The organism is Acidocella sp. (genome assembly GCF_052326845.1).
GTDB lineage: Bacteria > Pseudomonadota > Alphaproteobacteria > Acetobacterales > Acetobacteraceae > Acidocella.
Map to the genome: position 1 here is coordinate 1 of NZ_JBKQJR010000142.1, position 52,627 is coordinate 52,627.

Below are 52,627 nucleotides of genomic sequence, written 5' to 3' on the forward strand. Positions count from 1 at the left end.
TCTCGTCGATCATCTCGCGCAGCCTGGCGATTTTCGTCAGCTGCGAGCCGAGGAAGGCCTGCCCGCCGAAGCCGGGGTTCACGGTCATCACCATGATGATGTCGGTGAGGTCGAGCACGTTCTCCACCGCCTGCACCGGGGTGGCGGGGTTGAGCACGACGCCGGCCTTCTTGCCGAGCGAGCGGATGAGCTGGAGCGTGCGGTGCAGATGCGGCCCGGATTCGGGGTGCACGGAGATGTTGTCCGCCCCGGCCTCGGCGAAGGCCACGATGTACGGGTCCGCCGGCGCGATCATCAGGTGCACGTCCATGGGCATCCTGGTGTGCTGGCGCAGGGCCTTCACCACCAGCGGCCCGAAGGTGATGTTGGGAACGAAATGTCCGTCCATCACGTCCAGATGCAGCCAGTCCGCCCCGGCCTGTTCAACGGCGCGGGTTTCCTCGCCCAAACGGGCGAAATCCGCGGCGAGGAGGGAAGGGGCGATGAGCGTGCGAGTCGGGGTGGTGGTCATGGTAAGCGTTTGTACCCAAGCCCCGGGGCAAACCACAAGCGGCTTTACTGGACCCGCGCCTTAACAGCAGCCAGGGGAGGCACATTCCACCATTTTGTAATTAATCGTGCGCCGAGGGCTTCACCAGCCTCGCAATGAAAAAACCGTCCATGCCGCCGCGTTCCGTCCACATTCCAGGGTGCGTGCGCACATCGCCCTGCGATGTCACCGCCTCGGGCAACTCGGGCAGGGTGAGCGGGTCGCGCTTCAGGCCGAGCCGGGCGCAGGCCGCGTCGATTCGTGCCGCACCTTCCTCGGGTTGCAGCGAGCAAACGGCGTAGATCAGCCGTCCGCCCGGGGCGAGCATTGCCGCCGCCGCGTCCAGCAGCTTGTCCTGCAACGCCGTCACGGCGGCGAAATCGCGTGGCTTGCGCAGATGCAGCAGCTCCGGGTGGCGCCGCGCCGTGCCCGTGGCGCTGCATGGGGCGTCCAGCAAAATTGCCTGGAACTGCTCCGCCGGGTGCCATTTGGTGGCATCCGCCAGTACCGTCTCCGCCGCCAGGTTCAGGCGCTTGAGGTTGCCCTTCAGCGTGGCCATGCGGGTTTTGTCGCGCTCCACGGCGGTGACCTGCGCGCCCATGGCGGCAAGCTGCGCGGTCTTGCCGCCGGGGGCGGCGCAGAGGTCGAGCACGCGCTCACCCGGCTTTGGCGCCAGAAGTTTCGCGGGCAGGGTGGCGGCGGCGTCCTGCACCCATGCCTTGCCTTCGGCGAAGCCGGGAACCTCCGCCACGGCGGTCCCGGCGGGGAAGCGGTAGGAGCCGGTGGGCAGGGCCTCGCCGCCTTCCGGGGTAAAGCCGGGCATGGCGGATATATTTAGCGGCGCCTCATGCGCATGCGCCTCGGCGATGGCGCGGGCGTCCTTGCCCCAGCTTGCCCAGGCCCAGGCGGGCGTGTCCAGGCGCGGCATGTCCAACTCTTCCAGCACACCTGGGCCTTGCGCCACCACCTTCCGCAGCACGGCGTTGATCAGCCCGGCGAAGGGTTCGAGTTTGCTGCTTCGGGCCAGATCCACGGCGGTGCCCACGGCGGCATGGGGCGGTGTGTCCAGGAACAGGAAAGCGGCGGCGCCCAGGCGCAATATGTTGCGCACCGCGGGCGGCGGCTCGCGGCGCAGGAAAGGCTCCAGCACCGTATCCAGCGTGCCGGCATGGCGCAGCACGCAGGCAGTCAGCCGGTGCGCGGCGGCGCGGTCGCGCGGCTCGATGGCCGGGAGAGCGTCGAGTGCTGCGTCCAGCGAGGCGCTTTTCGTGAATACCGCCTGCAACAAGGAAAAAGCGGCGTCTCTGGTGGGATCGGACATGAGGGGAACCTGGTGGAGCTGAGGGGAATCGAACCCCTGACCTCGTCATTGCGAACGACGCGCTCTACCAACTGAGCTACAGCCCCGGCCGTGAACCATGGTTCAGGGTCCATGTGGGAGCGCGGTCTCGCTCATATTGGATGAGAAGTCAACATTGCCAGCGCAAAGTTCCGCCGGTACTTACGGGTCGCGCGCAATTTTTTGAGGCAAACCATGATTTCCGCGATCTTCTGGCTGGCGGGTGAACTGATTCACCTGATGATTCTCGCCATCATCGCCGCGGCGGTGATGAGCATGCTCATCGCTTTCGGCGTGGCGAATCCGCGAAACCAGATTGTCTATTCCGTGGCGGATTTCCTCAATAAGCTGACCGAGCCTGTGCTGCGTCCGATTCGCCGCTTTCTGCCATATTTTGGCAATATCGATATCTCGCCGGTGGTGGCGATCCTGCTGCTGCAGGCGCTGCAGATGGTGCTGGCCGATATTTACGGGCGGCTGGTAATGGCCGGGATGGCTTTTTAGCCGCCTCGCCCAGTAGAAGTTGAGGATTTAAGGAGAGCTTGGCTTTGCAGAAGATCATAGTGGCCATCGTCCTCATGGCGCGGCGCAATGCGGCGCTGGTCGTGACCGCCTTTTTTATGCTGGCCGCGTTGGGGCTTTGGTACAGCGCCAAGCATCTGAGCATCGACACCGATACCGACGATCTGTTCGCCCGCACGCTGCCCTGGCGGCAGGCGGATATCCGGGAGAACAAGAACTTCCCGCAATTCGATAAGCTGATCGTCGCCGTGGTGCGGGCCGCGACGCCGGAGGAAGCCACGGAGACCGCGGCGGCGCTGAACGCCGGCTTAAGCGCGGACAAGGACAATTTCATCGATTCCACCTACCCCAGCGGCTCGCCGTTCTTCACGCATGAGGGGCTGCTGCTGCTGCCCCCCAACGACCTTGCCTCGCTGCTGAACGCGATTGTCGCGGCGCAGCCCTTCCTCGGCCAGCTCTCGGCCGACCCCTCGGCGCGCGGGCTGTTCACCGGGCTGGGGCTCATCACCCAGGGCGTGCAGTCCGGGGTGGACATCTCCCCCTATGCCGGGGCGCTTGCAGGCGTCGGCCGCAACCTTCAGGCGGCGGCCGATGGCCATCCGGTGCCGCTCTCCTGGCAATCGCTGATCATGAATGGCACGGCCGGGGTGCAGAATGCCGAGTTCGTGCTGATGCACCCGCAGCTCGACCAAAGCTCGCTGCAGCCGGGCGGCAAGGCGACGGCGGCGCTGCGGCAGATCGCCGCCAGCCTGCCGGACGTCAAGGCGGGGCGCGCCACGGTGGATTACACCGGGCAGATCCCGCTTTCCGATGAGCAATTCGCCTCACTAACGAAAGGCTTGTTGCTGGGCGGGGTTATCTCGGTCGTGCTCATCGCGCTTTGGCTCTATCTGGCCCTGCGCACCTGGCGGCTGATCGTGCCGATCCTGCTCACGCTGTCCATGGGACTGGTGTTCACCCTTGTTTTTGCCGCCGTGTTCGAGCGGGTGTTGAACCTGATCTCCGTTGCCTTCGCCATCCTGTTCATCGGCCTGGCAGTGGATTTCGGCATCCAGTACTGCGTGCGGCTGCGCGATATCCGGCACCACACGCCGGACCCGGACATCGCCGTGCCGGAGACCGCGCGCCAGGCCGGCGTGCAGATCGCGCTGGCGGCCATGGCCACGGCCTGCGGCTTCTTCGCCTTCACGCCGACGGATTTCATTGGCGTGGCGGAGCTGGGCGAGATCGCGGGGGCGGGCATGTTCATCGCCTTCTTCTGCACCATCACCTTCCTGCCGGCCGTGCTGCGCTTGTTACGCCCCAAGGCGGAACTGGCGCCAGTTTGGCTGCCCGGCGGCGTGGCCATGGATAACGTGCTGCTCAAGCACCGGCGCGTGGTGGTGGCGGCGTTCGTGGTCGTGGCGCTGGCCGGCGGCTTCGCCATCGGCCGAGTCGGGTTCGACGCGAATCCGCTGGATACCAAGGACCCGAACACGGAGAGCATGCGCACGATCAAGACGCTGCTGGCCGACCCGGCGACCAACCCGTTCTATGCAGACGTGCTGGCCCCGAATCTCGATGCCGCGCGCGCGCTTTCGAAGAAGCTGAGCGCGCTGCCCGAGGTGTCGGAGGTGCTCTCCGGCGGCACCTTCGTGCCGGAGCAGCAGGACCAGAAGCTGGCCATGCTGGCCCAGGCGCAGACGATCCTGGCACCGATGCTGCTCGCCGCCTCCACGCCCCCCAAGCCGGTGACGGTGGATGACATCCGCGCCTCCATGGCCAAGACGCATGACCAGATCATGGCTGTGGCTGGCAAGCTGCCCAAGGACTCGCCGCTGCTGGGCATTGCCGCCACGCTGGCGCAGCTGCAAGGCGAGAGCGATGACAGGGTGATGGCGATGAACGCGGCGGTGACGCGCTTCCTGCCGCTGGAGCTCACCCGCCTGGCCAACAGCCTGAACGCCCAGCCGATCACGGTGCAGAGCCTGCCGCCGGAAGTGGCGCGGGACTGGTTCCTGCCCGATGGCCGGGTGCGGGTGGAGGCGCTGCCCACCGCCGCAGCGCAGACGACCAAGGGGCTGCAGCATTTTGTGAAAGCGGTGCAGAACATCGCCCCGGATGCGGGCGGACCGGCGGTTTCCACCGTGGCCACGGCGGCGACGATCCTCGGCGCCTTCCGCACGGCGGCGGTTCTCGCCATCGCCGCCATCGCTATCATCCTGGCGCTGGTGTTCCGCAACATCCGCGATACCGCGCTGGTACTGGCCACGCTTGCCCTCTCTACGCTGCTCACCGCGCTGTTCGCCTGGGCGGTGGGGCTGCACATCAACTACGCCAACATCATCGCGCTGCCGCTGCTCCAGGGTGTCGGCGTGTCGTTCAACGTGTATTTCGTGATGAATTTCCGCGCCGGCATGCGCCGCTTCCTCGCCTCGTCCACGGCGAACGCGGTGCTGTTCTCGGCGCTCACCACGGGTACGGCGTTCGGGGCGCTCGCCTTCTCGGGTGACCGTGGCACCGCCAGCATGGGCGACTTGCTGCTGCTGAGCCTGTTGGCGGTGCTGATCGCCACCTTCATCTTTCTGCCGGCGGTGCTCTACATACTGGAAGAAGATGCTGGAGAAACTTAGCTTCTCGCTTTCGGGCCACCGTACCTCCGTGGCCCTGGAGCCGGAGTTCTGGGCCGCTCTGAGCGCGATCGCCGAGGCGGAGGGAGTGCTGCTCTCGGCGCTGGTCACGCGCATCGACGCGGAAAGGGCAGAGGGGCGGCCGCTCGCCTCGGCGCTGCGGGTTTTTGCGCTGTCGCGGGGTGGGCGCGGCGGCTGATTCCACCCTTGCGCCGCGCCGCCATCTGCGCTTGAAGCCCCGTTTCTCCGAAGACTGGGCGCTCTCAATGACAAAGCTTATCGGTATTGATTTCGGCACCACCAACAGCGTGGTGGCTGTGCTGCAGCCCGATGGCAGCGTGCAGACCCAGCGGTTCGCCCTCGGCGCAAGGGAGTTCGATGTGTTCCGCACGGTGCTGTGTTTCTGGCACGAGCAGCACAAGGGCCGGAGCGCGCTGCACCACGCCGCTGGCCCGCACGCCATAGAGGCCTATGTGGACGACCCGATAGACAGCCGGTTGATCATGTCCATGAAAACCTATCTGGCGCAGCGCAGCTTCACCCAGACCAATATTTTTGGCCGTATCTTTACCCTGGAACAGATGGTCTCGGTGTTCCTGAGCGCGCTGCTCGGCACCGGTCATGCGGGGGCGCGGATCGTCGCCGGGCGGCCCGTGCGCTTTGCCGGAGACTTCGCCGATGACGATTTCGGCGAGACAAGACTGCGCGCCGGTTACGCCGAAGCGGGCTTTCCGGAGATCGATGTGGCGATGGAGCCCGAGGCCGCGGGCTATCGCTTCACCCGCACCCTCACCGCGCCGGCCACTGTACTGGTCGGCGATTTCGGCGGCGGCACCAGCGACTTCTCGGTGCTCCACTTTACCCCCGGCAATGCGCGCCCGGTGGTCTCGCTCGGCCATGGCGGCATCGGCATCGCGGGGGACACGTTCGACTACCGCATTATCGACAATGTGGTCTCGCCCCTGCTGGGCAAGGGGAGCACGTACAACATCATGGGCACGGACCTCGAAGTGCCGGTGGAGTATTTCTCCGGCTTCGCGCGTTGGCACCGCCTGTCCCTCATGCGCACCCCGCGCATGCTGCGCGACATTGAGGACGTTGCCCGCGCCAGCAAGGACCCCGCGCCGCTGCGCAACCTGGTCAGCTTGATCAAGGAGGAGGCTGGCTACCAACTCTATCAAACGGTGAGCGCCGTGAAGGCGGAACTGTCCCGCGCGCAAACCGCGAGGCTGCGTTTCGAGCACGAGGATTTTGTGATCGACCGCGAGATCGCGCGCAACGATTTCGAAGCCTGGATTGCCCCCGACCTGCAGCTTCTGGGGGCGACGGTGGATCAGGCGCTGGAACGCGCCGGTGTGCGGGCCGATGAGGTCGATCGTGTCTTCCTCACCGGCGGCACGTCCTTTGTTCCCGCGGTCCGGCGGCTCTTCACCGCGCGGTTCGGTGCGGAGCGGATCTCGGCGGGCGGCGAGTTTGTCTCGGTTGCCGAAGGCCTGGCGCTGATCGGCCAGGACCGGATGGCATTGCGCGCGGCGTAACGCGGGGGATTACCCCCGCAGCACGCCCCCGGCCTTCTTTGCCACCTCCGTGACGATCTTGGCGCAGATTGCCTCGATCTCGGCATCCGAGAAGCTCTTCTCGGCGGGTTGCAGCGTCACCGCGATGGCAAGCGACACCTGCCCATCCGGCACGCCCTTGCCCTGGTAGCGGTCGAACAGCGCCACGTTGGTGATGACGTTGCGCTCCGCGCCCTTGGCGGCGCGCAGCACCGTCTCGGCCGGGGTGGTCTCCGGCACCAGGAAGGCAAAGTCGCGCCGCAGCGGCTGGAAGGGCGGCAGGGCAGGGGCGGATTTCTTGCGCCGCTTCGGCTCGGGGATGGCGTCGAGGAAGATCTCGAACGCCACGCTGCCCACCGGCAGGTCCAGCTTGGCGCACAGGCTGGGGTGTAGCGCGCCGAAGCGCGCCAGCAGGGTCTTGGGCCCCTGGCGCAGCTCGCCGCTCTGGCCGGGGTGGTAGAAGCCCGGGCCGCCAGCGATGGTCGTCACCGCGTCCATCGGCACGCCGAGTGCCGCGAGCACGGCCAGCGCGTCCGCCTTGGCGTCCAGCGCGTCGTAACGGCGGGCGGGGGAAAGAACGGAGAGCGGCGTCTCGCCCACGCGGATGCCGCCCGCCACCAGCGTCTGGCTGCAGTCCCCGGTATAGGCCGGGCCGATCTCGAACAGCCCGAACTCGCCGAAGCCCCGGGCGACGTTGCGCGCGGCGGCCTGCGAGAGCGTGACCAGCGGGGTGGGGCGCATCTGGTTGAGGTCGGCGGCGATCGGGTTGGCCAGGCGCAGGCTCTCCGGCGCATCGCCGAACAGGGCGCAGGTGGCGTCATCGGCGAAGCTGAAGGTGACGCATTCCAGCAGGCGCCGCGTTGCCAAGGTGCGCCGCGCCAGCGCCGTGCGGGCCTGTTTCGCGGTCAGGATCGGGGCGGGGATGAGCGACTCGACCGGCAGGGAGACCGGCGCGATGGCATCCATGCCCTTCAGCCGCAGCACTTCTTCGATCAGGTCCACTTCCGGCTCGATCGCGGCGGCGCCCTCAGCGGCGGCCATGGCATGCGGCAGGTCCGGCGCCTGGTCCAGCGACTGCGGCTGCGCCACGTCGTTGCGCCAGCTCGGCACCGCGACGGTGACGGAATGCTCGTCCTGCTCCTGCACGGCAAAGCCGAGGCGCTCCAGCGAGGCCACGGCCTCGGAGGCGGTGATGTCCGACCCGCCGAAGCTGCGGATACGCTCGAAGCGCAACCTCGCAGCGCGGTTCCATTCGGGGCGGGTGCCAGCCTCGGTCACTTCGCTTGCCTCGCCGCCGCAGAGCTGCAGCACCAGCGCGGTGGCGGCATCCAGCGCCTCGGGCAGGAGCTGAGAATCGATACCGCGCTCGAAGCGCTGGCGGGCATCGGAGAAGATGCCGGTACGCTGGCCGGTTTGCGAGATCTTCACGCGGTCGAACAGCGCGCATTCGATGAACACGTCCGTGGTGGTCTCGTCGCAGCCGGTGGTCTCGCCGCCGGTGATCCCGGCCAGGGACTGCACCCCGGCCGCATCGGCAATGACGCAATCATCCGCCCCGGGCTTGACCTCCTTGCCGTGCAGGCCGGGGAAGGAATCGCCCTCCTGGCCCCGGCGCAGGGTAAGTGTGCTGCCTGAAACTTTCGTAACATCAAATACATGCAGCGGGCGGCCGAGATCGAAGGTGAAGAAATTGGTGATGTCCACCAGGGTGTTGATCGGGCGCAGGCCGATGGATTCCAGCCGTGCCTTCAGCCAGTCCGGGCTCTGCCCGTTCTTCACGCCGCGCACGGTGCGGCCCAGAACCCAGGGGCAAGCCTCGGGGAACTCGTTCTTCCAGCTGATGGCTGAAGCGCCGGATGTCGCGATGGCGGGGGGCTCGAACGGCTTCAGCCGGCCCAGCCCGGCGGCGGCTAGGTCGCGCGCCACACCGCGAATGGCCAGCGCGTCGCCACGGTTGGGGGTGATGGCGATCTCGATGACCGGCTCATCCAGCCCGGCCCATTTGGCGAAGCTCTCGCCGATTGGCGCATCGGCTGGCAGCTCGATGATGCCGTCGGCATCACCATCCAGCCCCAGCTCGCGGTAGCTGGCCAGCATGCCCTCGGATTTTTGTCCGCGGATCTCGCCGACCTTGATGGTGATTCCAGCCCCCGGAACATAGGCGCCCGGCGGGGCCATCACCACCTTCAGCCCGGTGCGGGCATTGGCCGCGCCGCACACGATGGCGACTTCCGGCCCGCCGGCATTTACCCGGCACACCTGCAACTTATCGGCATTGGGGTGGCGCTGCGCCTCGATGATTTGCGCGATCACGAACGGCTTCAGCGTGTCGGCCTTGTTCTCCACGCCTTCCACCTCGAGCCCGATGGCCGAGAGGGTGGCGGTGATTTCCTCAAGAGACGCATCCGTCTCCAGCCATTCCTTGAGCCAGGAAAGAGAAAATTTCATGGGCTCAGAATCCTTCGTGCAGCATGGCGGGGGAGAGGGGCGAGAAGCCGTAATGGCGCAGCCAGCGCACATCGCTCTCGTAGAACAGGCGAAGATCGGCGATGCCGTGCTTGAGCATGGTGATACGCTCTAGCCCGACGCCGAAGGCGAAGCCCTGGTATGTGCGCGGGTCGATGCCGCAATTGGCGAGCACGTTGGGGTGGACCATGCCGGAGCCGCCGATCTCCAGCCAATCCGTACCGCCGCCGATCTCGCCGGTCTTGCGATTCCAGCCGATATCCACCTCCATCGAGGGCTCGGTGAAGGGGAAGTAGCTGGCGCGCAGGCGCACCGGCAGGCCGGGAATGTCGAAGAAGGCGCGCAGGAAGTCGATCAGGCAGCCCTTCAGGTGCGCGAGCGTGATGCCCTCGCCGACGACCAGCCCTTCGCATTGGTGGAACATGGGGGAGTGCGTGGCATCGTGGTCGGCGCGGAAGGTGCGGCCGGGCACGATGATGCGGATCGGCGGTTCTTCCATCAGCATCGTGCGGATCTGCACCGGGGAGGTATGGGTGCGCAGCACCGCCGGGCGCTCATTGGCCTGGGCGTTCAGGTAGAACGTATCCATCATCGCCCGCGCGGGATGGTGCGAGGGGATGTTGAGCGCGGAGAAATTGTTCCAGTCGCTCTCGATATCCGGGCCATCCTTGATGGCGAAGCCCATGGCGCCGAAGATTGCGGCGATCTCCTCCATGGTGCGGCTGAGCGGGTGGATGGCGCCCAGGGACTCCGGGCGCGGGGGCTGGGTCACGTCGATCCGCTCGGCGGCGAGGCTGGCGGCCAGGGCGGCCTCGTCCAGCATTGCGCGCCGCGCGGAAATCGCGTCGGTGATCTGCGTTTTCAGCAGGTTAATGCCCGCCCCGGCGGCCTTTCTGGCCTCTGGATCCATGCCTCCGAGCGACTTTAACAGCATTGTCACGGAGCCGTTTTTACCCAGGAGAGACACCCGCAGGGCCTCGAGTCCGTCAGTGTCGGCAGTGCCGATTTCGCCCAGGGCACGATCCAGCAAATTCTTTAAATCATCGCCTAACATCAGCATTCATCCCAGTTTCCGGGGCAGGGCAGACATGGCCCGGTGCAAATTGTCAAGCACCCGCGGGCGGCGCGTGCCATCCCCCGCGCAACCGGGCAGTGTTACAAAATATCAACACACCAGAAAAAAATGCGGTGGCGCCTTGAAACCGATTGAGAATACACAAAATGCCCACCCGCGGTGCTTGACCCTTGACGCCCGAGAAGAGTATGGCCGCAGGGGTGGGCGCAATCAAAGTGGTTGCGCAACCTTTACGACTAAATTTGCTCATCCATTACGGACAGGGATCGGTTAAACTCATGAAAATCAAAGCTCTGGGCGCTTTCGCCGGCCTTGCCCTGCTGGCAGCCTGCTCCTCCGCCCCCACCACCACCGCCGCCACCGGCGGCACCGGTGCCGAGGCGACTGGCCCGGCTCCTGGCAGCGAGCAAGACCTGGTCGCCAACGTCGGCGATCGCGTGTTCTTCGACTTCGACAAGTCTGATATCTCCAGCGACTCCTCCGCGACGCTGGGCAAGCAGGCCGCTTGGCTCGCCAAGTACCCCTCCGTGAACGTGCTGGTGGCGGGTAACGCCGACGAGCGCGGCACCGAGACCTACAACCTTGCGCTGGCCAAGAAGCGTGCTGACCATGCCCGCGACTCTCTGGTTGCCCAGGGCGTTGCCGCTACCCGCATCCAGACCATCTCCTATGGTAAGGACTGCCCGGTTGCCGCTGGTAACGACGACGCTTCCTACCAGCAGAACCGTAACGCCATCACCTCCGTGGTTGGCTTCAACCCGCAGAACTGCAAGTAATTCTTCGCTCCTGCCCGGTGTGAGCCGGGCAGCGTGAAAATTACCGCCGGCGGCGCCCTAACGGGTGCCGCCGGTTTTGTTTTTTGGGGGCAGAGGTTATACCGAAGCAAGTTGAACTCCTTGTCCGGAATGCACATGCGCCAGAAACTTCTTGCCCTTGCCACTGCCGCCGCGCTGTTGCCGCTCGCCCCGGCGTGGGCGCAGTCCATGATCCAGAGCCAGGAAGGCATCGCCCTGCAGAACGAGATCGACCAGCTGCAGTCGCAGATGCAGCAGCTCCAGAGCAGCAGTGGCGGCAATGGCGGTTCGTCGCTGGGAGGCTCGTCCTCCCCGGCGCCCTCCAATAGCGGCGCCGCCGGCGCCTCGGACCAAGGCGTGGTGGCCAACCTGCTCACCCAGGTGCAGCAGCTCCAGCAGCAGGTGCAGGACCTCAGCGGCAAGGTCGACGAGCTGCAGAACCAGGTGAACACGCAGCACGACGCGACCGAGAAGGAAATCGGCGACCTGAAGTTCCAGGTGGGCGGTGGTGGCGGCGCGGCCCCAGGTGCCGCTCCGCAGGCTGGTGCCGCCCCGCAGAGCCTTGCCGCACCCGCGCAAAGTGCCCCGGCGCCAGAAGCGCCCGCGCCAGAGGCCTCGGCCGCGCCCACCGACCCGCGCGCCGCGCTCAAGGCGGCCTTAGCCGCTTACACCAAGCACGACTACGCCACGGCGCAATCCCTGGCGCAGGGCATCGTGACGCAGAACAAGGAGGCGCCGGAAGCCTACCGGGCCCAGTACCTGGTGGCGCAGTCGCTGACGGCGCAGGGCAAGACGCAGGATGCCGCCATCGCCTATGACAGCACGTACAACATGAACCGCAGCGGCACTTACGCGCCGCAGTCGCTGCTCGGGCTGGCCGGCTCGCTCAGCGCCATCGGCCAGAACGAAGCCGCCTGCGACACCATCTCCTCCCTCAACAGCCAGTTTCCCACGCCGCCCGCGGGCATGCAGCCGCGTATCGATGCGGTGAGCAAAAAGGCGCATTGTCAGTAAAAGAGGCTTTCACGACAGCGCTGGCGCGGCTGGGGCCGTTCGGGGCTGAACCGCGTCTGGCGGTGGCCGCTTCCGGCGGCGCGGATAGTACGGCGCTGGCGCTGTTGGCCCATGAGTTCTGCGCCGCCCGTGGCGGGCAGGTGCTGGCGCTGATCGTCGATCACGGCCTGAGGCCCGAGTCGGGCGCCGAGGCGGCGCTCACCGCGCAGCGCCTCGCGGCGCGGGGCATTGCCAGCCAAGTCCTTATCCTCTCCGGCCTGCCGCGCGGCGCAAGGTTGCAGCAGGCAGCTCGTATTGCCCGGTACGAGGCCCTGGCGCGGGCAGCGTTCGCGGCGGGGTATCTGCACCTGCTGCTCGGCCACCATGCGGCCGACCAGGAGGAGACCGTGGCGATGCGCGCGCGGCGCGGCCCTGGCGGCGCGGAGGGGATCAGCGCCTGGAGCGCGCGTAATCAGGTGCTGTTGCTGCGCCCACTGCTCGGTGTGCGGCCCGGAGCGTTGCGGGATTATCTGCGGGTGCAGGGGATGGATTGGGTCGAGGACCCCTCCAACCAGGCGGAAAAATTCGAGCGTGTGCGCATCCGCCAAGCCGGGCAGGGGCACCCACCGAGCGGCGCGGCGGAGCGCGCGGCGCGGGAGGTTGAGGGCGCGGCCTTTCTCGCCCGGCACGCGCAGATCCGCCCCGAAGGCTTTGCTGTGCTTGATGCCGGTTCAGCCCCGCCCAGCGCCCTGGGCGCGCTGATCCGCAGCCTGGGAGGTGGCATCTACCCGCCCCGCCAGGACAGGCTGGCGGTGCTGGCGGCCCAGCTCCGCCCGGCGACGCTGGGCGGTGTGCGAATCGCTCCGGCCGGGCGGCTTGGCCCGGGCTGGCTGCTTGCGCGCGAGCCCGCCGCCTGCGCCCCGCCCGTGCCCGCCACCCAGGGCGCGCGCTGGGATGGGCGCTTTACCCTGCTGGCCGAACCCGGGCCCGGGCACAGCTTTGGTGCGCTAGGTGTGGACGCAGAAAAATTCCGTAGATATAATGAATTGCCGGCCGCGGTGTTGCGCTCCATGCCGGCTCTGCGGGACTTGGCCGGTAACATTCAGTTTCCGATTCCGGTTAAGTTTTCGCCACAAGTGCCTGTTACAGCGCATCCGTTTATCGCTTAGGCCGATTTGTTTTTGCAGATATGGGAAATCGGTGCAGAATACCCACCTAGTGGCCGTGGAAACTTGCGTGTGCGCGGCGTGGTCGCGGACGATTGAAAGAATTGGACTAGTCTTAGATGAGTAATCTGGGTCGAAATATTGCGCTTTGGGTGGTTGTTGCCCTTGTCCTGGTGGTGCTGTTCAACGTGCTCCAGCCATCAGGCCAGCAGGGGGACACCTCGCAGATCGCCTATTCCAGCTTCCTGGCGGAGGTGAACAACGGTCAGGTGGCCAAGGTCACAATCACCGGGCAGGACATCGCCGGCACCACCAAGGACGGCAACAGCTTCGAGACCTACGCGCCGGAAGACCCGAATCTGGTTTCCAAGCTGGTCTCCTCCGGCGTGAACGTGACCGCCAAGCCCGAGGATTCCGGCAACCCCTATGTGCGCATGCTGATCTCCTGGCTGCCGATCCTGGTGATGATCGGCGCCTGGATCTTCTTCATGCGCCAGATGCAGGGCGGCGGCGGCCGGGCCATGGGCTTCGGCAAGTCCCGCGCGCGGCTGCTCACCGAGAAGCAGGGGCGCGTGACCTTCGACGACGTCGCCGGTATCGACGAAGCCAAAAGCGAGCTGCAGGAGATCGTGGAATTCCTGCGGGACCCGCAGAAATTCCAGCGCCTGGGCGGAAAGATCCCCAAGGGGTGCCTGCTCGTCGGCCCGCCCGGCACGGGTAAGACCCTGCTGGCCCGCGCCATCGCGGGTGAGGCGAACGTGCCGTTCTTCACCATCTCCGGCTCCGATTTCGTGGAGATGTTCGTCGGTGTTGGCGCCTCCCGCGTGCGCGACATGTTCGAGCAAGGTAAAAAGAACGCGCCGTGCATCATCTTTATCGACGAGATCGACGCGGTCGGCCGCCATCGCGGCGCTGGCCTCGGCGGCGGCAACGATGAGCGCGAGCAGACGCTGAACCAGATGCTCGTCGAGATGGACGGGTTCGAGTCCAACGAGGGCGTGATCCTGATTGCGGCCACCAACCGGCCGGACGTGCTGGACCCGGCGCTGCTGCGCCCCGGCCGATTCGACCGCCAGGTGGTGGTGCCGAACCCGGATGTCGTCGGGCGCGAGAAGATCCTGCGCGTGCACATGCGCAAGGTGCCGCTGGCTTCCGACGTTGACCCCAAGGTGATCGCCCGCGGCACGCCGGGCTTCTCCGGTGCGGACCTCGCCAATCTGGTGAACGAGGCGGCGCTGCTCGCCGCGCGCATCGGCAAGCGCGTGGTCGCGATGGCGGAGTTCGAGCATGCCAAGGACAAGGTGATGATGGGCGCCGAGCGCCGCTCGCTCGTGATGTCCGACGACGAGAAGCGCATGACCGCCTACCATGAGGGCGGCCACGCGATCTGCTCGATCACCCTGCCCGAATGCGATCCGGTGCACAAAGCCACCATCATTCCGCGCGGCCGGGCGCTGGGCATGGTTATGTCCCTGCCCGAGGGCGACCGCTACTCCACCAGCAAGATCAAGCTGCTGCAGCAGTTGATCATGGCGATGGGCGGGCGCGCGGCGGAGGAGTTGGTGTTCGGGCCGGACAAAGTCTCCAACGGCGCTTCTGGCGACATCAAGATGGCGACCGACACGGCGCGGCGCATGATCACCGAATGGGGCATGTCCGAGAAGCTTGGCATGGTCTCTTACGGCGATAACGGGCAGGAGGTGTTCCTGGGTCACTCCGTGACGCAGAACAAGAGTGTCTCCGAAGCGACGGCACGGGAGATCGACAACGAGGTCCGCGCTTTCGTCGACCATGCCTATGCCGAGGCCAAGCGCATCCTCACCGAACGCCGCAACGACCTCGAAGCCCTGGCCAAGGGGCTGCTGGAATACGAAACCCTCTCGGGCGACGAAATCAAGCAAGTGCTGCGCGGCGAGAAGATCATCCGCAAGGTGGTGGACGAACCCATGCAGGACAACCGCCGCGCTTCCGTGCCTACCGCCACGTCCAAGCCGGAAGTGCCGGGTGGCCTCGGCCCGGTGCCCGCGTAACCTTTCACGCCCCGGCCCTGGCCGGGGCGTATTGCCGCGCAAGCCTTGAATCCGTCCGGCGGCGGGCCAAATGAAGCTGGCCCCCTTGAGCCCACGGAGATGCGGCAATGAAAGGCGATCCAAAAGTCATTGAATATCTGAACGAAGCGCTGCGTCACGAGTTGACGGCGGTGAACCAGTACTGGCTGCACTACCGGATGCTGGAGAACTGGGGCTTCAAGGAACTCGCCGCGAGATGGCGGGCGGAATCGATAGAGGAAATGCGCCACGCCGATGTGCTGATCGCGCGCACCCTGTTCCTGGAAGGCCATCCGAACATGCAGACGCTAGGGCCGCTGCATATAGGCACCCAGGTGCCGGACATGGTGGCAAACGACCTGCATGCCGAAATTGAGGCGCGCAACCTGTACGCGGATGCCGCGCATTATTGCCATTCGGCCAGGGATTTCGTGACGCGCGATTTGTTCGAGAAGCTTATGCACGACGAGGAAATACATATCGATTTCCTCGAGACCCAACGTGACCTGATCAACCAGCTGGGCGCCGCGCGCTATCTCGCGCAACATCTAGGCGACATCAAGGCCGAATAGGCTATCCCCCTTCAGGCTTGCGGAAAAACGCTGCCGCGCACGTCTTCGGCGTACTGGCTGAGCGCCGTCTGAACCAAGTCAGCGCCGTCCAGGTAGCGTTTGGCGAAACCGGGGGCTTTGTCCGGGTTCAGGCCCAGCACGTCGTGCAGCACCAGCACCTGGGCGTCGGTGCCGTTGCCGGCCCCGATGCCGATGGTGGGCACCGGCACGCGCTTCGTGATCTCGGTGGCAAGCTCGGCCGGAATGGCTTCAATCAGCACCATGCGCGCCCCGGCCTCGGCCAAGGCGAGTGCGTCCTCGATCAGCCGGGCGGCGGCATCGGCCGTCTTGCCTTGTTTCTTGAAGCCGCCGAACTGGCGCACATGCTGCGGCGTGAGGCCGATATGGGCGCAGACGGGAATGGCGCGCCTGGAGAGGAAGGCCACGGTCTCCACCATAGGCGCCCCACCTTCCAGCTTCACGATATCGGCGCCCGCCTTGAGCAGCCTTGCGGAACTGGCGAAGGCCTGGGCCGGGGATTCCTCGAAGCTGCCGAAGGGCAGGTCGGCCATCACCAGCGCGCGGGTAATGCCCTTGGCGACGAGGCGCGTGTGGTACTCCATCTGCTCCAGCGAGACGGGGAGGGTGTCGGCCTCACCTGCGATCATCATGCCCAGGCTGTCGCCCACCAGCACGGCGTCCAGCCCAGCGGCGTCGGCCAGCCGGGCGAAGGGATAGTCATAGGCCGTGATCATCGTCATCTTGCGGCCTTCGCGCTTGGCCTTTTCCCATACGGCGAGGTTCTTGCTCATATCTTCTCTCCCTCCTGTTCCAGCAGCCTGAGGGCGAAGGCCACGCTCTGGGCGCGGATCGCATCGCGGCTGCCGTGGAAAATCTTGTGGTATGTGCTGGCGCCGGACGGCCCTTCGAGACCGAACCAGACGGTGCCGACGGGTTTCGCCGGGGTGCCGCCATCGGGTCCGGCAATGCCGGTGATGGCGACAGCCACATCCACGCCCGCGTGTGCCCGCGCCCCCTGCGCCATGCGCAGCGCCATCGGCTCCGAGACGGCTCCGGCTGTCTCCAGCAGCTCCTTTGGCACGCCGAGCATCTGCGTCTTGGCGGCATAGGCGTAGGTGATGAAGCCATGCGTGAACACGGCCGATGCCCCGGGAATGGCGGTGATGGCCGCAGCCACGAGCCCGCCGGTGCAGCTTTCCGCGGTGGCGATGGTGAGCCCCTTGCGTTTGTAAAGGGCGACGAGGCGCGCGGCGCTCATAGCGGCGAGACAAGGTGCAGGGCGAGCATGACGAGCCATGCCATCAGCCCGGCGATGATGTCGTCGCCCATAATGCCGTATTCATCCGCCCGCTTATCCGCCCAGCCCACGGGGCCGATCTTCCAGATGTCGAACAGTCGGAACAGCGCGAAGCTGAGCAGCGCGCCCCAGACGCTGACATCGTAGAGCGCCAGCAGCGGGATCATCTGCCCGGCGATTTCGTCGATGACCACCCATTTTGGATCGGCGTTCGCATCCGGCAGCCGGCCGACGGCATAGATGCCGAGCGCCGTGACGGCGACGATGCCGAACAGCAGCGGCAGATGCCCGAGATGAAGCAGCAGGCAGCCCAGCGCCAGCCCAACCAGGGAGCCGAACGTGCCGGGGGCCTTCGGCGCGTAGCCCGCGCCCAAGCCGCTCGAGAGAATCGTCCAGGGGTTCACGACTTCATCCAGGGATCGAGTGGGGAGGCCGCCGAGCCGTCGAGGATGGCGCGGTAGATGGTGGCATTCTCCAGCACGCGCTCCACGTAGTTGCGGGTTTCGGTGAAGGGAATTTCCTCGATCCAGTCGAGGATGTCCGCCCCGCCGGCCTGCTGCCCCAGCTCCGGGTCGCCGTTCTGCGCCAGCCAGCGCGTTACATTGGTCGGCCCGGCGTTATAGGCGGCGATGGCGAGCGGCAGGCAGTTGCCGAAATTCGCGACCTCCTGCGCCAGATAGGCGGTGCCCAGCGCCATGTTGGATTGCGGGTCAAACAGATTGCCCATGGGGATGCCCGCCTTGTTCGCGGTACGGCGGGCGGTGTCGGGCATCAGCTGCATTAGCCCCACGGCACCCGCGCCGGAGATCACGCTGGGGTCGAAGCTGCTCTCCTGGCGCATGATCGCATCGGCCACGGCCGGTTCCAGCGTATCGGGCGGGGTGTAGGGGGCGGGCCAGCCATCCTGCAGCATGGTCTGCCCGGCAATGCCGGCGCTGCGGGCGATCGACACGGCCGATTGCGGCAGGCCGAGGCCCAGCGCCAGCTTAGCCGCCATCACGCGGGATTTGTCTTCCATCGCGGTCTGGCCGAGCTTGTTGAGGAACATCACCGCGTCATGCGTATCGCCCATCTGGACCAGCAGCACGGCGGCGCGGGGCAGTTCCATCAGGCCGAAATTCAGCGCGTCGACGGCCGAGAAATCCGCCTCCTGGGCGCTTTGGATGCGTGCGGCCATGTCCTCGTCAGAGCCGCCCAGGGCGAAATTGGCGAGCTGGCCGTAGAAGGTGCTGGGGTAGGCGGCGGCACGAGCGTAATCCGCCTCGGCGGCGCTGCCGGTCTCGGTGCGGGCGAGCCAGTAATAGGCGCGCGCCTGGGTGATGACGGCGGGCGAGGCGGTGGCCAGCGCCCGGAACCAGGTTGCGGCCTGGTCCGGCTGGTGCAGGAAGCGCAGCAGCAGGAACCCGGCGAGGAAATCGCGGTCGGCATTCTGTTCCTGTGCGCTGGCTGGCGGCGTTACGGCGTTGACCACCGCGTAGGCGTCCTTGGCGTCGCCTTCGCCCAGCAGGGCGCGGGCCAGGCGGTTCTGGTCGGGCCAGAACATGAGCTGCTGCGCGGCATCGGCGGCGGCGAAGGCGGACTGGCCCTGGGTCGTCCAGTTCCGCGCGGCCTGAACGTCCTGTCCGGCGTCGTGCAGCGCCTCCATTTGGGTGATGAAATCCGGCGTGGGCTCGGCTGCCTGCGGCGGCAGCCCGGAGGCCTGGGCGGCGCGCAGGGCGAGCAGGCCCTGTTCCGGCCAGTCCGGATTCTGGGCGATGAACTGGTTGATCTCATCCGCCGTGCCGCCGCCTTGGGCGGTGAGGCGGAAGAAGGTGACGAGCTTCGTCATCAGCGGGTCGCCTGTCTGCTGGGCCAAGGCCGCGGCGTCGGTGAAGTCGCCGTCATGCACGTCGGCCATGATCTGTGGTGTGGCGGCGGTCTGCGCGCAGGCGAGGGCGGGCAGGGCGAGAAACGGCAAGGCGGCCAGGAACTTCATGGCCATAGTGTAGCAGCGTGGCACATCGGGGCCAAACCCGCTTGCAGCGTCGCGGTGCGCGGATTACGTGGATAACCAGCAGGAGAAAGAGTAAAAATGTTTCACGGCTCGCTGACCGCTCTGGTCACCCCCATGCACGAGGACGGGCGCATCGATGAGGATGCCTATGCCCGCCTGATCGATTGGCAGATCGCTGAAGGCACCTCCGGGCTGGTCCCGGTCGGCACCACCGGCGAATCGCCTACGCTGAGCCACGAGGAACATAAACGCGTTGTCGAGTTGGCGGTGGCCGGGGCCAAGGACCGCGTGCCGGTGCTGGCCGGGGCGGGCTCGAATTCCACGGCCGAGGCGATCGGCCTGGCCCAGCACGCCCAGAAGGCCGGGGCGGATGGCGTGCTCGTCGTCACCCCGTACTACAACAAGCCGACCCAGGAAGGGCTGTACCGCCATTACAAGGCGATCGCCGAGTCGATCACCATTCCTCTGGTCATCTACAATATCCCCGGCCGGTCGGTGATCGACATGACGGTGGAGACGATGGCGCGTCTCGCCGAGATCAAGAACATCGTGGGCGTGAAGGACGCGACCGCGAACCTGACCCGTCCGCTGCACACGCGCCGCGCCTGCGGGCCGGATTTCATCCAGCTCTCGGGCGAGGATCACACTCTGGTCGCCTATCTCGCCAGTGGCGGGCATGGCTGCATCTCCGTCACCGCCAATGTGGCGCCCCGGCTCTGCGCGGAGGTGCATGCGGCCTGGGCCCGCGGCGACGTGAAGGGCGCGCTGGACATCCAGATGCGCCTGCTGCCGCTGCATGACGCGATGTTCTGTGAAAGCAATCCCGGCCCGGTGAAATACGCGGCCTCGCTGCTCGGCTTCGGCACCAACACGGTGCGCCTGCCGCTGGCGCCGGTTGCCGAGGCCAATGCCGCGCGGATCAAGGCGGCGATGCTGGAAGTTGGCCTGCTGAATTGAGCAAGGGTGAGAAAAAATCGGGCTTCATCTCGCATGGGATGGCGGCGCAAAACCGCAAGGCCCGGTTCGACTATAAAATCCTCTCCACGGTTGAGGCCGGGATCGTGCTGAAAGGCGTGGAGGTGAAGTCGCTGCGCCTGGGCCGGGCCACGATCAACGAGGCCTGGGCCGGCGAGCGCGACGGCGAGCTGTACCTGTTCAACATGTACATCCCCGAATACCAGGGGGGCGTGCTGTCACGCTTCGACACGCGCGGCATCCGCAAGCTGCTGGTGAAGAAGAAGGAGCGGAACCAGATTTTCGCAGCCATCTCGCGCGAGCGCCAGACGATCGTGCCGCTGGACATCCATTTCAACGACCGCGGTCTGGCCAAGGTCACCCTCGGCATCGCCGAGGGCAAGCAGAAATCCGATAAGCGCCAGACGGCAGCGGCGCGCGACTGGCAGCGCGACAAGGCGCGGCTGCTTAGGAATAAATAGGCGGAAAGCTGGCTTGCCGTCTGATCCGCGAGCTTCGATAGCGTCATTGCGAGCGGAGCGACGCAATCCATTTCCGTGACGCGGCGGGAAAGATGGATTGCTTCGCTACGCTCGCAATGACTGCAGAAGGTCGCGGATATTCCCCACCACGCTCTCGAACATCGGCGCGGTCAGCCGCCCGGTGTTCACGTTGTACTGCGAGGTATGGAAGCTGTCCGCCAGCACCAGGCCGTTGGGCAGCTCGTGCATCGCCCCGTGGGCGAACTTATAGGCCGTGGGTTTCAGTCCAAGCACGCGCAATATGCCCTCATGCGGCTCCCGCCCGATGGCCAGGAACACCCGCAGATTAGGCATCTCCGCGATCTCTTCGGCCAGGAAGGGGCGGCAGGTGTTGATCTCCTGCGTCTGCAGCTTGTGCTGCGGCGGGGCGCAGCGCACAGCGTTGGTCACCCGGCAGTCATGCAGGGTCAGCCCGTCATCGGCGCGTTCCTCATAGGTGCCGCTGGAGAATCCGGTCTTCAGCAGCGTGGCGTAGAGCAGCCGCCCGGCCACGTCCCTGGTGAATGGGCGGCCCGTGGTGTTGGCGCCGTTCACGCCCGGGGCTTGGCCCACCACCAGCAACCGGGCGGAAAGCGGCCCGAAGCTCGGCACCGGGGCGTTGAAGCCATGCGGAATGGCGCGGCGGTTGCTCTCCCGGTACGTCACGAGGCGCGGGCAGAGCTTGCAGTCGTGGTCCGGCGTCACGATTCGTCGTCTTCCCGCATGCGGGTGCGCCCGTCCTGGGGCCGCCGGGTGAATTCCGGGGCGATGTCGGCCAGTTCCACGTACTGGTCCGCCTGCCGGCGCAGCTCGTCCGCGATCATCGGCGGGGAGGTCTTGATGGTGGAGACAACCGAGACGCGCACGCCCTTGCGCTGCACGGCCTCGACGAGGCGGCGGAAATCGGAGTCGCCCGAGAACAGGATGGCGTGGTCGAGCTTCGGCGCCAGCTCCAGCATGTCGATCGCCAGTTCGATATCCATGTTGCCCTTGATGCGGCGGCGGCCCATGGCGTCGGTGAACTCCTTGGCCGGCTTGGTCACCAAACTGTAGCCGTTATAGGCCAGCCAGTCTGTTAGAGGTTTGAGCGGCGAGTATTCCTCGGTCTCCAGCAGGGCTGAATAATAATAGGCGCGCAGCAGGTTTGTGTTCGCGCCGAAGTAGTCGAGCAACCTGCGGTAGTCGATATCGAAGCCCAGACTGCGAGTTGCGGCGTACAGATTGGCGCCGTCGATGAACAGGGCCGTGCGTTCCTGGGACGAAAAACGGGTCATGTTTTTTTGCTTCTCATGAAATAAACGTTAAGACAGATATACAGCGTTGCGAATAATGTTAGAAAGGTCCCATCGTTTAAGCCAGCCGGGACGGGCCAGAAAAAGGTATTCTCTGTAATATGATACTGATTGCCATCGGCGCCAACCTGCTGGGGGAGGCGGGCGAGTCTCCGGTCGAGATGTGCGAGGCGGGTGCGGAGGCCGTGCGCGCCATCCCCGGCTTGAGCTTCGTCGCGCTGTCCCCCTGGTACCGCACCGCCGCCATCCCCCGCGCCGAGGATCCGGATTACTGCAACGGCATGCTCCGGATGGAAGGGGAGATCACCCCCGCCGAGCTGCTGGCCCGCCTGCACGAGATCGAGGAGCGGTTCGGCCGCGTGCGGTCCATGCCGAATGCCCCGCGCACGCTGGACCTCGACATCATCGACCTCAACGGCGCCATCCGCGCCGTGCCCGACCCGATCCTGCCGCACCCCAGGACGCATCTGCGCGCCTTCGTGCTGCGCCCGCTGCTCGATGTCGCCCCCGCCTGGCGCCACCCCACGCTGCGCCGGAGCGTGGCCACGCTGCTGGCCGACCTGCCCACGCAGCAGATTCGGCCCTGGCATGACGAACCGGGCTAAAGACTTGCATCGCCGCCTCTCGCGGGTTAAGGCAATCATTCAATTTTCTTTGCCTTGGAGCGTATCGGATGGCCCGCGTCACCGTTGAAGACTGCGTTTTGAAAGTGCCGAACCGGTTTGAGCTGGTTCTGTTGGCCGCGCAGCGTGCCCGTAACATCAGCCGCGGCGAGCAGCTGACCATCGACCGGGACAACGACAAGAACCCGGTCGTGGCCCTGCGCGAGATCGCCGATGAGACCCTGGCCCTGCCGGAACTGGAGCAGGACCTGGTGAAGGGGCTCTCCCGCGTGCCGGAGCCCGAGCCGGTGGACGAGGAAGTGGTGGACCTGATCCCCACTGAGCAGAACATTTTCGGCCTGCAGGATGTGTCCGCCGAGGAAGAGGCCGCCGCCATGGCCGCCGAGTCCGAGGAAATCATGTCGCCGGAAGATATCCAGGCGGCGATCGAGGCGGAACTCGGCGGCAAGTCCCGCCGTTAACGCCATGCGGACAGGCTGCCGTGCCATGAGCCTGTCCTATTTGCCTGAAGGGCTGTCCGCGAGCCCGCCGCAGTTCCATCCGGAGCTGCGCGGGCTTTTGGCGCGCGTAGCCTCCTACGACAGCAAGGCCGATCCGGCGCTCATCGACGACGCCTATGGCGTGGCCGAGCAGGCCCATGCCGCGCAGAAGCGCGATAATGGCGAGCCCTACATCACCCACCCGCTGGCGGTGGCGAATATCCTCGCCGGTTACAAGCTCGATTCCGCCTCCATCATCACCGCGCTGCTGCACGACACGGTGGAGGACACCTCTGTCAGCCTCGCCGATATCCAGAAGCGTTTCGGCCCCGAGGTCGCCGGGCTGGTGGATGGCGTCACCAAGCTGACCCGCCTCGAGCTGCAATCGGACCGCACCAAGCAGGCGGAGAATTTCCGCAAGCTGGTGCTGGCGATGAGCAAGGATATCCGCGTGCTTATCGTCAAGCTCGCGGACCGGCTGCACAACATGCGCACCATCGGCGCGATTTCGGCCGCGCATAAGCGCCAGCGCATCGCGCGCGAGACGATGGAGATTTACGCGCCGCTGGCCGAGCGCATCGGCATGGAGGCGGTGAAGACCGAGCTGCAGACCCGCTCCTTCGCCGAGATCGACCCCGAGGCTTACGAGACCATCCAGGCGCGCCTGAACTTCCTGCGCGGGCAGGGGGCGGATGTCATCGAGGAGGTGCGCCAGGAGCTGCTGCGCGTCTGCCGAGAGGCCGGGCTGAACGACGTGGAAATTTCCGGGCGCGAGAAATCGCCCTATTCCATCTGGCAGAAGATGCAGCGCCGCAATGTGGCGTTCGAGCAGCTGTCGGACATCATGGCGTTCCGCATCATCGTGCCCACGCGGGCCGATTGCTATGTCGCGCTCGGCACCATCCATGCCGCCTATCCGGTGATCGCCGGGCGCTTCAAGGACTATATCTCCACGCCCAAGACAAACGGCTACCAGTCGCTGCACACTGGCGTCACGCTGCGCCAGCCGCGCAACCAGAAGATCGAGATCCAGATCCGCACGCCGGAGATGCAGGCAGTGGCGGAAGCCGGCGTGGCCGCGCATTGGCTGTACAAGCAGTCCGAAGCGTCCTCGCAGGACGTGCAGAAATTCCGCTGGGTGCAGGATCTGCTGGAAATTCTGGACAACTCCGCGCCGGATGAGTTTCTCGAGAACACCAAGCTGGAGCTGTACCAGGACCAGGTGTTCTGCTTCACGCCCAAGGGCCAGCTGATCCAGCTGCCGCGCGGCGCCACCTCGGTGGACTTCGCCTACGCGGTGCATTCGCAGATCGGCGATACCTGTGTCGGCGCCCGCATCAATGGGCGGCTGATGCCGCTGCGTTACGAGCTGCAGAACGGCGACCAGGTGGAAATCCTCACCGCGCGCGGGGGCACGCCGTCCCCGGCCTGGGAGCGCTTCGTCGTCACCGGCAAGGCGCGGGCGCGTATCCGCCGATTCCTGGCCCAGCAGATGCGCGATGCGCACCGCGATGCGGGCAAGTCGATCCTCGCCAAGGCCTTCCGCCAGGAAGGCGTGGACGGCTCCGAAAAAGTGCTGGATCAGGTGCTGAAGCCGCTGAAACAGGCGAGCGTGGATGATCTGTATGTCGCCGTGGCCACCAGCATCATCGGTGCGAAGGATGTGATCCACGCCGCGTACCCCGAGCTGCGCGCCCCGCGCGCGCCGCGCGTGCTGCCGGCCTTCATGGGCGGGGCGCTCACCGCCCGCTCGCTGCGCAGCGCGCCGAAGGGCGATGGCGGCCTGCCGATTACCGGCATCGTCGCCGGCATGGATGTGCATTACGCCGGGTGCTGCCACCCGCTGCCGGGGGACAAGATCGTCGGCATCGTCACCACCGGCAAGGGCATTACCGTGCATGCCAAGGATTGCGCCACGCTCGATACCTTCGCGGCGACGCCGGAGCGCTTCATCGACATCGACTGGGATCAGGCGAGCCTCGCCAAGCTGGACCCGAAGGCGCAGCGCTTCACCGGCCGCATCAGCGTCATCGCCAACAACGCGCCGAACGCGCTCGCCAACCTCACCAACGCCGTGTCCAAGCAGGACGGCGCCATTGCCACTCTGAAGATCGTGCACCGGCAGCAGGATTTCTTCGAGACGCTGGTGGATGTGGAGGTACGCGACGCGCGCCATCTCAACCAGGTGATCGCCGGGCTGCGCGGCACCACGGGCATCGCACAGGTAGAGCGCGAGCGGGCATGATCATCGGGATCGGCTCCGATATCTGCGACATCAGGCGCATCGAGGCGGCGCTGGAGCGGCATGGCGAACGCTTCACCCTGCGGGTGTTCTCCGAGATGGAGAGGGCGCGTTCGGAGCGGCGGGCGCATTTCCGCGCGCCCAGCTACGCCAAGCGCTTCGCCGCCAAGGAGGCCTGCTCCAAGGCGCTAGGCACCGGCTTCCGGCACGGCGTGTTCCTCTCCGATCTGCGGGTGGTGAACCTGCCCTCCGGCCAGCCGACCCTGGAACTGCATGGCGCGGCGGCGGAACGGCTGCGCGCCATCACCCCGCACGGCTACGCGTCGAGCATCTTTCTCTCGCTGACCGATGAATACCCCTACGCCTACGCACAGGTGATCATTTCCGCCGAGTTGCTGTCCACGGATTAGAATTTGGGCTGTAGCCACATGCAGCAGGAACATTTCTACGAGCCGGCCAAAGGGCATGGGCTGAAGCACGATCCATTCAACGCCATCATCGGGCCGCGCCCGATCGGCTGGGTCTCCTCGCGCGGGGCGGACGGCTCGGTGAATCTGGCGCCGTATAGCTTCTTCAACGCCTTCTGCTACCACCCGCCCATTATCGGATTCTCCAGCATCGGCGCCAAGGACACGCTGCGCAATGTGCGTGAGACCAGGGAGTTCGTGTGGAATCTTGCCACGCGGGAGCTGGGCGAGGCGATGAACGCCAGCTCCGCCGCCGCACCCTATGGTGTGGATGAGTTCACCCTGGCCGGGCTGGAAAAGGCGCCCTCAAACTTGGTGCAGGTGCCGCGCGTGGCGGCGAGCCCGGTGAATTTCGAGTGCAAGCTGGCGGATATCGTTCAGCTCAAGGGCTGGCAGGGCGAACCGGCCTCGGCTTGGCTGGTGCTGGGCGAGGTGGTGGGCGTGCATATCGCCCCGCATCTCATCGTGGATGGCGTCTTCGACACGTTCAGCGCGCATATCCTGCTGCGCGCCGGCGGTGCGACGGCCTACGCCGAGGTACTGCCGGAAACCAGGCTGGACATGAAGCGGCCGGGGTAGGGCGTCATGGCGAGCGCAGCGAAGCCATCCATCTTCTTGAACCTGTTGGAGCTGGATTGCTTCGGGCGGCGTGCGCCGCCCTCGCAATGACGGTTACGCCTCGGCGGTGTCGCGGAAATACGGCTCCACCTTGCCCTTGAGCTTCATCGTCAGCAGCTTTCCGTGGCGGTCGGTGGTTTTGCCCGCGGCCACGCGCACCCAGCCTTCCGAGACGCAGTACTCTTCCACGTTGGTCTTCTCGACCCCGTTGAAGCGGATGCCGATGCCGCGCTCCAGCAGCTTTTCGTCGAAAAACTTGCTGTCCGGATCGGTGGACAGGCGGTCGGGGACGGTGTCGCTCATAGCATCTTGCCCAGTTTGCGTTTGATTTTGGTGAAGAAACTCGCCGCGGGCGAGTCGGCCAGCGCCACCACGGGCACGGTGGCGAGCGTCGTGCCATTGGCGCTGTAGGTTACGTTGCCCAGCGTCTCGCCCTTGGTCACGCCAGGGGTGAGGTCTGCGGTGTAGGCGATGTTGTGGGTCACGCTGTTGGCGGCGTCGGCTGGCAGGGTCAGGAACACGTCCTGCGCCGGGCCGACCGGCACGCTGCCGCTATCCAGCGCGTCGTTGTTCAGCGTGTCGATCTGCTGATTGGCGGTGGCGATCTTCGTGTCGGTGAAGAATTTCTGGCCGTAGTCCAGCAGCGTCTCGATCGCGGCGGTGCTTTCGCTCCAGGTCGGCCCGCCGGTCACCACAGCGATCAGCCGTATGTTGCCGCGCTGGGCGGTGGCGTCGATGCAATGGCCGCTTTCCTTGGTCAGGCCGGTCTTCAGCCCGTCCACGGTGGGGTCCTTGGCCAGCACCGGGTTCCAGCTCGCCTGGGTGATGTTGGCGTAGGTGTAGCTCTGCTGCTTGGAGATATCGAGGATCTCCGGCTCGTTCTGCAGAATGGCGCGCGAGAGCAGGGCCACGTCCATGGCCGAGGTGTGCAGGGCCGGGTCGGGCAGGCCGGTGGGGTTGGTGTAGTTGGTGTCGCTGAGGCCGATATTGGCGGCCTCCTTGTTCATCATCTGCACGAAGGCGTCGGTGGAGCCGGCCACCTGCTCGGCCAGGGCGGTCGCGGCGTCGTTGCCCGAGTCGATGATCAGCCCGTGCAGCAGCTGGTCCACGGTCACCACCGAGTTCGGGTCGACGAACATGGTGGAACCCTGCTGGTGCCAGGCGTCAACCGAGATGGGCACGGTCTGGTCCAGTTTCAGCCCGCCGCCGTGCAGCGCCTTGTAGGTCAGGTGCGCGGTCATCAGCTTGGTCAGGCTGGCGGGGGGGAGCTGCGCATGCGGCGCGGCCTCGGCCAGGATGGCGCCGGTGGCGGCATCCATCAGCACAAAGGCGGTCATGTCCGGCAAAGTGGGCGGCACCGGGGTGGATTTGTCGCCCGCCGGGGAATCGGGCACCGGCGCCGGGCCAGTGGGCGCCGCTGTGGCGCCGATCTTGTCTGCCGCGGCGGCAGCGGTGTGCGGGCCGTTATCCACGGCCTGGTGGGCGTGGTGCGTCTTGGCCGTGGCGGCCTGAGCGAAGACCAGCGCGGCGGCGAGTGCTGCGCGGGACAAACCTGTGGTTTTGAACATGGGCGAATCGGTCTCCATGCGGGGCTGGCAAATGCGGGCCTCTCTGTACCCATTTGTTGACACGCCGCAAGCGCCGGGATTGATGAGCACGGATTACAGATGGTTATTTAATGTAATGCGGGGCATGGGCTTGGCGGAGGTGCTGCGGACATTGGCCGTCGCCCTGGCGGCGGTGGTGGGCATCCGCGCCTTCCTGTTCGCGCCGTACTGGATACCCTCGGGCAGCATGGTCCCGGCTTTGCTGCCGGGGGACCTCCTCATCGTCAGCAAATTGACCTATGGCCACCCGTTCCGGCGCGGGGGTGTCGTGGTGTTCGTCTCCCCCACCGGTTCGGGCGAGGTGCTGGTGAAGCGCATCATCGGTCTGCCGGGCGACACGGTGCAGATGCAGGACGGACGGCTGTTCATCAACGGCCAGGTGGCGCCCTGCGCCGATGAAGGCCGCTACGAGGATGAAAGCGGGGCAGGGCCGGTAGTGGCCCGCCGATGTGCCGAGACCCTGCCGGGGGGCAAGGTTTACCCCATCCTCAAGGTGACGGATGAAGGCTTCGCCAACAACACGCCGGTCTATACCGTGCCGCCCGGCGATCTGTTCCTGCTGGGCGACAACCGGGACAATTCCGAGGATTCACGCTTTCCCGGCGGGCCGGTGGGCTATGTGCCAGAGGCGGATGTGATCGGTCCCGCCGTGCTGGTCCTGGGCTCGGTGGACCCGCACGCGCCGGGCTTCGGCGTGCGGCTGGGGCGGTTCTTCCACCGGGTGAACTGAGGCGTTTTCTTGACAATCAGCCAGTGCCGGGCTTCATGCGACAAGCTTCGAGGATTGACACATAGATGGCACGGCACGCGCAGAAACCCGGCGGTTTTACCGAATTCGTCAAAACCATTGTCTATGCCGGGCTGATCGCCGTGGGCATCCACACCTTCCTGTTCGAGCCGTTCTACATCCCCTCGGGCTCCATGGTGCCAACCCTGCTGGTGGGCGACTATCTCGTGGTGAACAAGTTCGCCTACGGCTATTCGCATTTCTCCTTCCCGTTCTCGCCGGATTTCTTCTCCGGCCGCTGGCCCGCCGGGATGCCAAAGCGCGGCGACGTGGTGGTATTCCGCCCGCCGGGCGAGCCGGATGAGGATTTCATCAAGCGCGTCATCGGCCTGCCGGGCGACACCATCCAGGTGACCAACGGCCAACTGCTCATCAACGGTCAGCAAGTGCCGCGTGTGGATGCCGGGACCTATAGCGACGACAGCGATTCCTATGGCCCGCCGGTGCTGGCGCGCGACTATACCGAGACCCTGCCGGGCGGGAAGACGCACCAGATCCTCAAGCGCACCGATGACGGCTTCGCCAACAACACCCCGGTCTATACCGTGCCGGCGGGCGATTTGTTCCTGATGGGCGACAACCGCGACGATTCCGAGGATTCCCGCTTCCTCGACGGTCCGGTCGGCTATGTCCCGGTCGAGAACGTGCTCGGCCCGGCGGATCTGATCTTCTTCTCCATCGATCTCCAGCACCCCTTCTGGCAGGTCTGGTACTGGCCCCTTGAGATCCGCTGGGGCCGCATGCTGCATACCATTTCGTGAACGGGTTGGATGCCGCCCAGGCCCTGCTTGGGCATGACTTCTCCCGGCCGGAGCTGCTGGCCGAGGCGCTGACGCACCGCTCCGCCGCCGGGGCGAAAGGCGTCGGCTCGAACGAGCGGCTGGAATTTATTGGCGACCGCGTGCTCGGCCTGGTGGTGGCGGAATGGCTCATCGAGCGCTTTCCCAACGAGCAGGAGGGCAAGCTCGGCCCGCGTCTGGCGGCGCTGGTCTCCAAGCCGTCCCTCGCCGCCATTGCCGAGGCGCATGAGGTGGGGGCGATGCTGAGTGTCGCCCCGGGCGAGGCCAAGCGCGGGGTTTCCACCCAGGCCAATGTTATGGCCGACGCGCTGGAGGCGATGATCGGGGCGCTGTATCTCGATGCCGGGCTGGATGCGGTGAAGGCGTTCATCCGCCGGGTGATGACGGATGTTATGGTGGCGCAGGCAGCACCACCCAAGGACCCGAAGACCGCGCTGCAGGAATGGGCGCTCAAGCGCGCGCTGCCGCTGCCGGCCTATACGGTGGTTTCACAAAGCGGGCCCTCGCACGCGCCGCTCTTCGTGGTACGGGTAAGCGTGGGGAATGCCAGCGCCGAGGCCAAGGCCGGGGCCAAGCGCGCGGCGGAACAGGAAGCAGCACGGATGCTGCTGGAGGAATTGCCGGAATGAGTAAATGCGGATTTGTGGCGCTGATCGGTGCGCCGAACGCGGGGAAATCGACCCTGCTGAACCGGCTGACCGGGGCGAAGCTCTCCATCGTCACGCCCAAGGCGCAGACGACGCGCGCCCGCGTGCTGGGGATTCTGGTGCGCAACGAGGCGCAGATTCTGTTTGTGGATACGCCCGGCATTTTCGCGCCCAAGCGCAGGCTGGACCGCGCCATGGTTGCCGCCGCATGGGACGGTGCTGCCGAGGCAGATTACGTGCTGCTGCTGGTGGATGCCAAGGCTGGGCTGACCGATGCGGTGCGTGAGATCGTCACCAAGGCCGCGGAATCGGGGCGCAAGATGGCGCTGGTGCTGAACAAGATCGACCTGATCGACCGGCAGAAACTGCTGCCGCTGACGCAGGACCTTGCCGCGCTGGCGGAGTTCGAACAGGTGTTCATGATCTCCGCTAATACTGGCGACGGGATCGACGTGCTGCTGGATTTCTGCACCGCCAAGCTGCCCGAGAGCCCGTTCCTCTACCCCGAGGACGAGATGACCGACCTGCCGGACCGGCTGCTCGCCGCCGAGATCGTGCGCGAGCAGATCTTCCTGCAAACACGCGATGAAGTGCCCTATGGCACCACGGTGGAGACGGAGAGCTTCAAGGAGCAGAAGAACGGCTCTATCCGCATCGACGCGGTGATCTACGTGGCCCGGCCTGGGCACAAGGCGATCCTGATCGGCGCCGGGGGCAGCCGGATCCGCGAGATCGGCGCCCGCGCGCGCGCGGAGCTGATGCGCCTGTTCGAGACCAAGGTGGATTTGTTCCTGCGCGTGGCCGAGCGTGCGGGCTGGGACGAGGAGGCGGCGCGCATCCGCGCCACCGGGCTGACCGACCCGAAGACCTGAACGCGGCATGGCGCGGCGGTATTGGCCATGGCACCTGACGGCGGTGGCGCTGTATGCGGCTGCCGCCTGGGTGGTGGTGCAGCATGGCGCCTCGCTGACCGGGATGATCTCGGGCGGTGGCAGTGACCCTCTGATTTTTATTTGGTCTTTTGCCTGGTGGCCGTCCGCCATGGCACACCACCTCAATCCCTTCTTTACGCACCTGGTCTGGCAGCCTGAAGGGCTGAACCTCGCCTGGATCACAAGCGTGCCAACCCTGGCGCTGCTCGCCGCGCCGGTGACACTCGCCTTCGGCCCGGTGCTGGCATTCAACCTTTGCAATCTGGCGGCGCCGGTGCTGGCGGCCTGCGCCGCCTACGCGCTGTGCCTCTACCTCGCCCGGCGGCCGGACGCGGCGCTGCTCGGCGGGTTCCTGTTTGGCTTTTCCAGCTTTGAAACGTCGCGGCTGAACGAGCAACTCAATCAGGAATTCATATGCATACTGCCTTGCCTCGTGTTGCTGGCGCTGGCGCGGCTGGATGGGCGAGTGAGCCGCAAAGCGGTGGCGGTGGGCGGGGCGTCGATGCTGGCGGCACAGGCTGGCATTTCGCTGGAAGTATTCGCGACGACGGTGCTCTGCGGCGGGTTCGCCTGGGCGCTGACTTTGGCCTTGGTGCCGCAACGCCGGTCCGGACTGATGCTGCTCCTTGGTGATGCGCTGTTGGCCGCGCCGCTGCTCCTTCTGCTACTCTCGCCACTACTATGGGCTTTGTTCGCGCAGCCGCACGACATGGCACTGCCCAAGGCCTGGCCGTGGTTTTTCTCCACCGATCTGCTCAACTTCGTCATCCCCACGCCAACCAACGCCATCGGCGGCGCGTTCTTTGCGCCCGTCACCAGGCATTTCCCGGGCTTCACCAGCGAGCAGAGCGGTTATCTCGGCCTGCCGTTGATCATCCTGCTCTGGCTCGGCCTGCGCCGGGGCAAGGCCTATCTGCGCTGGCTGTTGCTGGGGCTGATCATCGCCAGCATGGGGCCGCAGCTTTGGTTCGGGGGGCGGGACACGGGGATTCCGCTGCCCTGGGCGCTGATCCACGCTTTGCCGTTGCTGGGCAATGCGTTGCCGGCGCGGATGATGCTCTATGCCAGCCTCGCCGTCGCTGTTGCCGTTGCGCTCTGGGTCGCCGAGGCGCAAGGCCCGCGTACGCGTTATGCCCGGCTGGCGCTGGGCGCGCTCGCGGCAGCGTTCCTATGGCCGGCGCCTCGCCCTGTGCAGCCAATTCCAAACTCGGCGTTCTTCGCGCCTGGGCGGGTTGAGCAGGTACTGGGGCAGGGCGCCAAGGTGGCAATTCTGCCTTTTGGCTTCTTCAGCCCCTCCATGTACTGGCAGGCTGAAAGCGGCTTCGCCTTCGCCCAGACGGGCGGATATCTCGGCTTCCCTCCCGCGCGGGTCCAGCAGAACACGAAGCTGATGCGCTATTTCTTCGGGCTGGACGCGCCGGGGGGCGTCCCCGCCTTCGCCGCTTATTGCCGCCAGACGAGCACGCAATTTGTCGTGGCTGGGCCGGGCGCGCCACAGGAGATGCTGGCCGGGTTGCGCGGGCTGGGCTGGGTGTCGCGACAGGTTGACGACGTGACGATGTTTACCGTGCCGGTGGCGCCATGATCAGGCGCCACGCCGCCGCTTTGGCCATTTATGCCGTGCTGGCGGTTCTGCTCATCGGCCATGGCGCCTCGCTGCAAAACTATATCTACGGCATTTCCTCGGACCCTCTGTCGTTCATCTGGTGCCTTGCGTGGTGGCCGCACGCGCTCCTGCATCACCTCGATCCGCTGCATGCGAGTCTTGTCTGGCAACCGGACGGGCTGGATCTCGTCTGGACGACCTGCGTACCATTTTTGGCCCTGGCCGCGGCGCCGCTGACACTCCTGGCCGGGCCGATGGTGAGCTACAACGTGCTTACAACGCTTGCCCCGCTATTGGCAGCGATTAGCGCCTATGCGCTTTGTCTTTACATCACGCGCAACCGGGCGGCGGCGTTTTGCGGTGGTCTGGCCTATGGGTTCTCCTCCTACGAGATGGCCGAGGCGCTAGAGCACCTCAATCTCGATTTCACAGCCTTTGTTCCAGCCATGGTGCTGGTCGTGTTGGCGCGGCTGGATGACCACCTTAGCCGTTTTACCGCTGCGGCACTGTTTGCATTAGCGCTCGCAGCCGAGTTCTACACCTCGATCGAGGTTGCGCTGACCAGCCTGGTTTTCGGTGGCCTGACATGGGGTCTGGCGGTCGCACTGTGCCGGGAACGCCGTGCCCGGTTGCTGAGGCTGGTGCCGGATGGCCTGTTTGCGGGAGGGCTTGCCCTGCCATTACTGGCGCCGTTCCTGTGGGACATGCTGACGAAGTCCCGCCTTTCCGTTGTTCCGCCCGGATGGAGCATCGTGACGTCAGCGCATGTGTTCAACCAGCTCGTTACGACGCCGGCGAACGTGCTTTACGTTCCGGGGATGAAAATGGGGGCGTCAGGGCTGTTTGGTTTATTGCCTCAGCGTGACTTCATCACCGGCTTGCCGCTGCTCCTCGTCATCATTTTGTTCTGGAGGGAACGCAGGAAAGAGCCAGCCGGTAAGCTGGTGCTGTACTTGCTGCTGATCCTGGTTGTGGCGAGCCTCGGACCCCAGCTTTGGGTGGGAGATGTCTTCACCGGCGTGGTGATGCCCTGGGCGTTGGCGCTGCACTTGCCTTTGCTTGGCGGGGCATTGCCTGGGCGTTTCGCACTATACGTGAGTCTGGTGCTTGCCGTCATTCTGGCCGGCTGGGTCGCCTCCGCGAGGTCAAATCGGCGGGCAATCGCCGCTGGTCTTGCCTGTGCCGTGACCCTCGCGCCTCCGCACCCGGTGACACCGGCGCCCTATGAGGCGTTCTTCCGGCCAGGAAGAGTGGAAGCGGTGCTGGGCCCACGGGCGCGGCTGTTGGTTCTGCCGCGCATTGACGAAACGATGGGCGGTCTCTGGCAAATTTCTGACTTCTGGCAGGCGGAGAATGATTTCGGCTTTGCCCAGGTCACTGGACATTTCGGCTTTCCTCCCATCACGGCGATGGCGCATGAGGCGGTTCGCGAAATGGCGTTTGGCAGGTTCAGCCCCCATTTCGCCATAGATGTGGCCGAGCTGTGCCAGGCGACGAAAACGCAATACGTGGTGGCAGGACCCAGCACACCGCCGGACATGGTGGCCGGGCTGCGCGCCCTGGGCTGGGCCTCGCGCCAAGTGGATGACGTCACGGTTTTCACCGTGCCAGCGGCGCCATGATCCGCCATGCCGCCGCCCTTGCCGTTTATGCCGCGCTTGCGGCGGTGCTGCTCTGGCACGGCGCGTCGCTGACGCATCAGCTCTCCGGCGCGGGGGCGGACCCGTGGGACTCCCCCTGGTTCCTCGCCTGGTGGCCCTATGCGCTCACGCATCATCTGGACCCGTTCTTCACACGGCTGATCTGGTATCCGTGTGGCGTCTCGCTGCTCTGGGTTACCTCAGTGCCGCTGCTGGCCGTGCTCGCCATGCCGCTCACCCTGCTGGCCGGGCCGGTGCTGACCTATAACATCTATATCCTCACCGCACCGGTATGCGCCGCCTGCTTCGCCTATCTGCTCTGCCACCGGCTGACGCGGGATTTCGCCGCCTCGCTGATCGGCGGTTTCCTGTTTGGGTTCTCGTCCTATGAGATGGCGCAGGATTCGGCGGCGCTGAACCTCGCCGTGACCTTCCTCGTGCCCGCGCTGTTGCTGGTGGCGCTCAAGCGGCTGGATGATGAGCTCTCCCGCCCGGCGACGGCGGCGCTGGCGGCGCTGCTGCTGCTGGCGCAGTTCCTCATCTGTCCTGAAGTCTTTGCCATGATCTTCGTCTTCGGCGGCATGGCCTGGGCTTTGGCGTATCTGCACCTGCCTGCGCGCCGGGCCGGGCTGAAGCGCCTGTTCATCGACGGGCTGATCACCGGGCCGTTCGTCGCGCTGCCCTTGGCGCCCCTCTTCGTGGTCATGGCGCGGGATTACTGGATGATCAATCATCCCGTGATCTGGCCGTATTACTTCACGGCAGATCTCGCCAATCTGGTCATCCCCTCGGCGGCGAATCTGTTCGGCGGGTTTTTCACTTCCATTTCGCAACATTTCAGCCTGAGCGTGCAGGAGCAGGATGCGTATCTCGGCCTGCCGCTGCTTGTGCTGATCTATCTGTTCGCGCGCGGGCAGGGGCGGGAACCGCGCGGGCGCTATCTCGTGGCGTGCTTCCTGGTACTGCTGGTCTGCGAACTTGGCCCGCAGCTATGGGTCGCCGGGCATATCACCCCTGTCGTGTTGCCCTGGATGCTGCTGGTGAAACTGCCGCTGCTCGGCTCGGCGCTCAGCGCGCGGTTTACGCTGTTTACCGCGCTCGCGGCGGGCGTCATCGCGGCCTATTGGCTGGCACTACCTGGGGCGCGGCGCTGGCGTCTGGCGTTGGGGGGGCTGACCTGCGTGGCGCTGCTGCCGGGGCCGCATCCGTGGCGGGAGGCACCTTATGCCGCCTTCTTCCAGCCCGGGCGGGTGCAGGCCGTGCTGGGGCCGAACCCGCGTTTGCTGGTGCTGCCCTTCGCGCTGCACGGTCCGTCCAGCTTCTGGCAGATGGAAAATGGCTTCGGCTACACCCAGGTGGGCGGGTATCTGGGTTTTCCGCCCAGGCCGGCGCAGTCTTTCAAGGCCGTTGGCGAGATGTTCGGCGGTATGGTGGGGCCAGGTTTTGCCGGTGACTTCGTCACCTATGCCCGCGCGGCGGGGGCACAATACGTGGTGGCCGGACCGGGTACGCAGGCGGACCTGCTGGCCGCTATCACCACGCTGGGCTGGCCAAGGCGGCAGGTGGATGACGTGACGATCTTTTCCGTACCAGAGACAAAATGATTAACCGCTTCGGCATTTCTGCCATCGCGCTTGCCGTGCTGGCGGTGTTCGTTTGGCTGCATGGCAGCGCGCCTGGCATGTACTTCGCGGTGCTGGCGGCTTTTGATATCCCGAAGGCAGCGCAGCCGTTTTCCGATCTCGGCGCGGTGCTGCAGGCCATTCATTGCGCGGGGCAGGGGGTGAATGTTTACGAGCCCAATGCCTGCATGGGTGGCGGCAATTACAATTATTCTCCGCTGCTGCTGCATTTTGGCGAACTGGGCGCCTTGGCGCCGCGCCTCAATCTCGCTGGGCTCGGGCTGGGTGCGCTGTTCATCGCCGCACTCGCCGTGCTGCCACCATCGCAAAGCCGGGCGGAATTCTGGCTGCGCGCGCTGGCCAGCGGTTCCGCCAGCACGGTCTTCGCGCTGGAGCGGATGAATCTCGACGTGGTGATCTTCCTCCTCGCCATGGGTGGCATCTGGCTCAGCCTGCGCGGCAGTATCACCCGGCTGGCGGGGGACGCATTGTTCTGCTTCGCCGCGGCGCTGAAATACTATCCCGTGGCGCTGCTGGTGCTGCTGCTGCGCGAGCCGCCCCGCCGCCTCGCCGCCATGGTTGCCTTGCTCGGCGTGGCGGGGCTGGGCTTCCTGGTCTGGTTCGGCGCAGGCACGCTGGCGGCGCTGGCGATCGTCCCGCACGGCCCGCCCTTCGGAAATTGTTTTGGCGCCATCGACATCCCGCTCGGCATCAGCCTAGGCATCGCGGCGGTGCATGGGAACACGCTGCACGACCTCTCCCGCTTTAACATGCCGCTGGCCTTGCGTCTCGCTTACGTGGCGATGATCCTGGCCGCGCTCTGGCGGGGCTGGGTGAATGCGGCGCTGTACCGTCCGGCCATGGAGAGGCTGGAGCCCGCTGCGGAGGCGTTTCTCATCGGCGGTGCGGCGCTCATCTGCGCCTGTTTCTTCATGGCGCAGAATATCGACTACCGCTCCATCTTCCTGCTCCTTACCCTGCCCGGCGTGTTCGCGCTGCACCGGGCCGGGGTAGCCAAGGCCGGTTGGCTGGCCATCGCCATCGTGGCGTTGTTGTGGGAAAGTTTCTTCCGCATCGCAGCGGTTTCCGTTATGCCTGTCCTGGCAGGGCAGGCGGTGGGATATTCCGCCGTCATCATGGTCTGGGTTGGCCGCGAGGTGTTGTGGTGGTGGGTGGTTACGCAGTTTCTGGCTCAGTTGTGTCTTTATACGCGGGCGGCGTTCTCCCGGGCGTTGGCGTGAGCGCGGCATGACCCAGCTGCTCTCCCTCGTCGTGCCGTTTTATAACGAGGCCGAGGCGATCCAGTCCTTCGCCGATTCCATCCTCCCGGCTCTCGAAACCGTCCCAGATGCGCGCTGGGAGATCGTCTGCGTCGATGACGGCAGCAAGGATGGCACGCTGCTGAAGCTCGTCGCCCTGGCGCAGGCCGACCCGCGTTTCCGCGTGCTCGAATTCTCGCGTAATTTTGGGAAAGAGGCGGCGCTGACCGCGGGTATCGACGCCGCGAAGGGCGAGGCGGTGATCCCCATCGATGCCGATCTGCAGGATCCGCCGGAGCTGATCGCCGATATGGTGAAGGCCTGGCGCGAGGGGGCGGAGGTGGTGCTGGCCCGGCGTATCGACCGTTCTTCCGACGGCGTGCTGAAGCGCAAGACCGCCGCCTGGTTCTACCAGCTCCACAACAAGCTCTCGAAGACCAAGATCCCCGAGAATGTCGGCGATTTCCGGCTCATGGACCGCGCCGTGGTGAACGCGCTGAAGCTTCTGCCCGAGCGCCAGCGCTTCATGAAGGGATTGTTCGCCTGGGTCGGCTTCCGTACCGTGACGCTCGACTATACCCGCGCCCCGCGCGCTGCTGGCGAAACAAAATTCTCCGGTGTCGCGCTGTGGAATTTCGCCATGGAGGGCTTCACCAGCTTCTCCACCGCACCGCTGAAGATCTGGACGTATCTGGGCGCGTTCTGCGCCGTGCTCACCTTCCTGTATGCGCTCTACATCGTTGTCCGCACGGTGGTATTCGGCAACGAGGTGCCAGGCTACACCTCGCTGTTCGTGGCCATCACTTTCTTCGGTTCGGTGCAACTGATCAGCATCGGACTGCTCGGCGAATATATCGGCCGCATCTACATGGAGAGCAAGCAGCGCCCGGCCTACCTGATCCGCAAGACCTATGGGGGAGAAGCAGATGGAACCTAGTGCCTATCTCGAGATGGCTGCGATGGAGGCGCGGCACTGGTGGTTCACGGGCCGCCGGCACGTGCTTGCCGCGATGATCCGCTCCCTCCGCCTTCCGCCTAGGGCCGAGATTCTCGAACTCGGCTCCGGCACCGGCGGCAATCTCGCCATGCTCTCGCGCTTCGGCGGCGTGACGGCGGTGGAGATGAACGGCCCGGCCCGCGATATCGCCGCCGCTCGGGCCCCTTTTGTGGAGTTGCATCCCGGCCTTCTGCCTCACGACCTGCCGCTTGCCGACCGGTGTTTCGATCTTGTTTGCCTGTTCGACGTGCTTGAGCATATCGAAGACGATGCCGCCACGCTGCGCGAAATCCATGCCCGCCTGAAACCGGGAGCGGCCGCGATCATCACGGTGCCCGCCTACAAGGCACTGTTCGGCCCGCATGACAAGGCGCACCACCACAAGCGCCGCTACGAACAGAGTGAGCTGCGCGAAAAACTCGAGGCCGCCGGCCTGCGCGTCGAGCGGCTCACATTCATCAACACCGCCCTGTTGCCTGTCGCCTTCGCGCTGCGCTGGCTCGACCGCGCGCTCAACCGCGCCGAGGCCGCCGCCGCCGGCATTCCGCCTGCTCCGGTGAACGCCCTGCTCGCCGCCCTGTTCGGGGCTGAGGCCTATCTCCTGCCGCGCGTCTCGCTGCCCTTTGGCCTCTCGCTCCTGGCCGTGGTCAGGGAAGCGGGTTGACATTATGCTGGCCGCGCCAGGAAAGGAAAACCAATGCGCGTTGCCGTGATTCAGATGTCGCCAGGGGCCGACAAGAGCGAGAACATCGCGCAGGCACGCGCGCTTATTGAAGGCGTGCTGGCCGAGCAGAAGGTGGACCTGATCGCCCTGCCGGAAATCTGGACCTGCCTGGGTGGCTCCCGGGCGGACAAGTTCGCCGCCGCCGAGAACCTTCCCACCCCCGGCGAAACCGGCGGCCTGGCCTACGAGTTCCTGCGCCAGATGGCGATGGCGCACAATGTGCACATCCATGGCGGCAGCATCGGCGAGCTGGCGGGAGACAAGATCTTCAACACCTCCATCGTGTTCAGCCCCGCCGGGGTGGAGCTGGGGCGCTACCGCAAGATCCATCTGTTCGACATCACCACGCCGGACGGCCAGGGCTACAGGGAGAGCGCCATCTACGGCGCGGGCGACAAGGTGGTGACGGTGGACATCGCCGGCATGCGTGTCGGCCTGGCCATCTGCTACGACGTGCGCTTCCCTGAGCTGTTCCTGGCCCTGCGCCGGGCGGGCGCGGAGCTCATAGTTCTGCCCGCCGCCTTCACCCTGCAAACCGGCAAGGACCATTGGGAGGTGCTGCTGCGCGCCCGCGCCATCGAGACACAATGCTGGTTCGCGGCCCCGGCCACCACCGGCACGTACAAGGAAGGGAACGGCGAGCTGCGCCAGACCTACGGGCATTCGCTGATCGTGGACCCCTGGGGGCATGTGGTTGCCAAGGCTTCTGATGGCCTGGGCTGGGCCGCCGCCTCCATTGACAGGGCATTGACCGTCCGAGTGCGCGCCAACATGCCGCTGATCGAACACCGGCGGCTCGCGTGAAGCTCGCATTCATCGCCGCGCAGACCGAGACCGCCCAGGCCACGCGTGAGCGGCTGGTGGAACTTTACGGCGATTGTCCGCCGAAGAATGCCGATGTGCTGGTGGCACTGGGCGGCGATGGGGTGATGCTGGAATGCCTGCACCGCGTGCTCGGCACCGGCCTGCCGGTCTACGGCATGAATCGCGGCTCGGTCGGGTTCATGATGAACGAGTATCATGAGGACGAGCTGCCTGCGCGCATCGGAGAGGCTCATTCCTCGGTGCTGCACCCGCTGCGCATGCATGCCGTCACCGCCTCAGGTGTGGTGGAGGAGGCGATGGCGCTGAACGAGGTTTCGCTGCTGCGCGAGGGACGGCAGGCGGCGAAGATCCGCATCTCCATCGACCACCGCGAGCGCCTGGCCGAGCTGATCTGCGACGGCGTGCTGATCTCCACCCCCGCCGGCTCCACCGCCTATAACCTTTCGGCGCATGGGCCGATCGTGCCGCTCTCCGCCAATCTTCTGCCGCTTACCCCGATTTCCGCCTTCCGCCCCCGGCGCTGGCGCGGCGCGCTGCTGCCCTCCAATGTGGAGGTGCTGTTCGAGGTGCTGGAGGCCGATAAGCGCCCGGTGGCCGCCGTGGCGGACTTCACCGAGGTGCGTGATGTCGTCTCCGTGGCGGTGAGCGAGGATAAGAGCATCGGCGCCACGGTGCTGTTCGACCCCGACCGCGCGCTCTCCGAGCGGATCATTATCGAGCAGTTTACAGTCTGATTATACTTGCCCAGATGGGCGCGCTTCATTAATCCCGCCCCATGGCACAACATTATTTCACTGTTACCTGGGACCAACTGCACCGCGACGCCAAGGCCCTGTCCTGGCGGTTGCACGCGCTGGGGCCCTGGACCGGCGTCGTCGCGATCACCCGTGGCGGGCTGATCCCCGCCGCGATCATTGCCCGTGAGCTGGAATGCCGGCTTATCGAGACCGTCTCGGTTGTCACCTATGACGAAGAGAATATGGGCCAGCCGCAGGTGGTCAAACCCCCCGCGGCCGCCGGGGACGGTGAGGGCTGGCTGATCGTCGATGACCTCGTGGATACCGGCACCACCGCCAAGCTGGTGCGCTCCCTGCTGCCCAAGGCGCATTTCGCCACCGTGTACGCCAAGGCGGCGGGCAAACCGCTGGTGGACACGTTCATCACCGAGGTGAGCCAGGATACCTGGATCCTCTTCCCGTGGGATACCGAGCCGCAGTTCGTCGCCCCGCTGGCGCGCCAAGGATAAGCCGCCGCTGGCCAGGCAGGGGTAACGCGGCGGAAACAAACTTCGCCTAGCCATCCCGGCGAGAATCAGCTAGTAAGCCGCATCGCGCCATGGTGGCGCGGTGCAAAAAGCGGCTGATCGGGGCGTTAAAGCAACCGGATGATCCGCGCCGCCACCGGGTTCTTGTATCCGCGGCGTTTCCGGCCACATGGTCCGTGGTTGCGGGTGTAAACCCCAGCCAGACCCATGCCGCCCGAGGCGCCGCCCCATAACCGGCCAAAGCGCCCATCCCATTGCCTAGCTGCTCCGGCCAGCCGTGCTGGAGTATGTGCATGTTCGATAAATTTTTCCGTAAAGAGCTGGATTGGGCCGGCAAGACCCTGATCCTGGAGACCGGCAAGGTCGCCCGTCAGGCTGATGGCGCCGTCGTCGCCTCCTATGGCGACACCGTTGTGCTCGCCACCGTCGTGGGCGCCAAGAACGCCAAGCCGGGGCAGGATTTCTTCCCGCTGACCGTGAACTACCAGGAGAAGTTCTACGCCGCGGGCCGTATTCCCGGTGGCTTCTTCAAGCGTGAAGGCCGCCCGACCGAGCGCGAGACCCTCGTCTCCCGCCTGATCGACCGCCCGATCCGCCCGCTCTTCCCCGAGGGCTTCCGCAACGAGGTGCAGGTCATCGTCAATGTCCTGAGCCACGACCTGGAGAATGACCCGGACATCGTCGGCCTGGTCGCCGCGTCCGCCGCGCTCACCCTCTCCGGCATTCCGTTCTTTGGCCCGGTTGGCGCCGCCCGCGTCGGCTATATCGACGGCCAGTACGTGCTGAACCCGACCACCAGCCAGTGCGAAGAGAGCAAGCTCGACCTCGTCTTGGCCGGCACCGTTGAAGGCGTGCTGATGGTGGAATCCGAGGCTTCCGAGCTTTCGGAAGAGATCATGCTCGGCGCCGTCACTTTCGGTCACGCGGGCTTCCAGCCGGTGATCCAGGCGATCATCGAACTGGCCGAGCTGGCTGCCAAGGAGCCGTGGGCGCTGTCCGAGGAATCCGAGGAGACCAAGACCCTGAAGGCGCGCGTCGACGCCCTGGCGCGTGACGCGCTCCGTGCCGCCTACACCGAGACGCAGAAGCAGGTCCGCTACGAGAAGATCGGCGCCGCCAAGAAGGCCGCCGCCGAGGCGCTGACCGCCGAGGGGCTGGACCCCGAGAAGGCCAAGGGCCTGTTCAAGGATCTGGAAGCCGACATCGTCCGCAACAACATCCTGGACACCGGCCTGCGCATCGACGGCCGCGACACCAAGACCGTCCGCCCCATTCTGGCGGAAGTCGGCGTGCTGCCGCGCACCCATGGCTCGGCTCTGTTCACCCGTGGCGAAACCCAGGCGCTGGTCGTGGCCACGCTCGGCACCGCGCAGGACGAGCAGGTGGTGGATGCCATCGAGGGCGAGTTCAAGGAGCACTTCATGCTCCACTACAACTTCCCTCCGTTCTCCGTCGGTGAGACGGGCCGCATGGGCTCGCCTGGCCGCCGCGAGATCGGCCACGGCAAGCTGGCCTGGCGCGCCGTGCATCCGCTGCTGCCGACCAAGGAAGCCTTCCCCTACACGCTGCGCATTGTCTCCGAGATCACCGAGTCCAACGGCTCCTCCTCGATGGCGACCGTCTGCGGCACCTCGCTGGCGCTGATGGATGCGGGCGTTCCCCTGAAGCAGCCGGTGGCGGGCATCGCCATGGGCCTGATCAAGGAAGATCGCGGCTTCGCCGTGCTGTCTGACATCCTGGGCGACGAGGATCACCTCGGCGACATGGACTTCAAGGTGGCGGGCACCGAAAACGGCGTGACCTCGCTGCAGATGGACATCAAGATCACCTCCATCACCCCGGAGATCATGCAGATCGCCCTGGAGCAGGCCAAGCATGGCCGTATGCACATCCTGGGCGAGATGGCCAAGGCGCTGACCTCCGGCCGTGAGGGCGTCTCCGCCAACGCGCCGAAGATCGTCACCATCACGGTGCCGAAGGAGAAGATCCGCGACGTGATCGGGACCGGCGGCAAGGTGATCCGCGAGATCGTCGAGCAGACCGGCGCCAAGATCGACATCAACGACGACGGCACCGTGAAGGTTTCTGCTTCGGACGACAAGAAGATCCAGGCCGCGATCGACAAGATCAAGGGCATCGTCGCCGAGCCGGAAGTGGGCGTCATCTACACGGGCAAGGTCGTGAAGACCGCCGATTTCGGCGCCTTCGTGAACTTCCTCGGCGCCAAGGACGGCCTGGTGCACATCTCCGAGCTGGCGCAGAACCGCGTTGCCAAGACCACGGACGTGGTGAAGCAGGGCGACTCCGTGAAGGTGAAGGTCATCGGCTTCGACGACCGCGGCAAGGTGAAGCTGTCCATGCGCATGGTTGACCAGGAGACCGGTGAGGACATCTCCGACAAGGTCGGCTCCAAGGGCGGCAAGAAGGAAGGCGCGTCGGAGGAGGCATAACCTCCCCGGCCACCGGCCCCCAAAAGAAAACGGCGCCGCGAGGCGCCGTTTTTTATTTGCTGGCTTTTGGCTTTGGCGTTGTCTTCGGCTTCGCCGCCGCTTTTGGCTTCGCCGCCGCTTTTCGCTTCGCGGGGGCTTTCGGCGCGGGTGGCAGCAACGGCTTGCCGGCAATCTCTTCGATATAGGCGCGGTAATTGGCGATGTAGGCATCCATGCCGAGATGCTCTTCGGCGAACGCCCGCGCGCCCTTGCGCAGCTTGGCCGCGAGCTTGCCATCCTCCAGAGCGCGCAGCACGCTCTGCGCCAGCGCCGCGTGGTCGAGCGTCGGCGCGACCAGCCCGTTGCTCTCGTGCTTCACGAATTCCGTCACGGTATCGGTGTCCGATCCGACAACCATGCAGCCGCAGGCCAGCGCCTCGCGCAGCGACCAGGAGGCGACGAACGGATAGCTGAGATACACATGCGCATCGGAACGCTTGAGCAGGGCCAGATGCTGCTCGTACGGCACCTTGCCGAGGAAATGCACGCGCGAAAGATCGATCTGCCCGCCAACCTCGCGCAGCATCACCTCCCGCCAGCTTCCGCCCTGCTTGGGCGGGGCGCCATAGCTGATCTCGTCGCCGCCGACGATGGAGACCACCGCATCAGGCCGCTCCGCGAGAATGCGGGGCAGGGCGCGCATGAAGGTGTGGAAGCCGCGATACGGCTCCAGGTTCCGCGCGACATAGGTGACGAGTTTTTGCTCCGGCGCCACCGTCAGCTTGCCGATGGTCAGCGGCGCCTTGCGCGCCTCCGAGTCGGGCTTGCACAGCTCGAGATCGACGCCTTCCTCGATGATGCGGATCCGCTCACGCGCCCAGCCGGGATAGGTGCTGTGCTGCCAGCCCGTCGGCGTCTGCCCGTATTGCTCCAGGGCGAGTGCCAGCAGGTTCACCGTGTTCTTGCCGCGCACCGCGCCGAAATGCTCCTCCGGCATCGGGAATTCCGGGTCGAAATTCACGTCCGTGCCATGGATTTTATAGTAGAACTCGAAATAGCCGAGGATTGGCACGCCGGGGAAGGCATCCACCAGGTTGAGCATCTCGCCCCAGCCATGGTGGCCGATGATGATGTCCGGCTTGAAGCCCAGCGCCTTGATCTGCAACGCGCCTCTGTATCCGGCTTGCGCGCGTCGTGCCGCCTGCTCGTATTCCCGCGCCTCCAGCACCGCCGAGGCCGAGACCGGCGGCGGCTTGGAATAGGTGACCTTGCGCACACCCGCCATCTGGTTGCGGTTCGGCTCGGTCATGAAGACAAGCTCGTGCGTGCCTTCGCGTTTCTCGTTATCGGCCAGCAGGCTGCGCAGCAGATGCAGGTACTGGCCGGGGAAATTCTGGTGGACGAAGAGAAAGTTCACGGTATCGCCGCCGCCTCCCGGATCAGCGCTTGCCCCGCCCGGCCTTGCGGCTGCGCGGCGTCAGCACGATCTGCACCGCCTCCAGCGGCGCCAGCGTTTCCGCCTCGCAGGTTTCGTCATTGCCCACCGGCCCGGCCACGGCACCGCCGATGAAGCTGCCCGAGCAGCTGATCTCGTACTGCTCCGCCGCCTCGCCGCTCAGGCGCACGCGCAGACCGAGCAGCGGCAGGGCCATGCCGCGCGAGCCGCAATACTCGCCGGCTTCCACCCAGGGGGAGAGCCAGCCGCGCCCGAGCACGGCCTGATAGGTGAGGTCGGCCGGGGCGATGCCCTCGGGCGCTGCGATGGAGAAGCCCTCGATCCAGCTATTGCTGCCGCTCTCGCCCAGCCAGTCGCCGAACTTGGCACCGACATCGCCACGGCCCTGGATATGCGCCAGCACGTCCACCTTTTCCGGCTTGGCCTGGACCGGCGCGGCGGCAGCGGGCACGGGCAGGTCGTTCGCAGCGAGCAGCTGGCGCACCTGCAGCCGGGGCGCGGACTCGGGCTGGTTCGGCAGCTGGTAGATGGTGACCAGAACCTGCGCCTGGGTGTTGCGGATACGCACCAGCGTGGCGTCGCCCTCGGCGTTTAGCCATCCATCCGGGCGGAAGCCGGCGATCTCCACATTCTGCCCGCCGATCGGCGGCGGCGAGATGCGCACGCCCGGCATGCCGTTATTCGCTGGCGCGCCGGGGTTCGCCTCGTTGATGAAGCAGAACAGCCCCGGCGGCAGGTTCATCATGTGGCCGGTGACTTTCAGCTCCTGGATTTGGGCGCTGCGATCGCCCCCCGCTGCGCCGGCTTCGGGTGCGGTTAGCGCGGGGTTGGGGGCGGATTTTGCAGCAGCCATTTCGTCTCCTGATCGTCGTGGTTACGCGGTAGGTTCTAGTTACCAGGGTTAATTTAAAGCTTGGTTTTTATCCAGTCCTTCGCCTGGAGAAAAATCGATTCATGCTTCAAAAACGGCAGCTTATCAGCGCGTTGTTGATACGATCCGCGGGCAGGCCGAGCGGCAGAACCAGGCCGCGTCCCGTGGCCTTCACCCGTGCCGCCTGGGCGCCGAGGTCGAACACGATGGCGGGCAGTCCGGCCGCCCAGGCCTCGCCGAGGGTGAAGCACCATGTCTCCGGGCAGATGGAGGGCAGGAAGGCGAGATGCGGCTTCAGCGCGGCGAGCAGCTCCGGCAATTCGGCCTCGCGGTACGGGCCGGTCACGAAGATTCCGGCGTCCAGCAGGCGGGTGTCGTCGGCGCTGCCGCCGATGATGGAGAATGTGAGCGGCAGGTTCCGGGCGGCGGCGTCGGTGGCGCAGTCGAGCAGCACGTCGAAGCCTTTGGCGGGGCCGATGCCGCCGATCACGGCGATGTTCCGTGGCGAGCCCGGCGGGGGCGGGGGGATGAGCGGGCGCGGCGCGGTGTCATCCTCCCAGGGCTGGATGCGGGGCTTTACCCCCGGAAAATGCCGGGCGAGTCGGCTGGCAACATCGGCGGAGGGCGCGATGACAGCGCGGGCGGCAGCGAACTCCGCCGCCGAGCGGGCGAGCAGCTTGCGCACCGGCAGCCTGCTGAACAGCTCTCCCCCCTGGGCGCGGCAGGCAATGCAGCCTGCCACATCGGGCTCGCCGCAATAGCGCAGCGGTGCGTCTGGCTCTGTACGGCGCAGCAAGTGCACCCGCGGGCAGAAGCTGGCGTAGTCATGCACCACGATGTCCTGTGGCACGCCGAGCTTTACAGCCAGGGTGCGCACGCTGTCATCGTGCCCGAGTGTGTGGTGCAGCGCCACGAGCCCGACGCGCAGTCCACGCAGCAACTCCAGCAACTCGGGCATTGCCTCCGGCAAGGGGAAGGCGAGGTTGGGGTAGTCCTTGGCCTCTCCGGCGCAGAGCAAGGCCGACCAGGGGTAGGGCGTCTTGGCGGGGTCGGCGGGGAATTGCGTGACCAGCAGCAGCGGGGCGCGGCCGCAAGCGCGCCATCTCCGCAGTTCGGCATTCACCTGCCGGGTGACGCCGCCGCCATGGCTGTGAGAGATCAGCAGCACGGCGGGGCGGTTGCCGCAGGCGTCGCGCAGCCGTGCTGCATCCAGCGCGGCGCGGCAGGGGCGCAGCCGGTCCTCGGCGAACTCGGCCATCACCATGGCGTGGTAGCCGGGGTAGAGCCGGTTGAGCACCGCGCCGTTGCGCGCCATCAGCCCGCGTGTGGCGGCGCGGAAGGAGACGCCGCCCGCATGCGCCACATAGGCTCCCGCCGCCGCCATGTGCCGGTAGCCGAGATGCCGGGCGCGCAGGCAGAAATCATTCTCCTCGCCGTAGCCCTGGGCGAAGACCTCGCCCCGGAACCCGCCCGTGGCAGCCAGGCAGTCGTGCCGGATATACATGCAGAACCCGACAGCCGTGGGAATTTCTACCGCCGCTTCGCCGTTTGTCCCATGCGTCAGGGCGTTCAGCCTGGCCGCCTCGGGCAGATTCGGCATGGGGTTGCCGCCATGCCGCTCCGGGTAGCTGCAAATCGAGGCCTCGTTGGAGAGCGGCGTGACCGTGCCTGTGGCGGCATCTTTGTAGGCGACAATACGCAACGTCTCGATGGCGCCGGGCGGGAGCAGGATGTCGCTGTTCAGCAGCAGCACGTCATGCCCAGGCACGGCTTGGAGCCCGGTATTCACCGCGGCGCAGAAGCCTTGGTTTTCCGCGTGGCTCAGTAGCGTGAGGCGTGGTTCGGCGGCGGCCAGCGCGCGCAAATACCGTCGCAGCGCCGGTTCGGGCGAGGCGTCATCCACCACGATCAGCCGCGCGCCCTCCGGCATGGCGGCCAGCACCGAGGCCAGAGCGGCGCGGGTCTCCTTCAGGCCACGGTACACCGGCATCATCAGCGCGAGCGGGGCTTTGGGCGGGGTGCGCTTGGGTGGCGTGCCGCGCTGCGCTGCCGGGATGGGCGTGGCGTTGAGCGGGCGCGGGGCGATGGGGCTGCCCATGATGTTCCGGCCATCCGGCCCGTGCAAGGCGAAGGGCGGCACCAGCCCGTCCAACTGCCGGGCGGTCAGGCGGAAGCCATGCCGGGGCAGGAACGGGGCGCTGTCATCCGGCGGCAGCACCTTGCCGAAGCGGATCTCCCGGCTTTGCCCGGCGGCATCCGTCAGCATCAGGCGCGGCGGTGCATCGGGCCAAGCCGGGCGGCAGGCCCAGCCGCTTAAGCCGTCCTTCTCCCAGGCCGCGAGCCCCTCCACCCGATGCAGCGCCGCAAGGTCAGGCCGCGCGCCGAGCAACCGGCCCTGGCCGTGGCGGGCGACATCGCCCGTGGGGGTGGCATGCTGGAACCCGCCAAACCCAGCCTGGCTGGCGACATGCAGGGCAAAGGCAATGAAGCTCGGATCGGGCTCCAGGCAATGCCGGGTGAAGAGCCGGTTCAGCGCCGCTGCAGCGGCTTTGGCATTGCCGGCGCTCTGTTCGGCCAAGGCGAGCCCGGTCCAGGCAGCGGCGATATCGTGCCTGCGGGCGATCGCGGCGAATTCCGGCGCAGCTTTGGCGTTCTGTCCGGCTGCGAGCAGGGCGCGGGCAAGGTCCAGCGCGATGCGCGGGTCATCCGGGGCCAGACGCCGTGCCCGGCCCAGCCAGAGCAGTGCGTCCTTGCCTTGTTCCAGCCCGCGCGCCCAGGCAGCCGCGGCTGAGTCGGGGCCGTCCTGCCGCTTCACTCTTCGGCGGCGACCGGCGGCTCCCGCTCCGCCTGCAACGCGGCCAGCTCGGCCTCAGCCTCGGCCAGCCCGGCCTTCGCCGCCACGGTGAGCCATTTGCGCGCCTCATCCGCATCTGGCGCGGTGGCGATGCCCAGGCGCAGATATTTGCCCAGCATCAGCGCCGCGCGGGGGTGCTTGGCGGCAGCCGCCTTGCGGTACCACTCCAGCGACTTGGCGCGGTCGGTAACGATCTGGTGCCCGCCGCCATACAGCGCACCCAGCGCGAACATCGCCTCCGGCGAGCCGTTTGCCGCGGCGCGTTCGAACAATGCGCACGCGGCTTCGTCATTGCGCAGACCGCCCAGCCCTTGCAGTTTCATCGCGGCGAGGTCGATGAGCGCGTCGGTCTGGTTCAGCGAGGCCGCCTTACCGAGCCATACACGAGCCTCGGCAAAATCCTGCTTCACGCCACGGCCTTCCGCCAGCATGCGGCCCAGGCGATGCTGCGCGTTGAGCACATTTTCGGCGGCGCGGCGGAACCATTCCACGGCGCGCGCTTCGTCCTTCTCCACGCCCACGCCTTCGGCCAGGCAGACGGCGAAGTTGTAGGCGCCGATCAGGTCTCCGGCCTCGGCCGCCTTCTCGAACCATTCATGCACCGGGGCGGGTTCGGTGAAGCGCGGGTTGGTCTGCTTTTTCAGCATCAGCGTGGCGAGGTCCGCCTGGGCGATGAAATCGCCCGCCTCGGCGGCTTGGCGGAACCATTTCGCCGCCTCATCCGGGTCGCGCGGCACGCCGCCGGCGCCCAGCATGTACAGCACGCCGAGCGAGCGCGCGGCATCGCGGTGCCCAGCCTCGGCCGCGACGCGGAACCAGTTGGCGGCCTCGGCATAGTTCGGGGGCAGGTCGCTATCGCCATTGGCGTAGATGTCGGCCACGAGGGCCGCCGCTTCCGGATCGCCCGCAAGTGCTGCGCGGCGCAGCCAGGTCTCGCCCTCGGTCTTGTTGGCCTTTATGCCGGTGCCATGCAGCAGCATCAGCCCGTATTTGGCCTGGGCGTTGCGTATTCCGCCCTTGGCCGCGTGGCCGTAATGCTCCGCCGCCACCGCCGGGTCGGGCAGCACGCCGACGGCCTTCTCATGGATTTCGGCCAGATAATAATGCCCGAGCGGCAGCCCGGCCTCGGCAGCCTTGCGGATATGCTCGACGCCCATGAAGGTCGGTTCATCCGTGTCGGCCGTGCGCAGGGTAAGCAGGCCGAAGCCCAGATGCCCGTACGCGTTGCCGGCCTCGGCGGCGCGGCCGTACCAGAGCTTCGCCTTCTCCTCGTCGCGCAGCTCCTCCGGGCCTTCCATATAGATATACCCGGCCAGCGCCTGGGCCCGGGGCTCACCGGCTTCCGCCGCCATCAGGGCCCAGCGCAGCGCCTCGGCCAAGTCCGCCGGTCCGCTCTGGGTTTCGCCGAACAGCGCCGTCTCGGGCCGGTAGCCGGAGAGATAGATGCCCGCAAGGCAGGCCTGGCTTTCGGTGTCGCCCTTTTCCGCGGCGCGGGTGAACCAGCGCACCGCGTCCGCCGCGCTGGCATGGCCGCCCAGGCCCTGGTGGTAGTAGGTGCCGAGTTCGCGCTCCGCCTCGGTGATCCCGGCCTCCGCCGCGACGACGTAGAGCTTGAAGGCCCGGGCGATGTCCCCCGCGGTTTTCAACTCCCGTGCGCGGGCAAGCGCCTTTTCCGGATTGCGTGACGCCAGCTTGTCGGAGATCGATTGTTTCAGGCTCATGGCGCGTTAGGGCTCATGCATGCTGTTATAGGCAACCGGCGCCAGCTTGGCGAGGAAGTAGCCAAGGATGGAGCGCTTGCCGACGACGATATCCGCCTCGACCGGCATGCCCGGCACCAGGCGGAAGCCATTCGGCACGTTGTGCAGGTTCAGCACGTCCAGCGAGACCTGCGCCTTGTAGTACAGGTTCTGCGGCGCGCCGGGCAGAGGCGGGCCGTTCACCGCGCTGTCCTGCTGGTCCTGCGGGTTGAAGCTCTCGGCGCTGACGGAGGTGACGGTGCCCTTGGCCGTGCCGTAGAGTGCCGGATTGAGCGTGGCGAACTTGATCACCACCTGGTCGCCCTGCTGCACATAGCCGGATTCCGTCGCGTCGATATCCGCCTCCACCGTGAAGGGGGTGTCCACCGGCGCGAGGTCCATGAGCTGCTGGCCCGGCTGCAGCACCGAGCCCTGGGAAATCTGCGCGATGGACTGCACCACTGAATCCTGTGGCGCGGTGAGTTCCACCATCTCGTTGTTCAGCTTGGCCTTGGCCAGATCCTGCTGCGCCTGGGCCAAACTGTTCAGCGCCGTGGCCAGCTGGGTGGAGGTCTGCGCCTTGAACTGCTGGTCGAAACTGTCGCGCTGGGCCTGCACGGAGGCGAGCTGCCGCTGGTCGGCTGCGGCACTTGATGTGGCCTGGGAAAGCTGGGTCTGCATGCTCACGCGGTCATCCGTGGCGGCCAGCGTGTCCAGCTGGCTGCCGACCTGCAATTGCTGCAGCTTCTTGCGCATATCTTCGACATTGCTGGCGATGGCCAGGCGCTGGCGGTAGTAAACGGCCTGCGACTGGTAGCCCTGGATCTGCGTATTCAGCTGGTTGATCTGCTCGGCATAGTTCTGCAGCGTGAAATTATATTGCCCCATCTGCTGGTTGTAGGTTTGCAGTTCCAACGCGGCATACGGGTTGCTCGGGTCAGGCACGTAGGGCGTGCCATCCTCCTGCGCCTGGAGCTGGGCCACCTGGGCGGCGTAGTTCTGCTCCTGCTTCGTCAGTCCCGTGAGGTCCGCCGTGGCATAGGTGGGGTCGAGTGTCGCCAGCACCTGGCCCTTGGCCACGAAATCGCCGGCATGCACCTTGATCTCGCGGATGATCGAGCTGGTGTTGAACACCTGGATGCTGGAATCCGCCGTGGTGGCGTTGAGTGTGCCAGTGCCGACGACCAGCTTGTCCACCTTGAACGTGCCCGCGATGATTAGCATGATCGCGATCAGCGCCGAGAGGATGTAGGTGGTAGAGCGCGCGATCGGCGGCAGCGGCGTGGCGATGACAGCTGCCGTCGGCGACTGGAACTCCAGCACCGGCAGCGGCAGGGCCTCCTCGTCCCCCGCGCTGAGGGCTTGGCTAGTGGCCTTGGGTAAGAGCTGGCGCAGACGCAGCATTATCGAATCCTTCAGGCGCGAGGTGGCGGTTCTGCTGGAACCACAGATGGCGGTAGATGGCGCAGCGCTCCACCAGTTCGTGATGCGTGCCGATATCGATTGTGCGGCCGCGGTCGAGCACCATGATCAGGTCGCAGTCGAGCAGCGAGGAGAGGCGGTGCGAGACGATCACCATCGTGCGCCCCTTGGCGATTCGCAGGATGTTGGCGTTCACCAGCGCCTCGCTCTCGGGGTCGAGGGCGGAGGTCGCCTCGTCCATGATCAGCACCTTCGGGTCGGAGATCAGGGCGCGGGCGATGGCCAGGCGCTGTTTCTGCCCGCCGGAAAGGTTGGGCGAGCCTTCCTGGATGAAGGTGTCGTAGCCGTTGGGCATGCGCTCGATGAACTCTTCCGCCCCGGCGAGGCGCGCGGCGCGCACCGCATCCTCGAAGGACAGGCCCGGCCGGCCGGCGATGATGTTCTCCCGCACCGTGCCGCGGAACAGGAAGTTGTCCTGCAGCACCATGCCGAAATTCTTGCGGATATGGCGCAGGTTGATCTCGCGCATGTCGTTGCCGTCGATCTTGATGGCGCCCTGGTAGTCGCGGTTGATGCCCTGCAGCAGGCGGGTGATGGTGGACTTGCCCGAGCCCGAGCGGCCCACCAACCCAAGCATGGTGCCGGCGGGGATCTTGAAGCTCATCTTGTCCAGCGCCGGGGCTTTCGCGCCTTCGTATTTGAAGGTGACGTCGTCGAACTCGATCTCGCCCTCGAAGCGCGGGCGCAGGCCGTGGGTGAGGGCGTGCTTCTCATTCGGCCTGTTGAGCACGTAGCCGACCTGCCCGATCGCGGCCTGGGCCTTCTGCACATCCTCCATCAGCCCGGCGAGGCTGACCAGCGGCCCGGCGACACGCCCGCCGAGCAGCATGAAGCCGGTGAGGCTGCCGGCATCGACCGGGTTGTTGGAATGCAGGGCGATATATGCGCCGAGCGTGATGGCGCCCTGGTAGTCGCGGTTGATGCCCTGCAG

Annotated in this window: 48 protein-coding genes and 1 tRNA gene; 30 read left to right on the top strand and 19 right to left on the bottom strand. The window is 66.1% G+C overall.

Features of this window, described 5'->3' with window-relative positions:
• The 3 genes from rpe to ACLPJJ_RS09360 form a co-directional block, all read right to left on the bottom strand.
• Nucleotides 1–511 (bottom strand): ribulose-phosphate 3-epimerase (gene rpe, locus ACLPJJ_RS09350; protein ID WP_443590707.1); only part of this gene is annotated, 511 nt, incomplete at its 3' end.
• Nucleotides 512–611: 100 nt separating this feature from the next.
• The gene (locus ACLPJJ_RS09355) at nt 612–1,850 is read right to left on the bottom strand and encodes a transcription antitermination factor NusB (protein WP_443590708.1); all 1,239 of its coding nucleotides are present in this window, start codon (nt 1,848–1,850) and stop codon (nt 612–614) included.
• Nucleotides 1,851–1,860: 10 nt separating this feature from the next.
• Nucleotides 1,861–1,936: transfer RNA gene (locus ACLPJJ_RS09360), tRNA-Ala, on the bottom strand.
• 127 nt (nt 1,937–2,063) lie between these two features.
• On the opposite strand from ACLPJJ_RS09360, the gene ACLPJJ_RS09365 reads away from it, so the two are divergent.
• The 4 genes from ACLPJJ_RS09365 to ACLPJJ_RS09380 all read left to right on the top strand — a co-directional run bounded on the left by ACLPJJ_RS09365 (nt 2,064) and on the right by ACLPJJ_RS09380 (nt 6,537).
• Nucleotides 2,064–2,372: a YggT family protein gene (locus ACLPJJ_RS09365; protein ID WP_443590709.1), complete on the top strand. Its 309-nt coding sequence runs from the start codon at nt 2,064–2,066 to the stop codon at nt 2,370–2,372.
• Between the two features lie 44 nt (nt 2,373–2,416).
• A complete protein-coding gene (locus tag ACLPJJ_RS09370) occupies nt 2,417–5,002 on the top strand; it encodes an MMPL family transporter (protein ID WP_443590710.1) in 2,586 nt (861 codons plus the stop codon).
• Nucleotides 4,986–5,198, top strand: coding sequence for a ribbon-helix-helix domain-containing protein (locus ACLPJJ_RS09375; RefSeq protein WP_443590711.1), 213 nt, complete (start codon nt 4,986–4,988; stop codon nt 5,196–5,198). The genes ACLPJJ_RS09370 and ACLPJJ_RS09375 overlap by 17 nt, the downstream gene beginning before the upstream one ends.
• A gap of 67 nt (nt 5,199–5,265) precedes the next feature.
• Nucleotides 5,266–6,537 (top strand): Hsp70 family protein, encoded by a 1,272-nt coding sequence (locus ACLPJJ_RS09380; protein WP_443590712.1) that lies wholly within the window; start codon nt 5,266–5,268, stop codon nt 6,535–6,537.
• 9 nt (nt 6,538–6,546) lie between these two features.
• Here ACLPJJ_RS09380 and pheT read toward each other — a convergent pair whose 3' ends face one another.
• A complete protein-coding gene (gene pheT / locus ACLPJJ_RS09385; RefSeq protein WP_443590713.1) occupies nt 6,547–9,003 on the bottom strand; it encodes a phenylalanine--tRNA ligase subunit beta in 2,457 nt (818 codons plus the stop codon).
• Between the two features lie 4 nt (nt 9,004–9,007).
• Complete coding sequence (pheS, locus tag ACLPJJ_RS09390; RefSeq protein WP_443590714.1) at nt 9,008–10,075, bottom strand: phenylalanine--tRNA ligase subunit alpha; 1,068 nt, start codon at nt 10,073–10,075, stop codon at nt 9,008–9,010.
• Between the two features lie 299 nt (nt 10,076–10,374).
• On the opposite strand from pheS, the gene ACLPJJ_RS09395 reads away from it, so the two are divergent.
• From ACLPJJ_RS09395 to bfr, 5 genes are all read left to right on the top strand, one after another.
• On the top strand, nt 10,375–10,872 hold the full coding sequence (locus ACLPJJ_RS09395) for an OmpA family protein (RefSeq protein ID WP_443590715.1): 498 nt from the start codon (nt 10,375–10,377) through the stop codon (nt 10,870–10,872).
• A gap of 135 nt (nt 10,873–11,007) precedes the next feature.
• Nucleotides 11,008–11,904, top strand: a complete 897-nt coding sequence (locus tag ACLPJJ_RS09400; RefSeq protein WP_443590716.1) for a tetratricopeptide repeat protein — start codon at nt 11,008–11,010, stop codon at nt 11,902–11,904.
• Nucleotides 11,895–13,052, top strand: coding sequence for a tRNA lysidine(34) synthetase TilS (tilS, locus tag ACLPJJ_RS09405; RefSeq protein ID WP_443590717.1), 1,158 nt, complete (start codon nt 11,895–11,897; stop codon nt 13,050–13,052). The genes ACLPJJ_RS09400 and tilS overlap by 10 nt, the downstream gene beginning before the upstream one ends.
• Before the next feature lie 116 nt (nt 13,053–13,168).
• Nucleotides 13,169–15,079 (top strand): ATP-dependent zinc metalloprotease FtsH, encoded by a 1,911-nt coding sequence (gene ftsH, locus ACLPJJ_RS09410; RefSeq protein WP_443590718.1) that lies wholly within the window; start codon nt 13,169–13,171, stop codon nt 15,077–15,079.
• 107 nt (nt 15,080–15,186) lie between these two features.
• Complete coding sequence (bfr, locus tag ACLPJJ_RS09415; RefSeq protein WP_443590719.1) at nt 15,187–15,669, top strand: bacterioferritin; 483 nt, start codon at nt 15,187–15,189, stop codon at nt 15,667–15,669.
• A gap of 11 nt (nt 15,670–15,680) precedes the next feature.
• Here the strand turns inward: bfr and panB are convergent, their stop codons facing one another.
• Genes panB through ACLPJJ_RS09435 form a run of 4 tightly spaced genes read right to left on the bottom strand, consistent with a single transcriptional unit; the run spans nt 15,681 to nt 18,941 of the window.
• Nucleotides 15,681–16,460 carry a 3-methyl-2-oxobutanoate hydroxymethyltransferase gene (gene panB, locus ACLPJJ_RS09420; RefSeq protein ID WP_443590720.1) on the bottom strand — a complete coding sequence of 260 codons (780 nt, stop codon included), beginning with the start codon at nt 16,458–16,460 and terminating at the stop codon, nt 15,681–15,683.
• Entirely contained in the window at nt 16,457–16,927 is a 471-nt protein-coding gene (locus ACLPJJ_RS09425) for a CinA family protein (protein ID WP_443590721.1), read from the bottom strand. Before ACLPJJ_RS09425 ends, panB begins: the two co-directional genes overlap by 4 nt.
• Entirely contained in the window at nt 16,924–17,370 is a 447-nt protein-coding gene (locus ACLPJJ_RS09430; protein WP_443590722.1) for a phosphatidylglycerophosphatase A family protein, read from the bottom strand. The genes ACLPJJ_RS09425 and ACLPJJ_RS09430 overlap by 4 nt, the downstream gene beginning before the upstream one ends.
• A complete protein-coding gene (locus tag ACLPJJ_RS09435; RefSeq protein ID WP_443590723.1) occupies nt 17,367–18,941 on the bottom strand; it encodes a lytic transglycosylase domain-containing protein in 1,575 nt (524 codons plus the stop codon). Before ACLPJJ_RS09435 ends, ACLPJJ_RS09430 begins: the two co-directional genes overlap by 4 nt.
• A gap of 96 nt (nt 18,942–19,037) precedes the next feature.
• On the opposite strand from ACLPJJ_RS09435, the gene dapA reads away from it, so the two are divergent.
• Together dapA and smpB are read left to right on the top strand one after the other, a co-directional pair.
• Complete coding sequence (dapA, locus tag ACLPJJ_RS09440) at nt 19,038–19,916, top strand: 4-hydroxy-tetrahydrodipicolinate synthase (RefSeq protein WP_443590724.1); 879 nt, start codon at nt 19,038–19,040, stop codon at nt 19,914–19,916.
• A 38-nt stretch (nt 19,917–19,954) separates the two neighbouring features.
• A complete protein-coding gene (smpB, locus tag ACLPJJ_RS09445; RefSeq protein WP_443590754.1) occupies nt 19,955–20,395 on the top strand; it encodes an SsrA-binding protein SmpB in 441 nt (146 codons plus the stop codon).
• Between the two features lie 105 nt (nt 20,396–20,500).
• On the opposite strand, the gene ACLPJJ_RS09450 is transcribed toward smpB, so the two are convergent.
• Both ACLPJJ_RS09450 and ACLPJJ_RS09455 read right to left on the bottom strand, forming a co-directional pair.
• Nucleotides 20,501–21,139, bottom strand: coding sequence for a uracil-DNA glycosylase (locus ACLPJJ_RS09450; RefSeq protein ID WP_443590725.1), 639 nt, complete (start codon nt 21,137–21,139; stop codon nt 20,501–20,503).
• Nucleotides 21,136–21,708, bottom strand: coding sequence for a LabA-like NYN domain-containing protein (locus ACLPJJ_RS09455; RefSeq protein WP_443590726.1), 573 nt, complete (start codon nt 21,706–21,708; stop codon nt 21,136–21,138). Before ACLPJJ_RS09455 ends, ACLPJJ_RS09450 begins: the two co-directional genes overlap by 4 nt.
• Before the next feature lie 119 nt (nt 21,709–21,827).
• Between ACLPJJ_RS09455 and folK the strand changes: the two genes are divergently transcribed.
• From folK to ACLPJJ_RS09480, 5 genes are all read left to right on the top strand, one after another.
• Nucleotides 21,828–22,331 (top strand): 2-amino-4-hydroxy-6-hydroxymethyldihydropteridine diphosphokinase, encoded by a 504-nt coding sequence (gene folK / locus ACLPJJ_RS09460; RefSeq protein WP_443590727.1) that lies wholly within the window; start codon nt 21,828–21,830, stop codon nt 22,329–22,331.
• Between the two features lie 68 nt (nt 22,332–22,399).
• Entirely contained in the window at nt 22,400–22,810 is a 411-nt protein-coding gene (rpoZ, locus tag ACLPJJ_RS09465; protein ID WP_443590728.1) for a DNA-directed RNA polymerase subunit omega, read from the top strand.
• Between the two features lie 25 nt (nt 22,811–22,835).
• Nucleotides 22,836–25,073 carry a RelA/SpoT family protein gene (locus ACLPJJ_RS09470; protein ID WP_443590729.1) on the top strand — a complete coding sequence of 746 codons (2,238 nt, stop codon included), beginning with the start codon at nt 22,836–22,838 and terminating at the stop codon, nt 25,071–25,073.
• A complete protein-coding gene (gene acpS, locus ACLPJJ_RS09475) occupies nt 25,070–25,480 on the top strand; it encodes a holo-ACP synthase (protein WP_443590730.1) in 411 nt (136 codons plus the stop codon). The genes ACLPJJ_RS09470 and acpS overlap by 4 nt, the downstream gene beginning before the upstream one ends.
• A gap of 18 nt (nt 25,481–25,498) precedes the next feature.
• On the top strand, nt 25,499–26,116 hold the full coding sequence (locus tag ACLPJJ_RS09480) for a flavin reductase family protein (RefSeq protein ID WP_443590731.1): 618 nt from the start codon (nt 25,499–25,501) through the stop codon (nt 26,114–26,116).
• A gap of 93 nt (nt 26,117–26,209) precedes the next feature.
• Here ACLPJJ_RS09480 and ACLPJJ_RS09485 read toward each other — a convergent pair whose 3' ends face one another.
• Nucleotides 26,210–26,458: a DUF3297 family protein gene (locus tag ACLPJJ_RS09485; protein WP_443590732.1), complete on the bottom strand. Its 249-nt coding sequence runs from the start codon at nt 26,456–26,458 to the stop codon at nt 26,210–26,212.
• Nucleotides 26,455–27,723, bottom strand: a complete 1,269-nt coding sequence (locus ACLPJJ_RS09490; protein ID WP_443590733.1) for a D-alanyl-D-alanine carboxypeptidase family protein — start codon at nt 27,721–27,723, stop codon at nt 26,455–26,457. The genes ACLPJJ_RS09485 and ACLPJJ_RS09490 overlap by 4 nt, the downstream gene beginning before the upstream one ends.
• Before the next feature lie 115 nt (nt 27,724–27,838).
• On the opposite strand from ACLPJJ_RS09490, the gene lepB (ACLPJJ_RS09495) reads away from it, so the two are divergent.
• From lepB (ACLPJJ_RS09495) to pnp, 14 genes are all read left to right on the top strand, one after another.
• On the top strand, nt 27,839–28,492 hold the full coding sequence (gene lepB, locus ACLPJJ_RS09495) for a signal peptidase I (RefSeq protein WP_443590734.1): 654 nt from the start codon (nt 27,839–27,841) through the stop codon (nt 28,490–28,492).
• 65 nt (nt 28,493–28,557) lie between these two features.
• Complete coding sequence (gene lepB, locus ACLPJJ_RS09500) at nt 28,558–29,310, top strand: signal peptidase I (protein ID WP_443590735.1); 753 nt, start codon at nt 28,558–28,560, stop codon at nt 29,308–29,310.
• The gene (gene rnc / locus ACLPJJ_RS09505) at nt 29,307–29,978 is read left to right on the top strand and encodes a ribonuclease III (RefSeq protein WP_443590736.1); all 672 of its coding nucleotides are present in this window, start codon (nt 29,307–29,309) and stop codon (nt 29,976–29,978) included. Before lepB (ACLPJJ_RS09500) ends, rnc begins: the two co-directional genes overlap by 4 nt.
• Nucleotides 29,975–30,868 carry a GTPase Era gene (gene era, locus ACLPJJ_RS09510; protein WP_443590737.1) on the top strand — a complete coding sequence of 298 codons (894 nt, stop codon included), beginning with the start codon at nt 29,975–29,977 and terminating at the stop codon, nt 30,866–30,868. The genes rnc and era overlap by 4 nt, the downstream gene beginning before the upstream one ends.
• 7 nt (nt 30,869–30,875) lie before the next feature.
• The gene (locus tag ACLPJJ_RS09515; RefSeq protein WP_443590738.1) at nt 30,876–32,513 is read left to right on the top strand and encodes a hypothetical protein; all 1,638 of its coding nucleotides are present in this window, start codon (nt 30,876–30,878) and stop codon (nt 32,511–32,513) included.
• A gap of 35 nt (nt 32,514–32,548) precedes the next feature.
• A complete protein-coding gene (locus tag ACLPJJ_RS09520; RefSeq protein WP_443590739.1) occupies nt 32,549–34,156 on the top strand; it encodes a YfhO family protein in 1,608 nt (535 codons plus the stop codon).
• On the top strand, nt 34,153–35,778 hold the full coding sequence (locus ACLPJJ_RS09525; protein ID WP_443590740.1) for a hypothetical protein: 1,626 nt from the start codon (nt 34,153–34,155) through the stop codon (nt 35,776–35,778). Before ACLPJJ_RS09520 ends, ACLPJJ_RS09525 begins: the two co-directional genes overlap by 4 nt.
• The gene (locus tag ACLPJJ_RS09530) at nt 35,775–37,037 is read left to right on the top strand and encodes a hypothetical protein (protein ID WP_443590741.1); all 1,263 of its coding nucleotides are present in this window, start codon (nt 35,775–35,777) and stop codon (nt 37,035–37,037) included. Before ACLPJJ_RS09525 ends, ACLPJJ_RS09530 begins: the two co-directional genes overlap by 4 nt.
• 7 nt (nt 37,038–37,044) lie before the next feature.
• Nucleotides 37,045–37,992: a glycosyltransferase family 2 protein gene (locus ACLPJJ_RS09535; protein ID WP_443590742.1), complete on the top strand. Its 948-nt coding sequence runs from the start codon at nt 37,045–37,047 to the stop codon at nt 37,990–37,992.
• Nucleotides 37,982–38,716 (top strand): class I SAM-dependent methyltransferase, encoded by a 735-nt coding sequence (locus ACLPJJ_RS09540; protein ID WP_443590743.1) that lies wholly within the window; start codon nt 37,982–37,984, stop codon nt 38,714–38,716. Before ACLPJJ_RS09535 ends, ACLPJJ_RS09540 begins: the two co-directional genes overlap by 11 nt.
• Before the next feature lie 33 nt (nt 38,717–38,749).
• A complete protein-coding gene (locus tag ACLPJJ_RS09545; RefSeq protein ID WP_443590744.1) occupies nt 38,750–39,580 on the top strand; it encodes a carbon-nitrogen hydrolase family protein in 831 nt (276 codons plus the stop codon).
• Entirely contained in the window at nt 39,577–40,335 is a 759-nt protein-coding gene (locus tag ACLPJJ_RS09550) for an NAD kinase (RefSeq protein WP_443590745.1), read from the top strand. Before ACLPJJ_RS09545 ends, ACLPJJ_RS09550 begins: the two co-directional genes overlap by 4 nt.
• A gap of 41 nt (nt 40,336–40,376) precedes the next feature.
• Nucleotides 40,377–40,847 carry a xanthine phosphoribosyltransferase gene (gpt, locus tag ACLPJJ_RS09555; protein WP_443590746.1) on the top strand — a complete coding sequence of 157 codons (471 nt, stop codon included), beginning with the start codon at nt 40,377–40,379 and terminating at the stop codon, nt 40,845–40,847.
• A gap of 311 nt (nt 40,848–41,158) precedes the next feature.
• Complete coding sequence (gene pnp, locus ACLPJJ_RS09560; protein WP_443590747.1) at nt 41,159–43,315, top strand: polyribonucleotide nucleotidyltransferase; 2,157 nt, start codon at nt 41,159–41,161, stop codon at nt 43,313–43,315.
• Nucleotides 43,316–43,367: 52 nt separating this feature from the next.
• Here the strand turns inward: pnp and ACLPJJ_RS09565 are convergent, their stop codons facing one another.
• From ACLPJJ_RS09565 to ACLPJJ_RS09590, 6 genes are all read right to left on the bottom strand, one after another.
• Nucleotides 43,368–44,711 carry a glycosyltransferase gene (locus tag ACLPJJ_RS09565; RefSeq protein ID WP_443590748.1) on the bottom strand — a complete coding sequence of 448 codons (1,344 nt, stop codon included), beginning with the start codon at nt 44,709–44,711 and terminating at the stop codon, nt 43,368–43,370.
• Nucleotides 44,712–44,733: 22 nt separating this feature from the next.
• On the bottom strand, nt 44,734–45,603 hold the full coding sequence (locus ACLPJJ_RS09570; protein ID WP_443590749.1) for a hypothetical protein: 870 nt from the start codon (nt 45,601–45,603) through the stop codon (nt 44,734–44,736).
• A gap of 106 nt (nt 45,604–45,709) precedes the next feature.
• A complete protein-coding gene (locus ACLPJJ_RS09575) occupies nt 45,710–48,436 on the bottom strand; it encodes a glycosyltransferase (RefSeq protein WP_443590750.1) in 2,727 nt (908 codons plus the stop codon).
• On the bottom strand, nt 48,433–50,196 hold the full coding sequence (locus tag ACLPJJ_RS09580) for a tetratricopeptide repeat protein (RefSeq protein ID WP_443590751.1): 1,764 nt from the start codon (nt 50,194–50,196) through the stop codon (nt 48,433–48,435). The genes ACLPJJ_RS09575 and ACLPJJ_RS09580 overlap by 4 nt, the downstream gene beginning before the upstream one ends.
• Before the next feature lie 6 nt (nt 50,197–50,202).
• Nucleotides 50,203–51,618: an HlyD family type I secretion periplasmic adaptor subunit gene (locus tag ACLPJJ_RS09585; RefSeq protein WP_443590752.1), complete on the bottom strand. Its 1,416-nt coding sequence runs from the start codon at nt 51,616–51,618 to the stop codon at nt 50,203–50,205.
• A partial coding sequence (locus ACLPJJ_RS09590) for a peptidase domain-containing ABC transporter (RefSeq protein WP_443590753.1) occupies nt 51,581–52,627 on the bottom strand: 1,047 nt, incomplete at its 5' end. The genes ACLPJJ_RS09585 and ACLPJJ_RS09590, both read right to left, overlap by 38 nt.

Coding starts and splice junctions, on each gene's coding strand:
- ACLPJJ_RS09355 (WP_443590708.1), bottom strand. CDS start 1,850: ATGTCCGATCCCACCAGAGACGCCGCTTTTTCCTTGTTGCAGGCGGTA.
- ACLPJJ_RS09365 (WP_443590709.1), top strand. CDS start 2,064: ATGATTTCCGCGATCTTCTGGCTGGCGGGTGAACTGATTCACCTGATG.
- ACLPJJ_RS09375 (WP_443590711.1), top strand. CDS start 4,986: ATGCTGGAGAAACTTAGCTTCTCGCTTTCGGGCCACCGTACCTCCGTG.
- ACLPJJ_RS09380 (WP_443590712.1), top strand. CDS start 5,266: ATGACAAAGCTTATCGGTATTGATTTCGGCACCACCAACAGCGTGGTG.
- pheT (WP_443590713.1), bottom strand. CDS start 9,003: ATGAAATTTTCTCTTTCCTGGCTCAAGGAATGGCTGGAGACGGATGCG.
- pheS (WP_443590714.1), bottom strand. CDS start 10,075: ATGTTAGGCGATGATTTAAAGAATTTGCTGGATCGTGCCCTGGGCGAA.
- ACLPJJ_RS09395 (WP_443590715.1), top strand. CDS start 10,375: ATGAAAATCAAAGCTCTGGGCGCTTTCGCCGGCCTTGCCCTGCTGGCA.
- ACLPJJ_RS09400 (WP_443590716.1), top strand. CDS start 11,008: ATGCGCCAGAAACTTCTTGCCCTTGCCACTGCCGCCGCGCTGTTGCCG.
- ftsH (WP_443590718.1), top strand. CDS start 13,169: ATGAGTAATCTGGGTCGAAATATTGCGCTTTGGGTGGTTGTTGCCCTT.
- bfr (WP_443590719.1), top strand. CDS start 15,187: ATGAAAGGCGATCCAAAAGTCATTGAATATCTGAACGAAGCGCTGCGT.
- panB (WP_443590720.1), bottom strand. CDS start 16,460: ATGAGCAAGAACCTCGCCGTATGGGAAAAGGCCAAGCGCGAAGGCCGC.
- ACLPJJ_RS09425 (WP_443590721.1), bottom strand. CDS start 16,927: ATGAGCGCCGCGCGCCTCGTCGCCCTTTACAAACGCAAGGGGCTCACC.
- ACLPJJ_RS09435 (WP_443590723.1), bottom strand. CDS start 18,941: ATGAAGTTCCTGGCCGCCTTGCCGTTTCTCGCCCTGCCCGCCCTCGCC.
- dapA (WP_443590724.1), top strand. CDS start 19,038: ATGTTTCACGGCTCGCTGACCGCTCTGGTCACCCCCATGCACGAGGAC.
- smpB (WP_443590754.1), top strand. CDS start 19,955: ATGGCGGCGCAAAACCGCAAGGCCCGGTTCGACTATAAAATCCTCTCC.
- ACLPJJ_RS09455 (WP_443590726.1), bottom strand. CDS start 21,708: ATGACCCGTTTTTCGTCCCAGGAACGCACGGCCCTGTTCATCGACGGC.
- folK (WP_443590727.1), top strand. CDS start 21,828: ATGATACTGATTGCCATCGGCGCCAACCTGCTGGGGGAGGCGGGCGAG.
- rpoZ (WP_443590728.1), top strand. CDS start 22,400: ATGGCCCGCGTCACCGTTGAAGACTGCGTTTTGAAAGTGCCGAACCGG.
- ACLPJJ_RS09470 (WP_443590729.1), top strand. CDS start 22,836: ATGAGCCTGTCCTATTTGCCTGAAGGGCTGTCCGCGAGCCCGCCGCAG.
- acpS (WP_443590730.1), top strand. CDS start 25,070: ATGATCATCGGGATCGGCTCCGATATCTGCGACATCAGGCGCATCGAG.
- ACLPJJ_RS09480 (WP_443590731.1), top strand. CDS start 25,499: ATGCAGCAGGAACATTTCTACGAGCCGGCCAAAGGGCATGGGCTGAAG.
- ACLPJJ_RS09485 (WP_443590732.1), bottom strand. CDS start 26,458: ATGAGCGACACCGTCCCCGACCGCCTGTCCACCGATCCGGACAGCAAG.
- ACLPJJ_RS09490 (WP_443590733.1), bottom strand. CDS start 27,723: ATGTTCAAAACCACAGGTTTGTCCCGCGCAGCACTCGCCGCCGCGCTG.
- lepB (WP_443590734.1), top strand. CDS start 27,839: ATGCGGGGCATGGGCTTGGCGGAGGTGCTGCGGACATTGGCCGTCGCC.
- lepB (WP_443590735.1), top strand. CDS start 28,558: ATGGCACGGCACGCGCAGAAACCCGGCGGTTTTACCGAATTCGTCAAA.
- era (WP_443590737.1), top strand. CDS start 29,975: ATGAGTAAATGCGGATTTGTGGCGCTGATCGGTGCGCCGAACGCGGGG.
- ACLPJJ_RS09515 (WP_443590738.1), top strand. CDS start 30,876: ATGGCGCGGCGGTATTGGCCATGGCACCTGACGGCGGTGGCGCTGTAT.
- ACLPJJ_RS09525 (WP_443590740.1), top strand. CDS start 34,153: ATGATCCGCCATGCCGCCGCCCTTGCCGTTTATGCCGCGCTTGCGGCG.
- ACLPJJ_RS09530 (WP_443590741.1), top strand. CDS start 35,775: ATGATTAACCGCTTCGGCATTTCTGCCATCGCGCTTGCCGTGCTGGCG.
- ACLPJJ_RS09535 (WP_443590742.1), top strand. CDS start 37,045: ATGACCCAGCTGCTCTCCCTCGTCGTGCCGTTTTATAACGAGGCCGAG.
- ACLPJJ_RS09540 (WP_443590743.1), top strand. CDS start 37,982: ATGGAACCTAGTGCCTATCTCGAGATGGCTGCGATGGAGGCGCGGCAC.
- ACLPJJ_RS09545 (WP_443590744.1), top strand. CDS start 38,750: ATGCGCGTTGCCGTGATTCAGATGTCGCCAGGGGCCGACAAGAGCGAG.
- gpt (WP_443590746.1), top strand. CDS start 40,377: ATGGCACAACATTATTTCACTGTTACCTGGGACCAACTGCACCGCGAC.
- pnp (WP_443590747.1), top strand. CDS start 41,159: ATGTTCGATAAATTTTTCCGTAAAGAGCTGGATTGGGCCGGCAAGACC.
- ACLPJJ_RS09570 (WP_443590749.1), bottom strand. CDS start 45,603: ATGGCTGCTGCAAAATCCGCCCCCAACCCCGCGCTAACCGCACCCGAA.
- ACLPJJ_RS09580 (WP_443590751.1), bottom strand. CDS start 50,196: ATGAGCCTGAAACAATCGATCTCCGACAAGCTGGCGTCACGCAATCCG.
- ACLPJJ_RS09585 (WP_443590752.1), bottom strand. CDS start 51,618: ATGCTGCGTCTGCGCCAGCTCTTACCCAAGGCCACTAGCCAAGCCCTC.